Genomic DNA, 44,531 nt, shown 5'->3' on the forward strand with positions numbered 1-44,531 from the left:
AGCGTCCACAGATTGTTTCGTCCGCCGCGACAGGCCGGGTACCGACCCTCACTCAGGCGGCAGGCGAGACCACCGTCAGTATGCCGCTACTGCACGAAGGCGACCAGTCACAGGCCGAGAGTGTTCCTAATTGGACCCATCCGGCGGTCGAACCTGGCGGCCGGGCTACGACGAATGGACGACAGCTACGGTTCCGCTGATCTGTCGGGAGGTATGTCCCACTGGTCACATCGGTTTCGCTCAGCGCTATGAGCTGCCGCTCGTCGTCGTCGAGGTCGCCCTCGGACCGCGCGCGGCCAAGACTGGGGTAATCCGGCCAGCGGCGGCCGGTTCGCCCAGCTGCGTCGGGGCTGGCCAGTGGGGAGTGAGGGAATGAACATGCAGTTGAGGGGTTTGCCGGACCGGGCAGTGGTGGTTACGGGCGCCGGTCGCGGCCTCGGCGAGGCCTTCGCCGTGCATCTGGCGCAGGCCGGTGCCCGGGTGGTGGTCAACGACGTCGACGCGGAGCTGGCGGTGCGGACCGCCGCGACCATCCGCGAGCACGGCGGGCGGGCGGTCGCCAGCGGCCACAACGTGGCCGATCCGGAGCAGGCGCAGGCGATCGTGGACCTGTGCGTCGACGAGTTCGGCGCGATCGACGGCCTGGTGAACAACGCGGGCCTGAACTACGAGGCGATGCCCTGGCAGGAGGAACCCGCCCGGGTGCGCCAGCTCGTCGAGGTCAACGTGCTCGGCGTGATGTACACCGGAATCGCGGTGATCAAGGCGATGACCGCGCAGGGACGCGGCGGCGCGATCGTCAACGTCTCGTCCGGTGCTTCGCTCGGGCAGCGCAAGCTCGGCGTGTACTCGGCGAGCAAGGGCGCGGTGGCTTCGCTGACCTACTCCTGGGCGCTGGACCTGGAGGAGGTCGGGATCCGCGTGAACGCGATCTGCCCGCTGGCGCACACGCGGATGGTCTGGCAGTCGGAGCGTTCGCTGCGGAGTTGCCCGCCGGACCGCACGCCGTCCCGGATCGCGCCGCTCGTGCTGTTCCTGCTCTCGGACGACGCCGAGGGGATCACCGGCCAGCTCGTCCGGTGCAACGGGCCGCAGCTGCACATCGTCGGCCAGCCCTACCTCAAGGAGCCGATCCTGGCCCGGCAGACCTGGGACACCGACACCGTCCGCAGCGCGTTCGACGAGGTCTTCAGCGCCCACCTCGAACCCTACGGCCTGGAAAAGCGTGTCCCGCCACGGCTGCGCAAGTGGACCGAGACCCCGTCCCCTTCGTCGCCGCTGCGCTCCGCATAAGGGTGTGACGGCAGCGCGGAGCGCTTCCGTTGAAGGTAGTGGTGGGTCGGCGGGTGGGGGCGCACCGAAGTGCCCTTCGTCGGCGCGGAACGAAGGGCACTTCGGTGGGAATTCCCGCTCAGCCGGCGTAAAGGGAGGCGATTTCGTCGGCGTAACGGGAGGCGATGACGCGGCGCTTGAGCTTGAGTGTCGGGGTGACCTCGCCGGATTCCGGGGTCCAGGCGCGGTCGAGCATGAGGTAGCGCTTGATCTGCTCCACCCGCGCGAGCCGCGCGTTGGCGGATTCGACCGCCCGGTCGATCTCCTCCCGGACGGCGGAGTGGCCGGCCAGCGTCGCGGGATCGGTGGACTCGATGCCACTGGCCGCCGCCCAGCCCGGCAGGATCTCGCCGTCCAGCACGATCAGCGCCGTGACGTAGGGCCGGTTGTTGCCGATCGCGACCGCCTGGCTGATCAGCGGGTGCTCCTTGAGCAGGCCCTCGATCCGGGTCGGGGCGATGTTCTTCCCACCCGAGGTGATGATCAGTTCCTTCTTGCGGTCGGTGATGGTGACGAACCCGTCGTCGATCGCGCCGATGTCGCCGGTGGGCAGCCAGCCGTCGGCGTCGGTCGCCGGTTTGATCGAGCCGTCCTCCTGAAGATAACCGAGGAACACGAGCGGCCCGCGCACCAGCAGTTCACCGTCCTCGGCGACCTTCACCTCGGTGTCGGAGACGGCCTGGCCGACCGTGCCCGCCCGGAAAGCGCGCGCGCAGTTGGACGTGACCGCGCCCGTGGTCTCGGACATCCCCCACACCTCTTCGATCTCCACGCCCAGCCCGGCCATGAAGTACAGCACCCCCACCGGGAGCGCGGCGGCCCCGCTGGAGCAGAAGATCACTTGGTTCAGGCCGATCAGCTCGCGAACCGGGGCGAGCACGGTCCGGTCGGCTTCGGCGATCTGCTCGGCCAACTCGGGCGGCACCTCTTCGCCCGCGTTGCGCAGTCGGTAGCCGCGCAGGGCGAGTTCGCTCGCGTCGACAAGCACCTTGCGGCGCTCCTCCGGGGCGTTCGCGAGCATGTTCTTCAACGCCGCCACCATCTTTTCCCACACCCTGGGCACGCCGAAGAACCCCTGCGGACGCACTTTCGGCAGCACGCCCGCGATGGCCGCCGGATCGGCGAGGGTGTGCACGTGACCGGCGTACACGATCGGCATGTAGATCGAGAGCTCCCGCTCGGCGATGTGCGCGAGCGGGAGGTAGGCGATGTTGGACAGGTGCATCGGGCTCCCGTGCATGCCGTGCAGCGCATACGCCTCGTGGATGACGTTGTGATGGGAGAGCACGACGCCCTTCGGATGGCCGGTGGTGCCCGACGTGTAGATCATCGACAGCGGGTCGCCGGGCTGGATGTCCGCCCACGACCGCTCGAACGCCTCCTGGTCGGCCTCGCGCAGTCCGGTGCCGCGGCGGCGCAGTTCGGCCAGGCTGACGAACCTCCCGTCGCCTGCCGGTATCGCTTCGGCGTCGATCATCACGATGTGCCGCAGCGCGGGAAGATCGTCGAAGACCTGTTCCCAGCGCTTGAGCTCGGCCATGCCCTGGATCACCACGACCGGCGCGGCGCTGTGCCGGGCGAGTAAGCGGATCTGGTCCGGGCTGAGCGTCGCGTACGCGGTGCAGGAGATGGCCGAAAGGTGCGCGGCGGCCAGATCGACGATGAGGTGATCGGGTGTGCTCGGCGCCATGATCAGCATCCGGTCGCGCGGCCCGAGCCCCAGCTCCGCCAGCGCACGGGAGACGATCGCGATTTCCCGGCGGAAAGCCGCCCAGGTGAGCGTCGGGCGCGCTTCGTCGTCCAAAGACGTGAGCGCGGGGAGATCGCCGAATTCGACGGCGTTCCGGCGGAGCAGTGCGGGAATGGTCAGGCCGTTGGCCAGGCTCGCGACGGACTGCTGGATGGACAACGCTGCCTCCTGAGTCGTCGCCGTGATCGAGTCAACCGTAAATGGCGTGGCAACCCGGAGGGAAGGGAATTCCCAAAAAAAGGGCATCCGGGGGCTTGTCCCGGGCGGGGCGGGGACGCCTCCAGAAGGCGCGGGCGACCGGAGAGGCAGGGTTTGGGAGTCAGCCTCTCCGGTCACATCCCCGGTCACGTCGACCTGCGTGCTCGGAGATGTTTTGCCCGGTACCAGGATCGGGAAATTCTCTCGGGGTGACCAGGGCCGAAGGACCCTGTTTGACGCCGTTTTCCCGTAAGACAGCCCTTTCCGGCAGCTTTTGCCGGTAGTTGTGCCTACGCTATTCGTGTTTGATTTCCGTCGCGGACGGTTTCCGCGACCGCTTCCGCCAAAGCGGGTGTCGCGGCCGCGATACCCGACCAGCGACGGGTCAGATCGGGGTCGATTTCCAGTCGCCGGCCGTATGCGTCGAGTACCGCGCCGCCCGCCGCGGGCACCGTGACCATCGCGGTGGCCAGGTCCACGATCCGGTGCGTGTCGGAACCGGGGTCGCAGAAGGCGTCGATCGATCCTTCCGCCACCAGGGCGCATTCCAGCACCGTGGTCGACATGACCCGCACCCGCCCGGCCTTGTTCGCGATCCGTTGCCAGGCCTCGGCACTGCGGCGGTGCGGGCGCAGGAGGTTCACCGCCGCGCCGTCCAGGGAAGTGCGGCCGGTGGTGCGGTAGGCCGTGGCATGCCCGGCGAAGGCGTGCCAGACCCGGCCGGTGTCCAGCCACACGGTCAGCGCCTCGGTTGCCTCGCCGTCCACCGAGGCCGTCGCGGCGAAGCAGCACAGCGGCACTCCGGCCGCGGCATTGGACGAGCCGTCCACCGGGTCCACGACGACTGTCACCGCGGAACCGTTGTCGACGAACCCGGCCTCCTCGCTGAGCAGGTTGACCCCTTGCGCCGCGGCCACTTCGGCGACCGGGTCCTCGACGAGGCGGTCGACACGCATGGTCGGCGTGCCGTCCGCTCCGTCGGCGACCTGCTCGCCGAGCTCGGCACGGGTGTGAGCCCGCCGGGCGTCGCCGTACGCGGCCGAGGCCGCTCTGGCCATCGCGGCCAGCGCGGGGTGCACGTCGACGGGCAGGTCGGGTTCCGGAATCGGCCAGGTGATCCGCGTGCTCACCCGGGTGATCATCTCACGCCGTGAGGGTCGGGGGTCGCACCCCCGGACCCTTCTCAAGTCGCGAGCGGAAGGGCGTGGCGGACGGCGGGGGTGACGCCGTCGCTGGCCCGTGCCGCTTCGACCCGCTCAGGGGGCGGGGTGCCGTAGGTGGTGGTGCGCTGGACCAGTGGGCGGCCCAGCGGGGCGACCAGGGATTCGAGATCACTGATCGTCTTGTAGGAGCCGTTGCTCGCACCCGCCATGCGGCTGATCGTCTCCTCCATGAGCGTGCCGCCGAGGTCGTTCACGCCGCCCCGCAGGACCGCGCGGCAGGTTTCCTCGCCGAGTTTCACCCACGAGCACTGGATGTTGTCGATCAGGCCGTGCAGCAGCACCCGCGCCAGCGCGTGCACCGCCCGGTTCTCCCGCACGGTCGTACCGGGGCGGGCCAGGCCCGCCAGGTAGATCGGCGCGTTCTGGTGGATGAACGGCAGCAGCACGAACTCGGTGAACCCGCGGCGGCCGGTGCGCTCCAGGCTCCGGCGTTGCAGGTCCGCGATCAGCTTGAGGTGACCGACCCAGTGCGCCGGGGTGTCGACATGGCCGTACATCATCGTCGAGGTCGTGGGGATGCCGAGCTCGTGCGCGGTGGAGACCACCTCGATCCAGCTCGACGTGGGCAGCTTGCCCTTGGTCAGCACCCAGCGGATGTCGTCGTCCAGAATCTCCGCCGCGGTCCCCGGCAGGGAGTCCACCCCGGACTCGTGCACCCGCGCCAGCCAGTCCTCAATGGACATGTTGGTCCGCGAGGCGCCATTGACCACCTCCATCGGGCTGAAGGCGTGGAGGTGGATTCCGGGCCGCCGCCGCTTGACCTCGGCGGCCAGATCGAAGTACGCGGTACCGGGCAGGTCCGGATGGATGCCGCCCTGCATGCAGATCTCGGTCGCGCCCGCCGCCCACGCCTGGTCCACCCGGTCGCCGACCTGGGACAGGGAAAGCGTGTAGGCGTCGGCGTCGGTGCGGCGCTGCGCGAAGGCGCAGAACCGGCAGCCGGTGTAGCAGACGTTGGTGAAGTTGATGTTGCGCGTGACCACGAAGGTCACGTCGTCGCCGACGGTGTCACGCCGCAGGCCGTCCGCGAGCTGTGCCAACGCGTCGAGTTCGCCGCCATCCGCGTGCAGCAGCGCCAGAGCGTCCTCATCGGACAGTCCGGCTGGGTCGCGTTCGGCGCGGCGCAAGGCTTCCGCGATGTCGGAGTCCATCCGGCGCGGCGTGGTGGGCACCTTTTCGCGGAGTTCTCCCCAGTCGCCGTAGACGGAATCGAAGTCACCGCGCCGGTCACCGGAGCGGCCCAGGGTGTCGACCTCGACGTGCAGCTCCGTGCGGCCCTGTTCCTGCCAGCCACCGTCGGGTTCCTGCCACGGCCGCCCTTCGACGCGTACCCCTTCGCGGGCCAGGCCGGTTTCCGAATCGGCCAGCGCGGCGACGTGGCCCGCCATCCGGGGGTCCAGCCACGGCTCGCCGGCCAGCACGTACTCCGGGTAGATGGTCAGGCGTTCCCGCAACTGAAAGCCCGCCGCCGAGGTTTGCCGCGCCAGCTCGTCGATCTGGGGCCAGGCCCGTTCGGGATTCACGTGGTCGGGCGTGAGCGGGGAAACCCCGCCCCAGTCGTCGATGCCCGCGCGGACCATCAGCTGGTACTGGCTGCCGATCAGGTTCGGCGGCGCCTGGATCCGCGTCTTCGGCCCGAGCACGAGCCGCGCGACGGCGATGGTGGCGGCCAGTTCCTGGAGGTCCGCGTCCGGGGTCGCGCGCATCTTCGTGTCCGGCTTGGCCCGGAAGTTCTGCACGATGACTTCCTGGATACCGCCGTAGGCACGGGCCGTCCGGCGAATCGCGAACAGCGCGTCCGCCCGCTCTTCGAAGTTCTCCCCGATCCCGATCAGGATTCCCGTGGTGAACGGGACCGCGCTGCGTCCGGCGTCTTCGAGCACGCGCAGCCGCACCGCCGGATCCTTGTCCGGGGAGCCGTAGTGCGGGCCGCCCCGCTCGGTGAACAGCCTGGTCGCGGTGGTCTCCAGCATCATGCCCATGGACGGCGAGACCGGTTTGAGCCGCTGGAAGTCCTGCCAGGTGAGCACGCCCGGGTTGAGGTGCGGCAGTAGCCCGGTCTCCTCCAGCACGAGGATCGCCATGGCCCGCACGTAGGACAGGGTGTCGTCGTAACCGTGCGCGTCCAGCCATTCGCGGGCGGCCTTCCACCGGTCTTCCGGCCGGTCCCCGAGCGTGAACAGCGCCTCCTTGCAGCCCGCCGCGGCACCCTGGCGGGCGATTTCCAGCACCTCGTCCGGCGACAGGAAAGCACTGTCCACTTTGCCGGGAACGGTGGCGAAGGTGCAGTAGCCGCAGCGGTCCCGGCAAAGCCGGGTGAGCGGGATGAACACCTTGCGGCTGTAGGTGATGATGCCTTCCCGGCCGGCCTCGGCCAGTCCGGCGTCACGGACGCGGGAGGCGTACCCGGACAGGGTTTCGAGGTCTTCGTCGCGCGCGTGCAGCAGGACGGTGGCCTCGGCGATGTCGAGGGTCTTGCCGTCGCGGGCGCGGGCCAGCGCGCGTCGCATGGCGGAGGGAGCCAAACCAGCGGATGCCATAGGCCAAACGCTAGGTGCGCCCGGCGAGGCTTCTCCAGGACCGGACGCGACGATCTCGCCCCGCGCCGATCCCACCTGTCGTTTCCGCTGTTCAAAGGGGCCAATCGGGTTGCGGGCGGGCAGGTGCGCGGGTATTACCTAAAGTGTGGCTTCGGTGGTCGGCAAGCGAATCAGCGGGCGAACCTACTACTACCTCGTCGAATCCGGGCGGGTCGCCGGGCGGCCCCGCATCACCGCTCAGCGCTACCTGGGGTCCGCCGAGGACATCGCGGCCGCGCTCGACGGAGGCGGCGCCGTTCCCACCCACACCCGGCATCTGACGTTCGGTGAAGTCGCCGCGGTCTGGGCGACCCTGGAGCGGCTCCAGCTCGTGCGCATGATCGACGAAGTGGTGCCGTCCCGGAAGACTTCGGTGGGCACCTACTTCGCCCTCGCCGTGTCTCAGCGCGCCACGGCACCCGAGTCGACGCTCGCGGACTGGTGGGCGGGCACGGCCGCGGGCCGCTTCGTACGGCCCCGGCTGTCCGCGGATGCCGTGCGGGACGAGGAGTTCCGGCGGGCGACCAGAAGGCTCAGCGCGTCCCAACTGGACCGGATTTCCGCCGCCGTCGCGACGCGGCTGGCCGGCACCGACCCGATCGCGCTCGCGGTGGACGTGCCGAACTTCGCCACCTACGCCGAATCCGACACCGCGGTCGCGACGCTGACCGGGCTCAGTGCCGTGGTGACTCGCGACGGCGCGATCCCGCTGGTGTCACACCACTACCCGCGAGGCGGCACGGCCGTGATCCCGTTCGGCGTGGCCGTGGACCGGCTGGCCGCGCGCCACCAGGGCGAGATCACGCTCGTGTTCGACACCGGCCAGCACGCCCAACTCGACCTGGACGCCGGGATGCCGTTCGTCGGCGCGCTGCCGCTCGGGGACTATCCGGACCTGCTGGCCCGGCCGGCGTCCTCGCGGCGGCCGGTGGGCCCGGGCCGTTTTCCCGGTTTGTCCGCTTTGGACACGCGTGCCACCGTGTCCGGCGCGAACCGCAGAGTGGTGCTCACCCATTCGCCCCGGTTGCACGCGGCGCAGGCGCGGGGTTTCGCGCAGGCGCTGAGCGGCGCGACCCGCCAGCTCGACGGCCTGGCGCTCGCGCTGGCCGGCGGCCGGAACCGGCGGCCGAGGGAGGAACTGCTCACCGAGATCGTCAGGATCACCAGGGTGCGGTGGGTGGACCGGGTGGTCACCGCGCGGCTGACCGGCACCCGGCCGGGTGAGCTTCGGTTGCAGTGGCGGCTGGACTCCGCGGCCCGCGCACGGCTGGACGAGGAGTTCTTCGGCAAGCAACTGCTGGTCACCGACCGGGACGACTGGCCGGTCGCGGACGTGATCACGGCCTACCGGGCGCGCTACCACCTGGACTCCACCTTCCGCATGCTCAACGGCGCCTTCGTCGAGGGCCGGTGGAACGAGCACCGGATCGCGGTGCATTCGCTGGTCACCGTGCTGACCACGGCGGTCACCCACCTGATGCGGCGCGAGGCGGACCGGGCCGGGCTCGACCTGTCCGTGCGGGAACTGCTCGACCAGCTGTCCGGTATCGGGGAGACGGTGCTGCGTTACCCGTCCACCGGCGGACGCCCGCGAACCCGGCGGGTGCTTACCGAACGCACAGAGATCCAGCAGCGTCTCTTCGACCTGTTCGACCTCAGCCGTTATGCGCCGTAAGGAGGTTGTGTTCCGTGACCGCGCGCAGGGAGAGGGTGCGGTAGCCGACTTCGTCGAACAGGACGGTGACGCGGTCGGCCTCCCGGTGCACCACCGTGCCCTCTCCCCATTCGCGGTGCCGCACTTTCGTCCCGGGCGGGAACTCGCCGGACTCGCAGGTTCGCGCTTGGGCGGTCCCCGCGTCGCAGGTGTCGCAGAACCCGCACGGTTCGGCCATCGACTCCCCGAAGTAGCCGAGCAGGAACCCGCGGCGGCACGAACGGGTTTCCGCGTACTCACGCACGATCTCGATGCGCGACAGGTCCAGCCTCGTGCACTTGTCGGCGACCTCCGTAGCCCGGTCCGTCGCTTCCGCCGGGTCGAGGCCCGGATCGCGGTAGGCGAACCGGCCGCGCTTCGTCGAACGCACGAGGCCCGCCTGCTCCAGCAGGTTGAGGGTATGCACGGCCTGACGCCGCGATCGGCCGGTTTCGTCGCCGATCTGCCGGGCGGTGCCGGGATGCGCGCGGACCGCCTCGGCGACCTCCCGCACGGCTTCCACGTCGGCCTGGGGTGTGGCCAGAAACCGTTGCACGCCAAGGTCTTCCGGGCGGTAGAACAGTAGTGCGTCGGCTCGTTCGCCGTCTCGGCCCGCGCGGCCGATCTGCTGGTAGTAGGAATCCAGCGAATCCGGCGCCGAAGCGTGCACGACGAACCGCACGTCCGGTTTGTCGATGCCCATGCCGAAAGCCGAAGTCGCCACCACGACAGCAAGCCGTCTCGCCAGGAACCGCTCATGCACCTGTTTCCGCTCCGCGCTTTCAGGCCCGCGTGATAGGCCGCCACCACGCCACGGCCGGCCAGTTCGGCCGCGTACCGCTCGGCTTCCTTGCGGGTGGCCACATGGACCAAGCCGGGCTTTGCCGTGTCCGTGACCCATTCGGCGACGGCGGCTCGCTTGTCGTCGTCGCCGATCGCCCGCTCGACGGCCAGGTACAGGTTCGGCCGGTCGAAGCCCACGACCACGCGCACGGCGTCGCGCATCCCGAGGTGCCGCACGATGTCGTCCCGGACCGGCCCGCCCGCGGTGGCGGTGAGCGCGAGCGCCGGTGGGTGGCCGAGGCGTTCGATGACCTGCCCGAGCCGGACGTAGTCGGGCTGGAAGTCGTGCCCCCACGCGGAAACGCAATGCGCCTCGTCGACGACGAACAGGCTCGGCGGAGTCCTTTCGAGCCGGGCGAGCACGTCGTCCTTGACCAACTGCTCCGGCGACAGGAAGAGGTACCCGGCCTCGCCCTCTTCGACCGCGTGCCAGGCTTCGCCGCTTTCGCCCGCCCGCTGCGCCGAATTCACCGCGACCGCGTCCGGCGTCTCGTTGTCCGCGAGCTGTTTGGCCTGGTCTCGCTGTAGCGCGATCAGCGGCGAGACGACCAGTGCCGGGCCGGGCAGCAGCAGGGCGGGCACCTGGTAGATCGCGGACTTGCCGGCACCGGTCGGCATCACGACGAGCACGTCGTCGCCGGCCAGCAGGTGTTCCATCGCGGTCAGCTGCTCCGGCCGGAGACCGCGCCAGCCGAAAACCTCCCTGGCCGCGCGTTGCAGCCGCTCAGTCCGGGCCATCCGGCCGTCCCGGCACGTCGTTGACCCAGGAGAGCAGGTGGACCAACGCGTCGAGCCTGCCCAGCAGGTTGGGGTCATCGGCCGCGAAGGAAAGCTGGACGGCGGCGGATTCAAAATCGTGGTTGAGTTCGGCGAGGACGGCGCGCAACGTGGCGCGCACCGGCGGATCGACCTCGTCGACGGCGACCTCGACGTTCGTCTCGTCGGAAAGCCCGACGGTGAACAGCTCGTCATTCCCGTCGGCCTCCGCGCGGATCCGGGCCGCGGCCGCCGTCGCCAGCTCGCCGAGCAACGGCCGGAACAGGTGCCGATCCGGCGCCTGGATGCCGATCATGCGGGGAATCCGCCGCGCCAGCGCGTCGTAGTCCTGCCGGCCATGCAGTTCGAGCAGTTCGCCGGCGAGGCGCCGGGCGTCTGGTTGCGTGTGGCTCATCGATTGCTGAAATTCCCCCGCCGGTGTCGTTGAAACGTGTTCATGCGAGTGCTTCCAGTTCGGCCGGGTCGAGGTGCGGGCGGCCGCCGGCATGCTCGGTGGTCACCGCGGCCGCCGCCACCGCCAGCCGGGCTGCCGCCCGCACCCGTTCACCGTGGGTAAGTGCCCAGGTGAGCGTCGCGACCAGCGCGTCTCCCGCGCCGGTCGTGTCCACCTTCGGAACCTTCGTCAGGGGCAGGAATTCGTGACCCGTCCGGTTGGCGAAGACGTTTCCCTTACCCGGCACTTCCAGCACCGCGAGCTCGATACCCTCGTTGATCAGCGCCTTTCCGACTTCGACCGCGTCCTCGACGTCGTCGATCTCGCGCCCGGCGAGCTGCGCGGTTTCCCGCCCGTCGGCGCGCAGGACGTTCGCGTACGCCAGGAGTTCCTTGTCGGTCGGCACGCCGTCGAGGACGACCCGGGCCTGGACGGCATGTGCCAGCCGCGCGGCTTCCAGCGCGGCCGCGGTCGGTTGCCGCAACTGGACGATGACCGAGCGGGCGGACCGGATGAGCTCCGACGCGGCGAACACGTCCCGTTCGGTGGCGAGGACTTCGTCGGGTACGTGCTCGAGATACCGCCACTGGCCGTGATCGTCCACGACGTCCACGATCAACGCGGTCTGGGCGCCGGAGCGTCGCGTGACGTGCGAGACGTCCACCCGGTCGGCCTCGGCGCGAGCGAGCAGGGCCGCGGCCGCGTGGTCGTCGCCGACGACGCCGATCAGCGCGACGGACATGCCGAGTTGGGCCAGCCCCACCGCCTGGTTGGCGCCCTTGCCGCCGAGCATCTCGCGGCGGGAGCGCACCAGGGCAGAGTGCCCGGCGTCCGGGGCATCGGGCACGCGCAGCACCAGGTCCCGGGCGATCTGCCCCAGTACGACGGCGTCCATCTACCCGGAATGCTGTCGCGAGTCGCTGTCGGCGGCCTGTTCGGCCGCCCCTTCCTCGTCTCGGCTCACGTGCTCGCGGGACAGCTGGCCCCGGCTCTCGGTGAGTGCCGGGCCGCCCCATCTCACACGGTCGTCGATCTCGTCGAATCGGTGTCTTGCCATCGTTCCTCCCGCGGTACGCAGCGTGCCCCGGGTTGCCCGGTCCGAGCCGGATCGAAACGCCCGTGCCGATTCGTACCGCATCGGAAAACGCCACCGGGTGCACACGGATCCGGGAGCCGATCGGTTCGAGCGACGTGATCGCCCGTCTGGTGACGATCGGCGTCCAGCGTGACGGCCGACGATCTTCAACGCTTCACCCGTACCTTCGCCGGCCTCACTGTGCTCCACCTCGACCAGGATTTCGACCTCATCGCACAAATCACCGGGCTGACCACCGGCCAGGGTCCGTCACCTTACGTCCACATCAGTCGAAGAAGCGGGCGAGATGCGCGTCGGCGGGCGGTGGGCCGGCGGGCGAGCGGGGGCGGAGGTCGGCGAAGACGCTGGCGCCGTCACACGCGGCGTGCAGGGGATACCAGGGCCGCTGGTCGCAGATGCCCTTGATGGTCTGGACGTCGAGCAGCCGCACATGAGTCGGATCCGCGACCGCGTTGACGTGACGCCACCACGGCGACATGACGTGCGCGGTGCCGTCCGGGCGCAGGATCCGGTGCACCTCGTCGACGAGCGGCAGGAAGTCCACCAGATGCTCCAGGATGTGGACCAGGAACACACGGTCGACGGAACGGTCCGCGAAGGGCAGGCCGGTGGAAACGTCGGCGAGCACGTCGGCCTGCGGGGTGGGGCGGAAGTCCACGCCGATGTTGCCGGGATACTGCTTCTGGCCGCCGCAGCCGATGTCGACCACCACCGGCGCCCGCCCGCCGACCCGCACCCGGTCCCACACGCCCAGCACCCCGTCCAGGGTGCCGATCAGGGCCCGCACCATGGCCAGTTCCTCCGGGCGGTCCAGTTCCCCGGTCAGATGCGCCACGCCGCGGTCGAAACGGACGTCGATGTCGAGCCCGCGCAGCCGCTCGTCGTGTTTGCGCATTTCCCCGAAGGCGTGCTCCAGGAACTGGTCGCGTGTCTTCAACCGTCGCTCGGACAGCGGGATGATCATGTGACTGCCTCGTAAGCCTGTACGGATCGGTCGGTCACCGTGGTCGGTGCCTCCAGGTGCACCGCGCCGGTGGGCAGGATGCCCGCGCCGCCGTAGGCCGCCAGCACGCGCAACTGCGCCAGCACGTCTTCCCCGGCGTGCCGTTCGGGAATGTCTCGCCAGAAGTCGAAACCGCCGGTGGCAACGAGCGCTTCCCGGTCGTAGAGCACGCAGCCACCGACCCAGGCGATCTTGTAGGCGGTCCACCTGGGACGGTTGGCGACCGCGTCCGACAGATGGGCCGGGTTGGCCGCGTTGTGCAGTGTCCATCGTCGCCACTGCGGGGATTCGGGCGTGATCCGCTCCGGCTCGGGCGCCTGTTTCCACTCCTCGAAGGGCGCCAGTTCGTCCGGCCGGTAGTCGTCCAGATAGGACAGTCCCTGCACCGCGTTTCCGACCAGACCGCAGCCGAGTTCGGTGATCGCCGAATGCAGCCGCGTGATCGAGCCCGGTGCCAGCCAGACGTCGTCGTCCAGGTACAGCACGTAGCGCGCGGTCGAACACGCCAGAAGATGGGCGCGCTGCTGCGCCATGCCACGGCGGGGCAGGTTCCGCGTCAACGTGACCTCGTGGCCCGCGCGCCGCAGCACCCGCACCATCGCCTGAGCCGCCGGGGTGGCATAGCCCGGTTCGCCCGGCGACTGGTCACTCACGACGACCGAGAAGTCGTCAAAGTCCTGCGCGGCCAGCCCGGCCAGCGTCGTGGCGAGCTCGGTCGGCCGATCGCAGGTGGGGATCAGCACGTCCAGTGTCACTTCGCGGTCTCCCGGATCTTGGCGATCAGCGAGGAGGTCGACCGGTCCGGCACGTAGCCGAGCACCCGGACTTCGCCGCCGTAGTCCCGGACCACCGGAGCCTCCTTGAGCATGTTCTCCGTGTAGTCGCCGCCCTTGACATAAAGCGCGGGCTTGAGGCGCTTCAGCAGTTCGATCGGGGTGTCCTGCTCGAACACGGTCACGTGGTCGACGCAGCTCAGCGCCGACAGCACGGCGGCCCGGTCCTGCGCGTTGTTGACCGGGCGGTCGGGGCCTTTCAGGCGGCGCACGCTCTCGTCGGAGTTCAACGCCACGATCAGGACGTCGCCCTGCCGTTTCGCCTCGTTGAGATACGTGATGTGGCCGCGGTGCAGGACGTCGAAGCAGCCGTTGGTGAACACCACGCGGCGCCCGGCCTCGTGGTGTGCCTCGACCACGTGTACCAGCTCGTCCGGATCCACCGCGGCTTCGCGGGTGAGCGCCACGGCGAGTTCGGTCTCCGTGCACACCGCGGTGCCGTTCTTGTGCACGACCACGCCCGCCGCCGTCTGCGCCAGTTCCATGCAGCTGGTCAGCGGCAGCCCGGCCGCGCCACCCAGGCACAGCGCGGCGACGAACGTGTCCCCGGCCCCGCTGGCCTGGCTGTCGGGCGCCGGATCGGCCCAGGTGCGGTAGGCGGGGCCGTCCGGGGTGAGCAGCAGCGCCCCCTCACGGTCCAGCGTGACGACCGCGGCCCGGGCGCCGGTGGCCTCAAGCAGGTCGGTCCGGCGCCGCTCGAACAGGGATGCGCGGTCCTCTTCCAGCGTCACGCCGAGCAGCCGCACGGCTTCGTCCGCGTTGGGCGTCACCAGCCCGGGCCGCACCGAACGCCAGCGTTGGAAGTCGTGGCCGTCGACGACCAGCAGGGGCACGTTCAACCGCGCCACCTCGTCGCGCACCGGAGAGCTGAGGAGACCGTTGCCGTAATCACACACCACGAGCGCGTCGGCGTCTTCGATCGCGCGGCGCAGCGCGTCGATGACGCGGTCCGGGTCGGCATCGTGGCCGTCGCCCTCGTCGAACCGCACGAGCACCTGGTCGTCGGCCACGATCCGCTGCTTGCTGACGCCGCGGCGGCCGGGCTCGACCAGCACATAGTCGGTGTCGACTCCGTGCCGCGCCAGCTCGCCGGCCAGGTCGTGCCCGGGATCGTCGTCCCCGAGTACGCTGACGAACCGCACGCGGGCCCCCATCTCCGCCAGGTTGACCGCCGTGTTGGCGGCGCCGCCCGGGGCGAGCGACCGCGAATCGACGTCGACGACCGGAGCGGGCGCCTCCCGGCAGATGCGTTCGCACCGGCCGGACAGCCAGACGTCGAGGATCGCGTCCCCCACAACGGTGATCTTCGGTGCCGTCCGCGCCAGCCGCGCGACGAGGTCAGCGGTGATGGCCATGGTCTCCTCACCTCCGTTCCAGACAGTGCCCGCTCTCCTTCCGATCAAACTCGGTTTGCCCATGCGGAAATCGGGCACCTACTCCGCGTGGTGACGAACGTGGGACCCATGGGTGAGAAGTTCCCGGACGTGCGGCGGATCGCGGTGCTGCGCGGGGGTGGGCTCGGTGATCTGCTGTTCGCGATGCCCGCGATCGACGCGCTGCGCGCGGCCTACCCGGACGCCGAGATTCTCCTCCTCGGCACGCCGTTGCATGCCGAGCTGTTCGCCGACCGGCCGTCCCCGGTCGACCAGGTGATCACGCTGCCCGCCGCGCGTGGGGTGCACGAGCCGCCGGGTCACCCCTTCGACGAGGCGGAGCAACTGGCCTTCGTGGCGCGGGCCGGACCGGTCGATCTAGCCGTGCAGGTGCACGGCGGGGGCCGTTGGTCCAACCCCTTCCTGCACCGCCTCGATCCGAAATGGACTGTGGGGTCGCGCACCCCCGACGCGGCCGAACTCGACCGCTGGGTGCCGTTCCGGTACTACCAGAACGAAGTCATGCGAGCGCTGGAGATCGTCGGCCTCGCGGGGGCACCGGCCGTCACGCTCATTCCCACTGTTTCGCTGACCCCGGCCGACCTGGACCGCGCCGCCGTGGAACTCGAAGGTCTTCCCGACCGGCTGGTCGTCGTGCATCCCGCGGCCACGGACCCACGGCGGTGCTGGCCGCCCGAACGGTTCGCCGAGGTCATCGCGAAGGTCGCCGACGGCGGTGCGGGCGTGGTGATCATCGGCACGCCCGGGGAACGTGACCTTGTCGAGCGGGCGACTTCCCTTTCGCGGCAACGAGTTTCGGCCGCCGAGCGGATCCGGCCCATGACCCACCTCGGCCTCTCGGCGTTGTGCGGGGTGCTGGCCCGAGCCGAAGTCTTCGTCGGCAACGACAGCGGGCCGCGTCATCTCGCGCGCGCCGTGGACACCCCGGCGGTCGGTGTGTTCTGGATGGGCAACGTGATCAACGCCGGCCCGCTCGGCCGGGCGCGGGACCGCGTGCTGATCTCGTGGACGTCCACTTGTCCGGTATGCGGCGCGGACTGTACCCGGGAAGACCTGCCGCGCTGCGCGCACGACGTGTCGTTCGTCGCGACAGTGTCCACTGAGGACGTCTTGGCGGAGATCGAAGACCTGCTCTGACGCGTCGAGCGCGCGAGTCCGCCTCCCGCGACACGCGAGTCGGCCTTCCGCGACATGCGAGTCGGCCTTCCGCGACATGCGAGTCGGCCTTCCGCGACATGCGAGTCGGCCTTTGGTGACACGTGAGTCGGGCTTTGGTGACACGTGGGTCGGCTTTTGGCGACGGGTGAGTCGGGCTTTGGCGACGGGTGAGTTCGGCTTTGGCGCGCGCCGAGTTCCTCTCGCGCACGAACCGGGGGCTCGGGGTCGTGAAGGCCGGACTCGGGTGACCGGAAGGCCGGACTCGGGTGTCGTGGAAGGCGGACTCGCGCGGGGGCGGCCGGGGCTTGGCTGCCGGGCAGAATCCAATTAATCTTGTACTGGTGAGTAACTCGCGGCCGTCCGTGGCCATCGTCGGTGCCGGCTTCGGTGGCCTCGGTCTCGCCGTGATGCTCAAGCGCGCCGGGTTCACCGACTTCACGATCTTCGAGCGGGCGAATGACCTCGGCGGGGTGTGGCGGGACAACACCTATCCGGGCGCAGCCTGCGACGTACCGTCGCCGCTGTACTCGTACTCCTTCGCGCCGAACCGGACCTGGCCGCGTCGCTATGCCGAACAGTCGGACATCCTGGCTTACTTGCGCCGAACCGCCCGGGAAGCAGGGGTGATCGAGTACATCCGGTTCGGCACTGAGGTGACCGGGGCATCGTTCGACGGCCGCTGGCGTCTCGAAACCGCGTCGGGGGAGACCTTCGAGGCGGACGTGCTCGTGCCCGCGGTCGGGCTGCTGTCCAGACCAGCGGTTCCGGAGATTCCTGGGGCCGACGAGTTCGACGGGCCCATCTTCCATTCGGCTCGCTGGGACCACGACGTCGAACTCGCCGGCCGCCGGATCACGGTAATCGGTACCGGTGCCAGCGCGATTCAGTTCGTGCCCCGAATCCAGCCCATGGCCGAACGGCTGACAGTTTTCCAGCGCTCCGCCCCCTACGTCGTCCCGAAGCCCGACATCGCCTACCGTTCCTGGCACCATCGGCTGTTCCGGTCCGTGCCCGGCGTTCAGGCGGCGATGCGCGCGGCCACCTGGTTCGCCGGCGAACTGCTCACCCTCGCGCTGACCGCCGTACGACCCCTGGGCAAGCTCGTCGAGCTACTGTTCCGGTACCACCTGCGCCGCCAGGTGCCCGATCCGGCGCTGCGTGCCCGGCTCGTCCCGGACCACCGGATCGGGTGCAAGCGGTTGCTGTTCTCCAACGACTGGTTCCCGGCGATCAGCGCGCCGAACGTGGACCTGGTCACCGATCAGATCCTCGAGATCACCTCGCGCGGGGTCCGGACCACGTCGGGTGAGCACGAGGCCGACGTGATCATCTATGGCACGGGCTTCCACGCCACGGAGTACCTTGCGCCGATGCGGATCCGCGGCCTCGGTGGGCGTGAACTCAGTGACGAATGGGCGGGTGGCGCGCGCGCCTACCTGGGCATGACCATACCCGGATTTCCCAACATGTTCCTGGTCTACGGCCCGAACACCAATCTCGGCGGCAACTCGATCATCTTCATGATCGAGCGGCAGTACCGGTACATCCTGAAGATCCTGACCTACGGCCCGTCCTATGTGGAGGTCCGCGGGGAGGTCGCCGAGCGGTTCGACACCGAGCTGCAGCGGCGGCTGGCGAGCAGCGTGTGGAGCGGGTGCGCGAGCTGGTACCACGAGGGCGGCGGCCGGATCACGACGAACTGGCCCGGCCTCGTCTGGGAATACCACCGCCGCACCGCGAAGGCGAGTCCGGCCGACTACCACCTCACCGCAATCCACCATGGACAGTGAATACCCGCCGTCGCCGTGGCACCTGCGCACGGCGCGGCCAGGTTTCCGTGTGGCTGATCCCGCGGGCGGAGCTGCCCGCGCTGTCGAACGGGTTGAGACCGGTGACCGTGTTCGGCCGGGCGGTGGTGGCCGCCGCTTTCGTGGACTACCGGCCGGGCAGGGTCTATACGCGCACAACCAGGGCCATGCGGGCCTTGGGCCAGGCTCAACCGTCCGGTCGCGCGTATCCGGGTGCTCACGGGCACGGCGTCGAGGGGTCTGCGGCACGGACCAGGCCACTGGCCCCGGCAACCTCGTTTCCGCCCGGCACGGCAAGGCCCCCTGCCGGACCAGCACGACGACCCGGCAACTCGTGGTACGACAGCACCCTGCTCGGCCTCGCCGTCACGAGCTTCCGGATGCGCTTCGGCGGCTGAGCTCGAGGGCGCTTTCTGAAAAAGCGGTTGGGCTGGACGGGATGTGGGTAGGACCATATCGGGGTCGGGGGAACACAACCAGGTGGGGACACGTTGAACGGCTTCGGGCTGTCGACGCGCTTTTCCACCAGCGGTGAAGCCGTGCCCCGAAAACGCCGGAAGGAGGCGGCAGTATGAGGCGAGTGATGGTTGACTGGCGACACAGGGCCGCCTGCCGGGACGAGGACCCTGAGCTGTTCTTCCCCGTGTCCGAGATGGGCCCGGGAGCACGGCAGCTAGCGCAGGCGAAGGCCGTCTGCGCACGCTGCCCGGTCCGCGCCGAATGCCTGGACTACGCCCTGGAAAACGGGCTGGACCATGGGATCTTCGGTGGGCTGAGCGAGCAGGAACGTCGCAAGGTCCGCACCCGCCAGCAGGCGGCCTGACGGTCGGTCGGCATGCCGAGCGGAGACCAGTCCGCTCTCGTACACGATGATCACCAGTTGCGCCCGGTTTCGGGCGGGCAGTTGGCCAGCAGATGGCCGACGTGGGTCTCCACCGTGACGAGGCTCAGCTGGAGCTCGGCAGCTGTTTCGGTGTCCGACAGACCTCGGGCGGTGAGCGTGAGCACTTCACGCTCGCGTCCGGTAACCCCGTCGGGCAAGCGCATCACGGTGCGACGCGGCTGCTTGGCGAACTCTTCGATGAGACGCCGCGTCACACTCGGTGCGAGCAGCGCGTCACCAGCCGCGACGATGCGGATGGCGGACAGCAGGATAGACGTAGGAATCCAGATCGAAAGTGGTCAGGGCCGGCACCCGGATTTCGCTCGTCTCGCGCCCGCCGCAGATCAGGCGGGTCGCCTCGATACCGTCCATTTCGGGCATCAGCACGGCGTTCGGCCGTGCACGCCGAGCCAGACGGACCGGGTCGACACCCGTGCCCACCGGGCCGTGGCCCCGCCGTACAAGCTCGTTGGGCGAACGACTTCATCGGACGCTGCCGCATCTCGGCCGTTGTCGTACTCGGCCGCGGGGACGTTTAGGACTGCCGCAAGTGCTGGAAGACAGGCAGGGTGGCCATTGCCTCGTGATGGGCTTTCTCGGCGGTCGTGAGCATTTGCCGCTCGTAGGAAGCGATGGCGGGCAGGAGCGGGTCGGCGCTCGCCAGTTGTGTGGTGAGCAAGGCGGCGTCGCCCAAGGCCAGGTTGGCACCGAGGCCCCCCGGTGGCATCGGATGGGCGGAGTCGCCGAGCAGCGTGACCGTCCGAGTGGGCCACGGCGGGATCGGCTCGGCATACCGGATCGGGCCGATCCCGCTGTTGTCCGGGTCGCCCTGCTCGATCAGCGCGCGCAGCTCCGGATGCCAGCCCCGGACGAGATCCAGCACGACGTCGATGCCGTCCTGGCCCGCATACTCCCGCTCGACGTCGACGGGACCGCCGGGCGGGACCAGCATGACCCAGCGCAGGTAGCCGGCCGCGTCGGGCAGCTGTACCTCGGGCGCCAGTTCGGCCGCGACGAGCCGGGGTGATCGCTCGACGGGCATCTTGCCGAGGTAGAGCTGCCGGCCTTCGCCCATCACGACGGTGGTCCAGCCGGGCACGAGCGCGGCGAACCGGTTGGTCAGCGGGGTGCGGCCGATGACCCCGTTGACGCCAGTGCCCAGGATCTCGGTCTCGGGGAGTAGTTGGCGGCGCACGGTCGAGCCCAGGCCGTCCGCGCCGACCAGGAGATCGCCGGTGGCCGCGCTGCCGTCTGCGAACTCGGCTCGCACCTGTCCGTCGGGCAGCTCCACGTAGCGGTCGAGTTTCTTGCCGAATCGCACGTCGAGGCCGGTCAGCAGCAGATGGCGTAGCACATGCCGGTCGAACAGGAGACCCTCGTCACGGCGCGGTATCCGGACCAGCTCCGTCAGCTGCGGGTCGACCGCCCTGCCGTCTCCGGTGAGGACACCGCCGATCCTGGTCAGCAACGCATGCCACCGTTCGGGCAGGCAGGTTTGCAGGTTCGCCAGCGCGGAGTCGAAGAGGCCGACGCGATAACCCTGGAACCGTGCCTCGACGGTGGCGTCGCGCTCGTAGACCTCGACCTCGATGCCCGCGCCGCGCAGTCCCTGAGCCAGAGCCAGCCCGGCGAGTCCGGCGCCGATCACGATCACTCGCATGAAGACTCCTCCGTGATGCGTGAACTAAGTTCACGTGAACTGAGTTCACAATACGCCGAAGGGTGCGGATGGCAAGCTGTCGCCATGTCGCGACGGGACGAGGTGCTGGAAGCCGCGCTGGAACTGCTCGATGAAGTCGGGCTCGACGCGCTCACCACGCGCCGGCTCGCCGAGCGACTCGGGGTCCGGCCGAGCGCGCTCTACCGGCATTTCGCGAGCAAACGATTGTTGCTCGACGCGATGGTCGAGCACATCGCCGCGCGCGGAGCGGCTCCCGCCGCCCCGCATGGTGACTGGACGGCGCAGATCCACTCGGCCGCCGGGAACATGCGCGAAGCCATGTTGGCCTACCGGGACGGGGCCCGGCTGATGGCGACTTTCGTCGAACCCGGCCCGGCCGCGCAGGCGAGCTGGAACTGGTTCACCGGCGTAGCCCGCTCCGCCGGCGCCTCGCGGGAACTGGCCGAACTCGCCGTCGACACGCTCACCAGTTACGTGCAGGGTTTCACCATCGAGGAACAGGCACGCAAGAGCGGCGTCCCGCGGGCCAGGCGAGACAAGGAGTTCCGGGCCGGACTGGATCTCATAATCACGGGGATCAAGGCATCGTTTTCGTGATTGATTGGTGCGAGAATCGCGCGGACGATTCGCTGGGGGGATGGTGCCGTCGTCTCGAGCGCCTTTCATGACGGGAAACAGCCGGCGGTGGCACTCGCGGTCGTCGCTGCCTTCCTGACGGCCCTGTCCGCGGCGTGGTCGGACGAACATTGATCGTGCGCGCTACTCCTGGTAGCCGACGAGGCGACTTCGCATCAGGATTGGCACCGCGGTCACTGCTACGTGAGGCGGTGGACCGGGGTGTGGCGGTGCTCATCGCCAGTCGTGATCCCTTCTCTCGCGAGCGCGCCGACCGCGAGTTCTGATTGTGGCGGGATATTGACGGCAGCGTGCGGAGCTGCCGCTTTTGGTGGCGGCGCGGCGGGCGCAGCATGACGGTATGAGCACGTCAAACGTCCAGTCAGGACTGAACAGGTTGCTGGCGCTACTTCGTGACTTCCTTGCCCAGCAAGCCGAACTGACCGAGCGACGGCTGCTGCTGGACCGGCCGTGGGAAGAGGAGTTCCTGCACTGGGGCCAGGACGGCCGCATCCACGGGCATCTCCTGACCCCGCCCGGTCGCCGTCGCCTGGGCACCACCCGGTCCGGCTGGTGCCCAGGCCTGCGCGCATACCAAGGAGACCGAACATAAGCCACACCGAGGGGAACTCGTGGGTCGCGAAAGCTGGACTCGCGTGTCGCGAAAGCTGGACTCGCGTGTCGCGAAAGCTGGACTCGCGTGTCGCGGAAGTTGGACTCGCGGGTCGTGGAAGCCCGACTCGCGTGTCGCCCCGGCCGCACTAGTACGTTCGGGGACAGTTCCGCGTAGTCGAGGCTCGTGGTCGAAGTGAACACCGGGGAGGTGAACATTGTGGACGGTACGGTGGCGAGGTCGTTGTGCCGGAACCCGTCGATGTCGCCGAGGCCGGACACCAGTGACGGCCCGGACGGCGGGCTGATCCGGTCGAGCACCGTGGTCTCCTCGAGCCCCGCCGCGGCCGGCCTGATGGTGATCTTGCCGCCGGAGTCCCGCTCGTCAGGTTCGAGGTGCCGTAAATGGTGGCCCCCTGCGGTAGAGCAGGTGGTTGGAGTCGAACGGGTCGATCTTCATCGCCTCGGTCAGCCAGCCGAGCTTCGGGGTGACCTCCGGCGGGGACGGTTCGTGCCGAAGTTCAGCCAGGCGAGGACGAGATGTCCTGTGTATCGGAAGGTGTGGTTGGGATGGCTTGCCCAGTCCCAGATCAAGGTGTGGTTGGGATGGCTTGCCCAGTCCCAGATCAAGGTGTGGTTGGGATGGCTTGCCCAGTCCCAGATCTTCGTCCAGCTGGCGCCGCCGTCGGTGCTGCGCCACAGGCCGTTCCCGCTCGGCGCCCCGAAGTACAGCACGCTGTTGTTGTTCGGATCGACCGCCAGCCGTTCGCCCATGCCCCGGCCCGTTCCCGCCGAGCTTGACCGGGAGAACCGTGCTCTGCCAGGTGTTTCCGCGCTCGGTCGAGCGCAGGATCGCGCCGTTGCCGGGGTCCCAGCCGATGGTGTACATGCCGACGCCGGCATGGACCCGGTTCGGATCGACGTCGTCGGTGGGCAGGCTCACCACGCCGTTGTAACGCCAGTTCTGCCAGCCGACCCAGCCCAGGAGCGGAATCCACCGGCCAATGCTCGCTTTCCAGCGATAGGTGCCGCCGATATCCGCGCGTGGGTGGACGAGGTCCTTTTCCTTCCGATCGAACACTATTCCCGGAACGAAACCACCGCCGCCGATTTCCCGCGTTGTGCCAGGAATAGGTTTCCGCCGCGATCGCTCGCGGCTCGGAGTGCACCAGAGGTGGGGTGACCAGCCCGGCGGCGACCAGGATCGCGGCGAGCAACGGTGCTCTGCGCATGGCATGCCCTTTTCGTCTGTGTTCTCGTGAACTGGTTCTTGCGGCAGTGCCGGCCATGCCGCGGCAGGTTGCGCTCCGTGAGCATGAGGGTTGGGCCAATGGGGTACTAACGAGGAGTCACCGAACCGGTCGCCGTCGGCCTCCGTGTTCGGCTCAGCGGGAAAACGCACCGGGAGGGGCAACTCGTGAAGTCGGTGTTCGTGGCCTACCTGTCACTGGCGTTCGGCCTGCCGGCGGCGCTGGTGATCATCTTGGCCGTGCGGCACAAAATCCGGTCGCGCCGTGCCCTGCGCTCCCTGTCCCCCCGCGTCTCGGTCGCGGACATCATGGCCAGAGTGGCGATCGAGCGGGCGGCGGAGCAAGGTGGGACGCCCCGTCTCCGCCGCCCGGCCACCGCGCTGCCCTGCGGCCGGGTCTGGCCGGACAGTGACCAGGACGCCCTGACGTACTCGGTCACGGTCCCCATCCAGCGACGGTGGTATGTCGACCCCGAATACCGCGGCATCACCCCCAGCTGGCGACAGTAAGTGGTGGCACCGCCGCATTTCTCGCGACCGGTGGAATGAGATACGGCGACAGGTAGGCCTGCTTGGTCGTGTTGACCGTGGTCCAGTCGTCGTTCAGGATGCCACCGGTATCCCCGGAGTTCGGATTCCACGACCAGTAGGTGAAATCGATTCCCGAGGTGCCGCTGCCCAGATACCTGAGCAGGTCCCGCAGCCAGGTCTGGTCGACACCGGCGGCCAGGGTGGTGCCGAACTCGCCGAGCAGGACCGGGGCGATGTTCTGTTTCTCCAGATACCCGAAGAAATGGTCCCACAACGCGGGCAGGTTGGTCGGATAGTTCGGGGCGTCGAACCAGGTCTGGTGATAGACCGAGGTCGCGTACTCGTGCGCCGAGTACACCAGCTTGTCCGGTTTGGACAGTCGGACCGGGTACTTCGCCGCACCGGAGAGATTGCCACCCCACCAGCCACATTCCGGGGCGCCGGTGCCGGACACACAGTCCACGCCCTCCACGATGATCAGTAGGTCCGGGTTGACCGACAGGATGGCGTTGCCCGCGCGCTCCGCGGCCAGCCGCCAGTCCTTTGTGGTGTCCCCGCAACCCCAGCACGCGCCGCTGCCGCCCTGCACCGCATGCGGTTCGTTGTGCAGATCCACCCCGATCACCGTGCTGTCGCCCTGGTAGCGCTGGGCGAGCATCCGCCAGTCGGACAGCCAGCGGCTCTCCGGGTAGGCGCTGGTGTACCACAGCGGCGACTGTGCACCGGAGTCCGGACGGTGCTGGTCGAGGATGACCCGCATGCCCTTCTGCCCGGCGTAGCCGATCACCTTGTCCATGATCTGGAGGCCGGAAAGGCCCCGCAGATCGGGATTCTTGGTGTAGTCGATGTTGTTCGGCGCCGAACCCGCGTCGAACAGCTGGTTGGCGAAGGGCACCCGGATGGTGTTGTAGCCCAGCCCCGCCATCTGGTCGACCATGTCCTTGTAGTTGCGGGACCACAACCCATGGAAGGTGTGGCTCGCCGTCTCCAGGCCGAACCAGTTGATGCCGGTCATCCGGACGGGCGCGCCGGTCGCGTCCACCAACTGCGCGCCGACCGCGTGCCAGTAACCCGTGCCCGTACCAGCTGCCTGTGCTTGTGCCCGTGGTGCCGCGGTGGCCGGGCTCGTCGCGCCCACGACGAGCCCGGCCACCGCGGCGACCACGCACCACATTGCGCGTAGCCGCTTCATCACCAGCTCCTCTCCTCGTGCCTACAGGGGCGGGTAGGCGTTGGCGAGTAGCTGCTGGAACTGGGTGGAGAACCAGTGCCCGGACAGCGGGGCGTCGGGCAGCGCGCCGGACATGTTGTACCCGTTGCGGACGTTGCCGGTGTAGGTCGGGTCGCACATCGGGTCGAAGCCCTTGCCTTCGTTGTTCGGGATCGGGCTGCTGGAGCCATCGGATTCGCCCGGCGGCTTCATCCACACGTAGGCGTCGATCTCGCTCGCCGGGGTGGCGCGGGGCCGCTCACCGAGGCCGGCGCCGGACTGGTTGCACCAGTTGCCTACGTGAATCCGGCGGTCGAGCCGCCCGCCGTTGACGTAAGTGTCCACGCTGGTCATCGCGCCAGGCCCGGCGGGGCGGGCGGAGCCACCCCAGCCGTTGCGGGAGGTGTCGATCAGCATGCCGATGTTCGACGGGAAACCGGCGTTGACGAGCTGCTGCCGGAACGCCTGCGCGAACGAAAGTTCGTCCACGTAGCGGTTCCAGTCCACCCACTTCGACTGCCGCACCGAGGTGCCGTTCACGGAGTCGTTGATGGTGAAGTACGGCTCGGTGAGCGCGCTGTAGTTGGCGGTGTTGGTGATGAAGCCGGTGACGTTGTCGACCGTGCTGCCGGACGCCCTCGCCGCCTGCGCCAGCATCGAGGCGGTCGCGGTGAAGTTGTCGTCCCAGCCGATCCAGCCGTGGTGTGCCGCGTCGAGGTAGTTGTACACGTTGGGAATCGCGCCCAGCTTGGACAGCGCGTACCCGACGCCGTTGACGTAGTTCCCGTTCTGCAGCATCGTGTCGCAGGCCGCGGTGGCGGTCGGCCTGCTGTTGGTGTTGGTGACCAGGTTCGGCAGCGAGTCGATCTCGATCACCGTGACGATCCGCAGATTCGAATATTTCGAATCCGCCAGGATGGCCGCGATCGGGTCGATGAACTCGGACTCGTACCGGGGCAGGTCGTTCGGCGGAAGCTCGCCGTTGGACGCCAGCGCCGCGCAGTCACGGCCGGGCAGGTCGTAGACGACCAGCTGGATCAGGTTCGCGCCCTGCGAGAGCGCCCGGTCGAGGTGGGCTCGCAGGCCCATGCTCCCGCTCGTGCCCTGGATCGCCGCGATCCGGTCGAGCCATACCCCGGTGGGCTGGTTGGATACCTTGCCGCCGCCCGGTTCCGCGGCCGCGTGGGCGGACCATTCCGGGTTCACGTACACTTTGGCCCCGGCATACGGGTTGTCGACCCGTGCCTGTGCCTGGACGTCCGCGCCGCGGGCGACCGGGTTCACGAACAGTCCGGCGGCGAGTAAGGTGGCCGCCGCCGCGGTGAGGCCACGCCGTGCGCGCCTGCCGCGCACGCGTGGAGGATCAGATCTCATTGGGACTCCTTGGTCGACCCATTGTCTGGGAGCGCTCCCAGTGGCCTCCGACTGTAACTCCTTGGTCACCGCTTGACAAGCCGGGTGGGTATTTTGAAACTATCCACCGTTGACACTTAACCGGTCAACTGGGATCGTGTGATCCACGTTAACATCCTGTCAGGGAGTGAACGTGAGGTCATCGAGGACCGTGGCCGTGCTAGCCGCCCTGTTGCTGGTCGCCGGCGTCACCGCATGCGGATCGGGATCTTCCTCCGATGGGAAAACGCTTACCTACTGGGCGAGCAACCAGTCGACGAGCCTGGACAACGACCGGAAGATCCTCCAGCCGGAGTTGGACAGGTTCGAGAAGCAGACCGGTATTCACGTCGAACTCGAGGTGATCGTCTGGCCTGACCTGCTGAACCGGATACTCGCCGCGACCACCAGCGGCCAGGGCCCGGACGTGCTCAACATCGGCAACACCTGGTCGGCGTCGCTGCAGGCCACCGGCGCGCTGCACCAGTTCGACGATGCCACCCTCGCGCGGGTGGGCGGCCGGGAAAAGTTCCTGGCGAGCAGCATGGCGGCCACCGGGGCCGCCGGGCAGGCCCCTGCCGCGGTGCCGCTCTACGGCCTGGCCTACGGGCTGTTCTACAACAGGAAACTTTTCGCGGAAGCCGATTCGCGGCCACCGAAGACCTGGCCGGAACTGCGTGAGGCGGCCAGGAAGCTGACCGATCCGGCCAAGGGGCGGTGGGGGATCGGCATCGAAGGTGCGAGTTACACCGAGGGCTCGCACTTCGCGTTCATGTTCGGCCGCCAGAACGGCGCGCAGCTGTTCGCCGGAAGTGACCCCCAGTTCGACTCGGCGCAGATGGTGGCCGGTGTCAAGCAGTACGTCGACCTGATCTCCGAAGGTCTGGCCAATCCCAGCGACGCCGAGCATCTCAACGATGTCGACATGGACGGCGAATTCGCCTCCGGCCAGGCCGCGATGATCATGCAGCAGAGCAACGCGACCGCCGTACTGAAATCGCTCGGTATGAACGAGGGCGACTACGGCGTGGTGCCGATCCCGGTGGTGGACCCGCTGCCTGCCGGCGGCAAGCCGGTTTCCAGCCACGTCGCCGGGATCAACATCACCGCGTTCGCCAACAGTGACAACCTTTCCGGTGCCCTGCGGTTCATCGACTTCATGACCAGCCTGGACGAGCAGAAGGTGCTCAACGCCCAGTTGGGCTCGCTGCCCGTGGTGACGGCGGCTTACCAGGACGCGCAGTTCTCCACCCCGCTGATCAGCACTTTCCGGCAGGTGCTCGCTGACCGCGCCGAGCCGATGCCGATGATTCCGCAGGAGTCCCAGTTCGAAACGCTGATCGGGACCGTGGTGAAGGATCTCCTTGCCCAGGCCGCGAGTGGGAAGAAGGTGGACGATGCAACGATCAAAGCCAAGCTGAACACGGCCAACCAGCAGATGCGCAGCGGCGGATGACCGCGACCGCCACGGCACCGCGCACGACCCCCAGGCGTCCGTCGTTTTCACGCCGGCGGGTCCGGAAATGGTTTCCCTGTCTGCTGCTGATTCCCGCGCTGATCGCGGAACTGGCCGTGCACGTGATCCCGATGCTGGTCGGGGTCTGGATGAGCCTGCGGCAGGTCACCCAGTTCACGCTGCGGGACTGGACCAGAGCGCCGTTCGTCGGCCCGCAGAACTTCGCGCTCGCGGCGAGGCTGAGTTCCCCGGTGGGGCAGCAGTTGCTGCATTCCTTTTTGATCACCGTCGCGTTCACCGCGCTGGTGGTCGCGATCTCGTGGTTGTTCGGGCTCGCGGCGGCGGTCGCGCTGCAGAAACCGTTTCGCGGCAGGGCGTTGCTGCGGACGTTGTTCCTGGTTCCGTTCGCGCTGCCGGTGTTCACCGCGACCATCACCTGGCGGTTCATGCTGGAACGCGACACCGGCCTGGTGAACCGGATCCTGGTGGACGTGCTGGGCCTGACCGGCGACCGCCCGTTCTGGTTGGTCGGCCCGAACAGTTTCGTGAGTCTCGTGGTGGTGATGATCTGGCGGTTGTGGCCGTACGCCTTCCTGACGATCACGGCGGGCCTGCAAAGCATTCCGGACGAGCTTTACGAGGTCGCGGAAGTGGACGGCGCCGGGCCGTGGCAGAAGCTTCTGGGCGTCACGCTCCCGATGCTGCGGCCGGTCAACCGGGTGTTGCTGCTGGTGCTTTTCCTGTGGATTTTCAACGATTTCACCGTGCCGTACACGTTGTTCGGCGCGGCCGCGCCCGCCGAGGCCGACGTGCTGGCCGTGCACATCTACCAGTCGTCCTTCGTGACCTGGAATTTCGGCCTCGGCTCGGCGATGTCGGTGCTGGTCCTGTTCTTCCTGCTGGTGGTTTCGGTGCTGTACCTCTGGAAAGGAACGCGAAAGGGGAGGTCGGCGTGGTGGTGAGCGACGCACCCGTGGGTGCGTCTTGCAGAACTGTGGCATCGGGACGGAGGGCTCGAAATGCGTGATGCCGCCTGGGTTCGCGTCACGCGCGTTTTCGTGCTTGTCGTGCTGACGGTCTTCACGGTGGTACCGCTGTACGTGATGCTGGTGTCCGCGGTGAAGCCCCTGCGGGACGTGCAAAGCCTGTTCACCTTCTGGCCGTCGGTCATGACCGTGCAGCCGTTCATCGACATGTGGCGGACCGTCCCGCTGGCGCACTATTTCATCAACAGCCTCTGGATATCCCTGGGGGCGAGCGTGTTGAGCGTGCTCATCGCGATCCTCGCCGGGTACGCGGTGAGCCGCTACCGGTTCCGCGGCAGGAGTGGATTCCTGGCCACGGTGCTGTCCACCCAGATGTTCCCGGGCATCCTGTTCCTGCTGCCGCTGTTCTTGATCTACGTCAACCTGGACCGGGCCGCCGGGTTCCACCTGTTCGGCACCCGGTCCGGGCTGGTGATCACCTACCTGACGTTCTCGCTGCCGTTCGCGATCTGGCTGCTGGTCGGCTACTTCGACTCGATTCCCCGTGAACTCGACGAAGCGGCGCTGGTGGACGGTTCCGGGCCGCTGGGCGCGCTGGTCCGGGTGGTGCTGCCGGTGGCGCTGCCCGGGGTGGCCGCGGTGACGATCTACGCGTTCATGACCGCGTGGACCGAGGTGTTGTTCGCCTCGGTGCTGACCACCACGGAAACCCGCACGCTGGCGGTCGGCCTCCGTGCCTACGCCACTCAGTCCAATGTGTACTGGAACCAGGTGATGGCGGCGTCGCTGGTGGTCAGCGTCCCGGTGGTGCTCGGCTTCCTGCTCCTGCAGAAGGCGCTGGTCAGGGGACTCACCGCGGGGGCGGTCAAGGCCTGACGGGCGGGGTGGACTCGCGCAGCACCAGCGACACGGGCAGCGCGCGGCGGCCGGGTCGGACGTCCTCGCCCGCGGCCAGCCGCATCAGCACGGCGACCATCTCGCGGACCTGCTCGGCCGGATCCTGGTGCACCGAGCTCAGCGGCGGGCTCATCGCGGGCGCCAGCGTCGGGTTGTCGTCGAAGCCGATGATCGCGACGTCCCGAGGCACGCGCCGCTTCGCGGCCCGCAGGGCTCGCAGCGCGCCGGCCGCCATGGGGTCGCTCGCCGCGAACACCGCGTCGAGGTCCGGGGCGCGTTCGAGCAGCTTCGTCATGGCGTGTTCGCCGCCGTCGAAGGTGAATTCGCCGTCCTCGGCCAGGCCGTCGGGGTCGATACCGTGCTCGGCCAGTTCTTTCCGCCAGCCGCCGTGGCGGTCCTGCGCGGCCGGATGGTCGCGGGGGCCGGTGATGGTGGCGATGCGGCGGCGGCCCAGCGAGACCAGGTGCCGCACGGCGAGCCGGGCGCCGCCCCGGTTGTCGAAGTCGATCACGTGCAGGCCACGGGTGGTTCCGGCCCTGCCGCCGAACACGATCGGAAGCGGAAGCGCTTTCAGCGCGGCGGGCAGGGGGTCGTCGCGATGCGGCGCGAACACGAGCGCGCCGTCGACGTGGCCGGCGCCGAGGAACCGGGCCGTCACGGGCACGTCGTCGGCGCTGTCCACGAACATCACCAGCATCTGGCTGCCCACCCGCGCCAGCTCGCGGAAGCCCGCGCGCACCACGGCGGCGAAGTACGGGTCGTCGAGCACCTTGGACTCGGGCTCGGACAGCAGCAGCGCGACCGCTCCGGTGCGCCGGGTGACCAGAGACCTCGCCGCCTGGTTCGGTGAGTAGTCGAGCGCCTGTGCCGCGGCCAGGACGGCGTCGCGGGCCTTCGGGCTGACGTAGCTCTCCTCGTTGAGCACACGGGAGGCCGTCGAGCGGGAAACGCCGGCCTTGGCCGCGACGTCCTCCAACGTCGGCCGGCCGCTCCGGACTGGTCGAGGAGCCACCAACCCACCCTCTCACGTCAGCTGATCACTGTGGACCCAGCTTAATCGTTGGGGGCCAGGAAAGTTTCACCCCGGGCCAGGCATGGTCCCAGCTCGGGGTTTTCACAAACGGGCAGGCGGGTGACAACCGGGCCAAGACGTTGTGTTGGCGCTCACACGGTAGTTGTTCCCGCCGGAAATCGTTTCCGAATCTCCGCCCGCGCCTCGGAGTCCCTTCGACGGTTTCCATCGGAATCATGGAGAAGAAGAGGTTCGTCAATGACGATGAAACTACGCGCCGCACTGCTCGAAGCGATTACTTCGCTCAACCGCACGGGAACCGCGCCGACGGCGGGACTCAGATCCCACAGCACCCTCGCTCCGGCCTCGCGCGCCATGGCGTTCACCCGCGCCATGTCCAGGAGTTCGCCGCCATTGTCGGGGGCGCTCCCAGGAACCGCCGCTGCGGCGAGCTGGCCGACGGCGAACGGTCCGCGGGCCGTACCGGCCACGATCAAGGTGACCGGCACCTTCGACGGTGGTATGAAACGGTTCTACGGCACCGGCGGCCAGGACGAGGACCAGGGTTCCATTTTCGAACTGGCCGCGGGGTGACGCTGAAGAACGTGTTACTGGGCAACCCCGCCGCCGACGGCGTGCACTGCCTCGGCACCCGCACACTGATCAAACGTGTGGTGGGAGGCTGTCGGCGAGGACGCCGTCACGCTCAGACGATGAACATCAATGGCGGGGCGTCCGGCTTGCCTCCGGCAAGGTCTTCCAGCACAACGGTCCCGGCGCCATGTACATCAGCAGTTTACAGGTGGAGGACTGCGGCGAGCTTTACCGGTCGTGCGGTAACTGCAAAACCCGTACAAGTGCAACATCGTGATTTCCAACGTCACCGCCACCGTGCCCGGAAAGGCTATCGCGGGAACAAACACCGGTGACCTCGCGAAGTTCAGCAATATCACGATCATCGGCGACAGCAAGAAGAAGATCAAGATCTGCGACAAGTACAGGGGTGTCACCAAGGGTGAGCCGACCGAGGTCGGCAGCGGTCCGGGCAGCACAAGCTGTCTCTACAGTTCGTCGGACATCAGCTACAAATGGGCGCTGACCCTCGCGAGTCCCCCTCCCCGGGGGGAGGGGGACTCGCGCTTTCGGTCACGAGACGGCGATGCGACGCGGCTTCGCCTCCTGGCTCTTCGGCACGCGGACCGTCAGCACCCCGTCGGCCATCGAGGCGTCGACGGCGGTGGTGTCCACCCGGGGAGGCAGGCTGATCCGGTAGGCGAACTTGCCGGTGCGGCGTGTGCGGCGGTGGAACAGGCCTTCGCGCTCCTGCTCCTTGAGCTCACCGGTGATGCCCAGCTCGTCGCGGTTCAGCTCGATGTCGACGTCCTCCCTGCGGACACCTGGCAGGTCGAGCTCGATCAGGTACTCGTCGTCGGTCTCCGAGACGTCGGCGAGCGGCGACCACGTCGTCGAGCCGGTCAGCCGGGTCAACTGACCGAAGAGGTCGTCGAACTCACGGAACGGGTCCCAGCGCAGCAGCTGGGGAGTGTAGGACGAGCGCACGGCGGGCAGCGCCATGGCTCTCACCTCCTCGTTGGGGGATCGGAACCTTCACCTGGTACTACGAACTTGAGCCTGGTTTTGTTCCCAAAGTTGAGTGCGAGAGGCTCAACTAGAATCCCGGCCCACAGGAGCCGCCAGAAGCCGTAGGGTTCCCATGTGAGCCTCCCCATCCTGATGACCGTCGACGACGATCCCGCCGTCTCGCGGTCGGTCGCCCGCGACCTCCGCCGTCGCTACGGTCAGGACTACCGCGTCGTACGCGCCGGCTCGGGCGCGGACGCGCTCGACGCGCTACGTGAAATCAAGTTGCGTGGGGACCGTGTCGTCGCGATCCTCGCCGACTACCGGATGCCGGAGATGGACGGCATCGCGTTCCTCGAGCGGGCCATGGACCTGTTCCCGGACGCACGCCGCGCCCTGCTGACCGCCTACGCCGACACCGAGGCCGCAATCCAGGCGATCAACGTCGTCGACGTCGACCACTACCTGCTCAAGCCGTGGGACCCGCCGGACGAGAAGCTCTACCCGGTAGTCGACCAGCTCGTGGACACCTGGCGCGCGATGGGGAGCAGGCCCGTCGTCGCGGAGGCGAAGGTGATCGGGCACCGGTGGTCCGCGCCGACCTACCGGGTCCGCGACTTCCTGGCCCGTAACTCCGTGCCCTACCGCTGGTACTCGGTCGACGAGCCGGAAGGTGGCCGCCTGCTGGAGGCCGCCGGCGCCACTCAGCAGGACATCCCCGTGCTGATCACCTCGGACGGGACCGTGCTCCGCAAGCCCGCCGGGGCCGAGCTCGCCGACGCGGTGGGGCTGTCCACGCGCCCGGCCGAGGACTTCTACGACCTGATCGTCATCGGTGGCGGGCCGGCCGGGCTCGGCGCCGCCGTCTACGGCGCCTCCGAGGGGCTGCGCACCGTACTCGTCGAGCGGAAGGCGACCGGCGGCCAGGCCGGCCAGTCCTCACGGATCGAGAACTACCTCGGGTTCCCTGACGGGGTTTCCGGTGCGCAGCTGACCGGCCGGGCTCGCCGGCAGGCGCAGAAGTTCGGCGCCGAGGTGCTCACCGCCCGTGACGTGGTGAGCCTGGAAGTGTGCGGTTCGGCCAGGGTCGTCCGGTTCGGGGACGGCACCGAACTGGCCGCGCACGCCGTGGTGCTCGCGACCGGGGTGTCCTATCGCGAGCTGCGGGCCCAGGGCGTCGCCGGCCTGACCGGCCGCGGGGTCTTCTACGGATCGGCCTCGACCGAAGCACCGGCGTGCGAGGGTGAGCACGTCTACATCGTGGGCGGGGCCAACTCGGCGGGGCAGGCCGCGGTGTTCTTTTCCGGCCATGCCAAGAACGTCTCCATCCTGGTTCGCGGTGCCTCGCTACGGGACTCGATGTCCCACTACCTGATCGAGCAACTGGACGCGATCGACAACGTCCATGTGCGCACCGCGACCACGGTCGAGGCCGTGCACGGCGACGATCACCTGGAAGCGTTGACGTTGTGTGAAAAGGGACAGCTCGAGAGGGTGCCCACGGGTCACCTGTTCGTGTTCATCGGCGCCGCCCCGCGCACCGAATGGCTCGGCGACAGCATCGTTCGCGATGAGCACGGGTTCGTCTGCACGGGCCCGGACCTGCTCGTCGACGGCCGTCGGCCGCCGGGGTGGTCGCTCGACCGGGACCCGCTGCACCTGGAGGCCTCGATTCCCGGCGTGTTCGTCGCGGGTGATGTGCGGTCCCAGTCGGTGAAGCGGGTGGCCTCCGCAGTCGGCGAGGGTGCGATGGCCGTGACCCTCGTGCACCGTTACCTGGAGGCCCGATGACCAACCCGCGGCCCGAGCCCCCGCTGTCCCGGGAATTCCTCCGGGGCCTGTTCCTGTTCGAAAGCCTCGACGACGCCCAGTTGGACTGGATAGCCGCGCACGGCAAGGTCGAGGAGTATCCGGCTCGCACGAAAGTGATCGGTGAGGGCGACCCGGCCACCTGTTTCTACCTGCTGCTTTCCGGCGCGCTGCGGATGACCAGGATGGTCGGCGGCACCGAGGTGGAGACCACGCGCAGCGATCAGCGGGGTGTCTACTGCGGAGCGACGCGGTTCTTCTTCCACCAGGTTCAGGAGCAGTACCAGGCTTCGGTGTACGCGATCACCGACCTGGCGTTCCTCACGCTGCCCGCCGAGGAGTTCGCCGCACGGTTCCGTGCCTGGTTCCCGATGGCGACCCATCTGCTCGAGGGTTTCTTCCTCGGCTGGCGTAACGCAGACGCCGTGATCGGGCAACGCCGCCGCCTGCTCGCGCTCGGCGAGCTGTCCGCCGGGCTCACCCACGAGCTCAACAACCCGGCGGCCGCGGCCGTCCGCGCGACCGCCGCGCTGCGTGAGCGGGTCGCCGGGATGCGGCACAAGCTGGCGATCCTGGCCAAGAAGGACATCGATCCGGACCTGCTGGAACAACTGCTCGAGGTGCAGGAACAGCTGGTCAAGCAGGTTGCCGACGCGCAGCCGTTGACCGCCATGCGACAGGCGGACCGGGAGGACGAGATCGGGGACTGGCTGGAGGACCACGGCCTCCAGCAGGGCTGGGACCTCGCGCCGATCTTCGTCTCCGCCGGGCTCACCGCCGAAAGTCTCGACCACGTGCTCGACTCGGTCGGCGAGGAGCTCATCGACGGCGCCGTGCGCTGGCTGGCGTACGCGCTGGAGACCGAGATGCTGATGGGCGAGATCGAGGACTCCACCACCCGGATCTCGGCGCTGATCGGAGCGGCCAAGCAGTACTCCCAGATGGACCGCGCGCCGCACCAGTGGATCGACGTGCACGAGGGCCTCGACTCGACGCTGATCATGCTGGCCAGCATGATCGGCGCGGGGATCACGGTGGTCAAGGACTACGACCGCACCCTGCCCACCGTGCCCGCCTACGCGGGGGAACTGAACCAGGTGTGGACGAACCTGATCGACAACGCGGTGAGTGCCATGTCGGGCTCGGGTATCCTGACCGTCCGCACCGCCCGGTCGAACGATCACGTCCTGGTTGAGATCGGCGACACCGGACCCGGTATTCCGGCGGAGACCAGGCAACGGATCTTCGAACCGTTCTTCACCACGAAACCGGTCGGCGAAGGGACCGGCCTGGGCCTGGACATCTCGTGGCGGATCGTGGTCGACCGCCATCGTGGCGACCTGCGGGTGGAGTCCGAACCGGGAAACACCCGGTTCCAGGTCCAGCTCCCGTTGACCGAACCGCTCCCGGAGTGAGTTCACCGACTGCGGGGGAAAGCGCACGGGGATAGCGCTTTCTCCCGCTCCCGCCGGACGAGTCCGGCGATCATCGTGGGTTTCGCCCTTCGGCCGGAGTGCGGCCGGGGTCGAGTGGGGTGCAGCAGGCGTCCGGCGCCTCCTCGGCGGTCTTGCCGAGGGTGTCGGCGTCGCCCTTGACCACGTAGACCTCCCACGGCTCCTTGCCGGGACCGGTCACCCACACCTTGTCCTGCAGCGCGTAACAGCACGAGGTGTCGTTCTCCTCGAAGGTCGCCAGGCCGGCGTCCCGCAGCCGGGTGGTGGTGGCGGTGACCTCCTCAGTGTTGGCGACTTCCACGCCGAGGTGGTCCAGCCGGGTTTCCTGGCCGGGCTCGCCCTCGATGAGCACGAGTTTCAACGGCGGTTCGGCGATGGCGAAGTTGGCATAGCCCTCGCGGCGCTTGGCCGGCCCGGTGCCGAACAGCTTGGCATAGAAGGCGATCGAGCCTTCCAGGTCGGCGACACGCAGGGCGAGCTGGACACGGGACATCACAGGCTCCCATCGGAAACGACTTGTATCGACAGACGTCGATATAGAGGTAGGTTGCCACCGAGATAGACGGCTGTCAACATAGAGCTGTGTCGAAACAAGCTGGTCTACCGCTCCTCGCGGAGGGTACGGGGTGCTGTGCGCCGATGGTCCGTGAGCCGCTGGGTGAGGACGCGGCAGTCGAGCTGTCGCGGATGTTCAAGGCCCTGTCGGACCCGGTCCGGCTGCGGCTGCTGTCGCTGATCGCCTCGCACGAGGGCGGTGAGGCGTGTGTCTGCGAGCTGATCGGCCCGTTCGACGTGTCCCAGCCGACGATCTCCCACCATCTGAAGGTGCTGCGGGAAGCCGGGCTGGCCGACTGCGAACGGCGCGGCACCTGGGTCTACTACTGGGTGCTCCCGGACGCCCTCGCGCGGCTGTCCGGCCTGCTCCAGGCCCCCGCGGCACCGGCAACGGTGGTCGGCGCGTGAGCGGCGCGGTGCCGCTGCTCCGGCGGGCGGCGGCCGAAAGGCAGGCTCCGACCCCATGACCGCCTCCGCCCCACCGTCCGTGCTGTTCGTCCGCGTGCACAACGCCGGACGGTCCCAGATGGCCGCCGCGTTCCCCACCCACCTCGCCGGCGGCCGGATCGAGGTCCGCTCGGCCGGTTCCGCACCGGCCGGACACGTCAACCCGGCCGTGGTGGAGGCGATACGGGAAGTCGGCATCGACATCTCCGCCGAGATCCCCAAGTACTCACCGCCGACGCCGTGCGGTCTTCGGACGTGGTGAGCACCATGGGCTGTGGGACGCCTGCCCGGTATTCCCCGGCAAGCGCCACCTCGACTGGAAACTCGACGACCCGGCGGGCCAAGGGGTCGAGGCCGTGCGGCCGATCCGCGATGCCATCGAGCGACGCACCCGCGGCCTGCTCGGCGAATTCGGCATCCCGGCGGTGGCCCCACCGTCCACTGAAAACAACCGCTCGCGAACGCCAGTATTTCACTTTTCGCGCTCATTGTTCGTGGCCGCGCACCGACCACTGAGGGTATCAATTCGATCACTGGACGGCGGCGGCGTCCAGTGCCGGTCTCACTGTCCTGACCGGGCGTTATGTTGCGCCGGCTCGTCATCCGTTTGCCGGGCGTCGCTGCGCCGTAAGGGGGAATTGTCCAAGAAACAGTAATGGCGGGGCGCCGGTTTACGAGTACAGGGTGTACGGGTGGGAGGTATTCGTGGATGCAGCGGGGAACAAGGGGCGGAGCGTTCTCGACGATGCCTCCCAGTGCTCGAAGCCGTTTCCCACAGCCACGGCACCGGGCCGTCCGGGCTGGCGCGAATCCGCGGCCTGCCGAAGGCCACGACGTGCCGGCTCGTGGAGCAACTCGCCGAACCCGGTGCGGTCCGGCGGCACGAGCAGCGCTACCACAATCTTCGGCCTGGCGGAGAAGGCATGAACAATCGCGCGGTGAATGTCACGTGGAGCCGCGGCATGGCCTTCGGCCGGGGAGTGAACCTGCTCGACGGCGCCGGTGCGGGGTTCGGGGTGGATCCGGGTGAGGTCGGCGAAACATCCGCGGCGCGGGTGGTCGACTACGGGATCAAGGTCGCGAATGGACTGGAAGACCTGTACTCCTCGGTCGGCCTGTCCGCCGACGGTGTTTTCGGTGACGAGGGCAAGGCGGGATTCGTCAAACAGGTGAGCTTCAACTCGTATTCCACGTTCCTGATCGCACGACGTGCCGTCGAAAGCTCTTTCCGCCACTGCCGGTCCGCCACGCTGGGTGCGGATGCCTGGAACCTGCTCGAAAAGGGGGAGTCCGAGATATTCCGGCGCCGCTACGGCGACGGTTATGTCCGGGGCGTGCGGATCGGCGGCGAGTTCGTCGCGATCATCGAGATCTCCGACGACGAGCTGACCGCCACCACGTATCAGCGCGGCGGCCGGGGCGGGCAGCCGGTCTCCGATGTCGACTCGATGCTGGTCCGGCTCCGCGAATTCCCCAGCCTGGTCGCCGAGAACCAGGTTCCGTACGAAGCCGAAGTCGCCGCCTACGAGACGCTGTCCAGGCCCGCGGGTTGTGCGCTGGTCGACATCGCGGTACGCCGCCGCATGCTCGACGAGTACGCGCGCCTGACCATGCGCCTGATGTCACTGCGCGGAGACGTCGAGTTCGTCCAGCTCAATCCGGAGCTGTTCGCCGATCCGCCCGACCTGCTCACGCTCAATGAGTGGCAGCTTCACATCGCCGGGGAGATCACGAAGGTGTCCCGGCAGGCGTCCGCCTGCGCGGACCGCGCGGACACCGAGTGCCCGGAGCTCGCGCTGAACCTCCCCGAGGGATACCGGATGCCGGAGCGGAAGGTGCCGGTGGAATTGCGCGCTGCCCTGTTGGCGGTGCTGCCCCCGGCAGGAGGAGACAAGGCCCCAGGCGCCTGTCGCCTTCCGACAATGTGACGCTCGTCTTTTTGGATTACCCGGGACGCCGGTTACCGTGCCGACGTGCCAACTTCACGTGCCGGCCTGCCTGCCACCGACCTTGCCAGGACGGTCGTGTTCGCGGCCTTCATCGCGGTACTCGGGCTCTTTCCCGGGATCTACGTCGGCGGCTCCGGCGTACCGATCGTGCTGCAGAACATCGGGCCCCTGCTGGCCGGGAGCGTCTTCGGCCCGCGCCGGGGCACGGCCTCCGTTGTGCTGTTCCTGGCGCTGACCGCGCTGGGCCTGCCACTGCTGTCCGGCGGCCGCGGCGGCATCGGCCCGTTTCTCGGCCCCAGCGGTGGTTTCCTGCTCGGCTGGATACCGTCCGCCCTGGTCGTGGGCCTGATCGTGACAAGGGCCAAGCGGCCCACGCTCCCCGTGCTGCTGGTCGCCAACCTCGCCGGCCTGGTCGTCGATTACGCGCTCGGCGTCGGGTGGCTCGGCGTTTACACCGGTCACCTCGGCACCGCGGCGGTGCAGTCGCTGGTGTTCGTGCCGGGTGACCTGGCGAAGGTCGTGGTCGCGTCGCTGATCGCGGTCGTCGTGGGCCGGGCGGGCTGGAGCCGGGCATAGCCGTGCTGGAACGGGTCTACGGCGCGGCGCGGGAACTGGCCGCACGGGGAGTCGTCGAAGGAACTCGCGTCGCTGTCGAGTCCGCCGACGTGCTCCCGTGGTTCCTCGGCGCGGATCTGCTGGGCGCGGCGACACTCGTGGTCGAGCCGTCTTGGACCCTTCGCGAGCGTGACGCGGTGCTCGAGGACGCGCGCCCGGACGTCGTGGCGACCGGGAGCCCCGAGCCCTCGAGCGAGATCGTGCCGCGCGCCGGCGACGAGAACACCCACTTCTACCTGCCGGCGACCTCGGGGAGCAGCGGCCGCCCGAAGGTTCTCCTCCGCACGCGCCACTCGTGGTCACGCAGTTTCGCCGCGCTCGGGCGGTTCCCGGAGGGCGGGCCGGTGCTCATTCCGGGCCCGCTCAGCTCGTCTTTGTTCCTGTTCGGCGCCCTGCACGCGATGTGGGGTGGGCACGAGGTCCGGCTGCTGCCACGCTGGAAACCGGAAGCGGCTTGCGTGGACGTCACCGCGGTGCATCTCGTGCCCGCGATGCTGTCGAACCTGCTCGCGGTGGTGGAGCGCCGTCCTGACCTGCGAGATGGCTGCGCCTTGCGAACCGTGGTCTGTGGCGGCGCGCATGTCGACGACAACCTGCGCACCCGGTTCGCCCGCCTGCTCCCGCGCGCGGAGCTGGTCGAGTACTACGGCTCGGCCGAGCATTCGCTGATCGCCCTCCGCCGGGACGACCGCGGACTGCTTCCGGCGCCGGATGTCGAGCTCGACATCCGTGACGGAATCCTGTGGGTTCGCTCGCCGCTGAGCTTCAGTGGCTACCTTCGCCAAGGCGTGCTGGTGCCGGCGCCGGAATGGTCCACGGTGGAGGATCGGGTCGAGCGGGCCGCGTCCGGCGCGCTCACCGTTCTCGGACGGGCAAGCATGATGGTGTCGAGTGGCGGCAAACTGGTGGCCGTCGAGGAGGTGGAGTCCGTCTTGCGCCAGGTGCCGGGCGTGGTGGACGTGCTCGTCACGGGCACCCCCCACCCGACTCTCGGCGCCGTCGTGACGGCCGTCGTCGAGGGCGAGCCGGACCTGCGTGACCTGCGGGCGGCGGCGCGCGCGGGGCTCGAGCCCGGCAAGCGGCCGCGGCGCTGGCTGAAGACGGACGCCCTGCCCCGCACCGCCTCCGGCAAGCTGCGCAGGTCATGAACCGGACCCCGGTCGTCGTCGCGGCCCGCCGGACACCCGTCGGGAAGGCGGGTGGCGCGCTGCGGCGGTTCACTGTGGACGAACTCGCCGCGCCCGTGCTGCGCGCCGTGCTCGACGACGCGGGACTGAGCACAGTGGACGACGTGCTCCTCGGCAACGTCTTCGGCCCGGGCGGAAACCCGGCCAGGGTCGCGGCGTTGCGGGCCGGGCTGGGCGGGCCGGTACCGGGCATGACCGTCGACCGGCAGTGCGCGAGCGGGCTGGCCGCGATCACCCTGGCGGCCACGATGATCCGTGTGGGGGAGGGCGAGGCATATCTCGCGGGCGGTGTCGAAAGCCCGTCCACGGCGCCTTACCGGGCGTGGCGAACCGAGCCGCCCACCTGGTACACGCGCGCGCCGTTCGCCCCGGCGGACATCGGTGACCCCGAGATGGGGGTGGCCGCCGATCTCGTCGCGGCCGAGGCGGGCATTTCGCGCGAACGTCAGGACGCCTTCGCCGCGCGAAGCCACGCGAGGGCCATCGAGGCTCAACGTGCGGGCCGGTTCGACAGGGAACTGGTTGCCCTTGGGGGCGTCGACCGCGACGAGCGTCCCCGCGCCGGCTTCACCGTGGAAAGGTTGGCCCGGTTCCGGCCCGCCTTCACGCCGGAGGGCACCGCGACCGCGGCCAACTCGTGCGGGATCAACGACGGCGCGGCGGCCGTGCTGGTGGTCAGCGAAGAGGTGCGGCGCCGCTTGGGACGGCCGGGGTTGCGGCTGGTCGCCTCGGCGACCTCGGCCGTCGACCCGAACCGGCTCGGCCTTGGCGCGGTGCCCGCGATGCGGAAAGTGCTGGACCATCGACCAGGCGCCGGACCAGACGCCGTCGAGTTCAACGAAGCCTTCGCGGGACAGGCGTTGGCGTGCCTCGACGCGGCCGGTATCGACGAGTACACGGTGAGTCCGGACGGCGGGGCGATCGCGCTCGGCCACCCGTGGGGCGCGTCCGGCGCGGTGCTGGTGGTGCGGCTGTTCAGCTCGCTCGTCGGTACGGGAGGCTGTGGGCTGGCGGCCCTGTCGGCGGGCGGGGGCGTGGGGGTGGCGAGCTTGTGGGAGGCGGTCGAGTGATTCAGTTCGATCAGGTCGGGCACAACTACGGTGACCGGACGGTGCTGTCCGATGTGGACGTCTCACTCGGCGAACGGCGGGTCGCCTTCGTCGGCGCCAACGGTTCCGGCAAGTCGACCCTGGCCCGGATGATCAACGGTTTGGTGCACCCGAGCACCGGCCGCGTACTGGTGGACGGGCTGGATCCCAGCCGGAACGGGCGGGAGGTCCGGCGCCGGGTCGGCTTCCTGTTCACCAATCCGGACAGCCAGATCGTGATGCCGACCGCGGGCGAGGACGTGGCGTTTTCCCTGCGGCGGACCAGGCTACCGGCGAAGGAACGGCTGCGGCGCGCCGAACGGGTGCTGGCCGAACACGGGCTCGGTGGCTATGCCGACCACCCGGCGCATCAGCTTTCCGGTGGGCAGAAGCAACTGCTCGCGTTGTGCTCGATGCTGGTGCTGGAGCCCGACGTGCTGGTGTGCGACGAGCCGACGACCCTGCTCGACCTGCGCAACACGCGACGGTTCGTCGACCTGCTCGCCACGCTGTCGCAGCAGATTGTGCTCGTGACGCACGATCTCGACCTGCTCGGCGGATTCGATCGGGTGATCGTGCTCGACGAGGGTCGGGTGGTGGCCGACGACGAGCCCGAGCCCGCCGTGCGGTTCTACCGGAACTTGGCCGGATGACTCCGTTGGGCTGGTACGAGCCGGGTTCGAGCCTGCCGCACCGGGCACCCGCGGGCTGGAAGTTCCTCGTGCTGCTCGGGCTTGCCGGGGCGGTGTTCGCGTTGCGTTCGCCGTGGTGGCTGGGCGGAATCTGCGTCGCCGTCGCGTTCGGGTATGTGCTGGCGAGGATCCCGTTGCGCCGGTGCCGGCAGGTGGCCGTGTCGCTCGGGCTGCTTGTGGTGTTCGTGTTCGCCTTGCAGTGGTGGCTGCAGGGTTTGGACCCGGCCCTGGTGGTGTGCCTGCGGATCGTGGCCGCGCTGGCCGCGGCGAACCTGTTCACCCTCACCACGCGTGTCGAGGACCTTGTGTCCATTGTGGAGCGTGTTACCCGCTCGGAGCGGGTGGGGCTGCTGGTCGGGTTGACGCTGAGGGCGGTCACCGCGTTGTCCGTGATCGCGGGCGAAGTGCGGGAGGCGGCGAAGGCGCGCGGTGCGGAGCGGTCGGCCGTGGCGTTCGCGGTTCCGTTCCTGATCCGGACTCTGCGTCACGCCGATGAACTCGGCGAGGCGTTGGCGGCCCGGGGTGCCGGGGACTAGGCAGGTCACGCGGTGTCCGGCGGGCTAGGTGACCCGGCTCAGCTCGGTGGGGAACTGGTGGTGCGTGCCGAGTTCGAGGATGGTGCGCAGCCGGTCCATGGCGTCCCAGATGTCGGCGAACCTGGTGTACAGCGGGGCCGGCGCCAGCCGGAGCAAATCGGGTACGCGAAAGTCACAGACGACCCCGTCCCGCGCGAGTGCCTGGCACAACTGCCAGGTGCCTGGCCCGCGCAGACAGACGTGGCCGCCGCGCTTCGCCGGATCCCGGGGTGAAGCGACGGAAATCCCGTACTGGACCAGGTCGCGATCGGCACGCTCGATGATCAACTCGCTTTGTCGGACGCTTTTGTCGCGGATCGCGTCGATCCCCGCCTCCACACACACGTTCAGCGCCGGCTCGATGGCGGCCAGTGACAGGATCGGCGGTGTGCCGACCAGAAACCGTTCGATGCCCTCGACCGGGTGGTAGTCCGGGCCCATCACGAACTGGTCCCGCTGCCCGAACCAGCCCCAGATCGGCTGCCGCAGCCTGGTCTGGAGGCTCCGGTGCACGTAGAGGAACGCGGGCGCGCCGGGACCTGCGTTGAGGTGCTTGTACGTGCAACCCACCGCGAGTTCGGCTCCGGCCGCCGTCAACCGCACGGGAACCGCGCCGACGGCGTGACTCAGATCCCACAGCACCCTCGCTCCGGCCTCGCGCGCCATGGCGTTCACCCGCGCCATGTCCAGGAGTTCGCCGGTACGGTAGTTCACCAGGGAAAGCACGACGAGCCCGACTTCTTCATCCAGCGCTCGTCCCAGCTCGCCCGGCTCGATGCCCCGCGCGGTGAGCCCGCGTTCGGCTGCCAGCCCTTGCACGACGTAGCGGTCGGTCGGAAAATCCGTAACGTCGAACAGGATCGTGCCCGGTGACTCGGCCAGCGAGGCCGCGGCAAGCTTGTAAAGGTTTACCGAAGTCGAGTCGGAGATGATCACCTCGCCTTCGTCCGCCCCGAGCAGCCGCGTGCCGAGGAGATCGCCGAGCCGGCGGGCCCAGTCGATCCACGACGACCAGGACCGTACGAGCCCGGTGCCCCACTCCTCGGTGACGATCTTGGCCACGAACCCGGCGGTGGCCGACGGCGGCCTGCCCAGCGAGTTACCGTCCAGGTAGATCAAACTCTCGTCCGGAATCGCGAATCGCCGCCGGAACGGCGCCAGCGGGTCCTCCGCGTCCCGGGCCGCGACGATCTCGCGGGTCAGTTCGGCCATGCTAAGCGGTCGCCAGCCCCTCCGCGGCAAGCCCGGCGAGCACGGCGTCGCCGAGCGCGGTCAGCGCGGTCTGCGGCCGGACCATCACCGTGACCTCCTCGACGAGGCCGTCGTCGTTCAGTTGGATGAGGTCGATGCCGTGGACCTGCCGGCCGCGGACGGTGCCCCGGAAGATCAGGATGTGCGTGCTGGCCTTCCGGCCCGCCGAGGTTTCGGCCCTGCCGCTCACCTCACCGACGTAACGGTAGTCGTTGTTGTCGAACACGCGCCGCATCAGCACCCCGAAGACGCGGAAGACCAACTCGCGTCCCACGTACGGGGTGAACCTGACAGGACTGAAGAACCGGACACCAGGCGCTAAGAGGTCCCTCATGGTGTCATGGTCACGCCGGTCGACAGCATCACGGAAGCGCTCGAAGGTGTTCATGCTCCTCCTTGGTCGCCAACAGACTAGTGGCGCCTGACCGCCGGTGGGACCCTCCGCGAGCGGCCCCGACGGCCCGTGCTAATCTTTTTGGCGTCGCCGAGGGAAGCCAACGCGGCCGGATCAAGCGCCATTAGCTCAACTGGCAGAGCAGCTGACTCTTAATCAGCGGGTTCGGGGTTCGAGTCCCTGATGGCGCACAGTAACCCCAGGTCAGAAGGCCTGGGGTCTTTTGCGTCCAAGATCACGGCCAACCGAAACCCAACCCGTTGGCCGTTGACTACTTACCCGAACTGGCG

The 44,531-nt window shown here is 68.8% G+C and carries 41 protein-coding genes, 1 tRNA gene and 3 pseudogenes; 25 read left to right on the top strand and 20 right to left on the bottom strand.

The features are described from left to right. Positions 1-372 precede the first annotated feature (372 nt). On the top strand, positions 373-1,293 hold the full coding sequence (locus tag VJT49_RS04455; RefSeq protein ID WP_324163389.1) for an SDR family NAD(P)-dependent oxidoreductase: 921 nt from the start codon (positions 373-375) through the stop codon (positions 1,291-1,293). Between the two features lie 118 nt (positions 1,294-1,411). On the opposite strand, the gene VJT49_RS04460 is transcribed toward VJT49_RS04455, so the two are convergent. The 3 genes from VJT49_RS04460 to VJT49_RS04470 all read right to left on the bottom strand — a co-directional run bounded on the left by VJT49_RS04460 (position 1,412) and on the right by VJT49_RS04470 (position 7,043). After that, entirely contained in the window at positions 1,412-3,241 is a 1,830-nt protein-coding gene (locus VJT49_RS04460; protein WP_324163390.1) for an AMP-dependent synthetase/ligase, read from the bottom strand. Between the two features lie 329 nt (positions 3,242-3,570). Further along, positions 3,571-4,410: an inositol monophosphatase family protein gene (locus VJT49_RS04465; RefSeq protein WP_324163391.1), complete on the bottom strand. Its 840-nt coding sequence runs from the start codon at positions 4,408-4,410 to the stop codon at positions 3,571-3,573. Between the two features lie 53 nt (positions 4,411-4,463). Next, positions 4,464-7,043 carry a bifunctional FO biosynthesis protein CofGH gene (locus tag VJT49_RS04470; protein WP_324163392.1) on the bottom strand — a complete coding sequence of 860 codons (2,580 nt, stop codon included), beginning with the start codon at positions 7,041-7,043 and terminating at the stop codon, positions 4,464-4,466. A gap of 145 nt (positions 7,044-7,188) precedes the next feature. On the opposite strand from VJT49_RS04470, the gene VJT49_RS04475 reads away from it, so the two are divergent. Then, entirely contained in the window at positions 7,189-8,757 is a 1,569-nt protein-coding gene (locus VJT49_RS04475; RefSeq protein ID WP_324163393.1) for an IS1634 family transposase, read from the top strand. Here the strand turns inward: VJT49_RS04475 and VJT49_RS35050 are convergent. The 7 genes and pseudogenes from VJT49_RS35050 to rfaE2 form a co-directional block, all read right to left on the bottom strand. Continuing rightward, a pseudogene (locus tag VJT49_RS35050) lies at positions 8,738-10,356 on the bottom strand (RecQ family ATP-dependent DNA helicase). The gene VJT49_RS04475 and the pseudogene VJT49_RS35050 overlap by 20 nt on opposite strands. Next, entirely contained in the window at positions 10,343-10,789 is a 447-nt protein-coding gene (locus tag VJT49_RS04490) for a hypothetical protein (protein ID WP_324163395.1), read from the bottom strand. The pseudogene VJT49_RS35050 and the gene VJT49_RS04490 overlap by 14 nt, the downstream one beginning before the upstream one ends. A gap of 40 nt (positions 10,790-10,829) precedes the next feature. Next, a complete protein-coding gene (locus tag VJT49_RS04495; protein ID WP_324163396.1) occupies positions 10,830-11,723 on the bottom strand; it encodes a PfkB family carbohydrate kinase in 894 nt (297 codons plus the stop codon). Then, entirely contained in the window at positions 11,724-11,885 is a 162-nt protein-coding gene (locus VJT49_RS04500; RefSeq protein ID WP_324163397.1) for a hypothetical protein, read from the bottom strand. It abuts the gene before it with no gap. 304 nt (positions 11,886-12,189) lie between these two features. Beyond that, a complete protein-coding gene (locus VJT49_RS04505; protein ID WP_324163398.1) occupies positions 12,190-12,888 on the bottom strand; it encodes a methyltransferase domain-containing protein in 699 nt (232 codons plus the stop codon). Beyond that, positions 12,885-13,682 (bottom strand): glycosyltransferase family 2 protein, encoded by a 798-nt coding sequence (locus tag VJT49_RS04510; protein WP_324163399.1) that lies wholly within the window; start codon positions 13,680-13,682, stop codon positions 12,885-12,887. Before VJT49_RS04510 ends, VJT49_RS04505 begins: the two co-directional genes overlap by 4 nt. Continuing rightward, positions 13,679-15,115 (bottom strand): D-glycero-beta-D-manno-heptose 1-phosphate adenylyltransferase, encoded by a 1,437-nt coding sequence (rfaE2, locus tag VJT49_RS04515; protein ID WP_324163400.1) that lies wholly within the window; start codon positions 15,113-15,115, stop codon positions 13,679-13,681. The genes VJT49_RS04510 and rfaE2 overlap by 4 nt, the downstream gene beginning before the upstream one ends. 108 nt (positions 15,116-15,223) lie before the next feature. Between rfaE2 and VJT49_RS04520 the strand changes: the two genes are divergently transcribed. The 4 genes from VJT49_RS04520 to VJT49_RS04535 all read left to right on the top strand — a co-directional run bounded on the left by VJT49_RS04520 (position 15,224) and on the right by VJT49_RS04535 (position 18,943). Continuing rightward, positions 15,224-16,291, top strand: coding sequence for a glycosyltransferase family 9 protein (locus VJT49_RS04520; RefSeq protein ID WP_324163401.1), 1,068 nt, complete (start codon positions 15,224-15,226; stop codon positions 16,289-16,291). Between the two features lie 362 nt (positions 16,292-16,653). Continuing rightward, a complete protein-coding gene (locus tag VJT49_RS04525; protein ID WP_324163402.1) occupies positions 16,654-18,102 on the top strand; it encodes an NAD(P)/FAD-dependent oxidoreductase in 1,449 nt (482 codons plus the stop codon). 47 nt (positions 18,103-18,149) lie between these two features. Beyond that, entirely contained in the window at positions 18,150-18,518 is a 369-nt protein-coding gene (locus tag VJT49_RS04530) for a hypothetical protein (RefSeq protein WP_324163403.1), read from the top strand. Positions 18,519-18,691: 173 nt separating this feature from the next. Continuing rightward, positions 18,692-18,943: a WhiB family transcriptional regulator gene (locus tag VJT49_RS04535; RefSeq protein WP_324163404.1), complete on the top strand. Its 252-nt coding sequence runs from the start codon at positions 18,692-18,694 to the stop codon at positions 18,941-18,943. Between the two features lie 21 nt (positions 18,944-18,964). Here the strand turns inward: VJT49_RS04535 and VJT49_RS04540 are convergent. Further along, positions 18,965-19,450 (bottom strand): annotated as a pseudogene (locus VJT49_RS04540) (DNA-binding response regulator); the annotation flags it as partial. Between the two features lie 88 nt (positions 19,451-19,538). After that, positions 19,539-20,663: an FAD-dependent oxidoreductase gene (locus VJT49_RS04545; RefSeq protein ID WP_324163405.1), complete on the bottom strand. Its 1,125-nt coding sequence runs from the start codon at positions 20,661-20,663 to the stop codon at positions 19,539-19,541. A gap of 84 nt (positions 20,664-20,747) precedes the next feature. On the opposite strand from VJT49_RS04545, the gene VJT49_RS04550 reads away from it, so the two are divergent. Beyond that, positions 20,748-21,281, top strand: coding sequence for a TetR/AcrR family transcriptional regulator C-terminal domain-containing protein (locus VJT49_RS04550; RefSeq protein WP_324163406.1), 534 nt, complete (start codon positions 20,748-20,750; stop codon positions 21,279-21,281). Between the two features lie 379 nt (positions 21,282-21,660). Next, on the top strand, positions 21,661-21,912 hold the full coding sequence (locus VJT49_RS04555; RefSeq protein ID WP_324163407.1) for a hypothetical protein: 252 nt from the start codon (positions 21,661-21,663) through the stop codon (positions 21,910-21,912). Positions 21,913-22,296: 384 nt separating this feature from the next. On the opposite strand, the gene VJT49_RS04560 is transcribed toward VJT49_RS04555, so the two are convergent. Next, the gene (locus VJT49_RS04560) at positions 22,297-22,992 is read right to left on the bottom strand and encodes a hypothetical protein (RefSeq protein ID WP_324163408.1); all 696 of its coding nucleotides are present in this window, start codon (positions 22,990-22,992) and stop codon (positions 22,297-22,299) included. A gap of 336 nt (positions 22,993-23,328) precedes the next feature. Here VJT49_RS04560 and VJT49_RS04565 point away from each other — a divergent pair, with 336 nt between their 5' ends. Next, on the top strand, positions 23,329-23,670 hold the full coding sequence (locus VJT49_RS04565) for a hypothetical protein (RefSeq protein WP_324163409.1): 342 nt from the start codon (positions 23,329-23,331) through the stop codon (positions 23,668-23,670). On the opposite strand, the gene VJT49_RS04570 is transcribed toward VJT49_RS04565, so the two are convergent. Both VJT49_RS04570 and VJT49_RS04575 read right to left on the bottom strand, forming a co-directional pair. Then, the gene (locus VJT49_RS04570; RefSeq protein WP_324163410.1) at positions 23,648-24,883 is read right to left on the bottom strand and encodes a glycoside hydrolase family 5 protein; all 1,236 of its coding nucleotides are present in this window, start codon (positions 24,881-24,883) and stop codon (positions 23,648-23,650) included. The genes VJT49_RS04565 and VJT49_RS04570 overlap by 23 nt on opposite strands. Before the next feature lie 21 nt (positions 24,884-24,904). After that, positions 24,905-26,275 carry a glycoside hydrolase family 6 protein gene (locus VJT49_RS04575; protein WP_324163411.1) on the bottom strand — a complete coding sequence of 457 codons (1,371 nt, stop codon included), beginning with the start codon at positions 26,273-26,275 and terminating at the stop codon, positions 24,905-24,907. A 172-nt stretch (positions 26,276-26,447) separates the two neighbouring features. On the opposite strand from VJT49_RS04575, the gene VJT49_RS04580 reads away from it, so the two are divergent. The 3 genes from VJT49_RS04580 to VJT49_RS04590 are packed head-to-tail and all read left to right on the top strand — an operon-like array spanning position 26,448 to position 29,611. After that, positions 26,448-27,749 carry a sugar ABC transporter substrate-binding protein gene (locus tag VJT49_RS04580; protein ID WP_324163412.1) on the top strand — a complete coding sequence of 434 codons (1,302 nt, stop codon included), beginning with the start codon at positions 26,448-26,450 and terminating at the stop codon, positions 27,747-27,749. Beyond that, on the top strand, positions 27,746-28,711 hold the full coding sequence (locus tag VJT49_RS04585) for a sugar ABC transporter permease (RefSeq protein WP_324163413.1): 966 nt from the start codon (positions 27,746-27,748) through the stop codon (positions 28,709-28,711). The genes VJT49_RS04580 and VJT49_RS04585 overlap by 4 nt, the downstream gene beginning before the upstream one ends. 57 nt (positions 28,712-28,768) lie before the next feature. After that, entirely contained in the window at positions 28,769-29,611 is an 843-nt protein-coding gene (locus VJT49_RS04590; RefSeq protein ID WP_324163414.1) for a carbohydrate ABC transporter permease, read from the top strand. Here the strand turns inward: VJT49_RS04590 and VJT49_RS04595 are convergent. Continuing rightward, positions 29,601-30,644 carry a LacI family DNA-binding transcriptional regulator gene (locus VJT49_RS04595; RefSeq protein ID WP_324163415.1) on the bottom strand — a complete coding sequence of 348 codons (1,044 nt, stop codon included), beginning with the start codon at positions 30,642-30,644 and terminating at the stop codon, positions 29,601-29,603. The genes VJT49_RS04590 and VJT49_RS04595 overlap by 11 nt on opposite strands. A 258-nt stretch (positions 30,645-30,902) precedes the next feature. Here VJT49_RS04595 and VJT49_RS04600 point away from each other — a divergent pair, with 258 nt between their 5' ends. Then, positions 30,903-31,238: a hypothetical protein gene (locus tag VJT49_RS04600; RefSeq protein WP_324163416.1), complete on the top strand. Its 336-nt coding sequence runs from the start codon at positions 30,903-30,905 to the stop codon at positions 31,236-31,238. A 187-nt stretch (positions 31,239-31,425) separates the two neighbouring features. Beyond that, positions 31,426-31,515, top strand: a complete 90-nt coding sequence (locus VJT49_RS04605; RefSeq protein ID WP_324163417.1) for a pectate lyase — start codon at positions 31,426-31,428, stop codon at positions 31,513-31,515. Between the two features lie 275 nt (positions 31,516-31,790). Here VJT49_RS04605 and VJT49_RS04610 read toward each other — a convergent pair whose 3' ends face one another. Continuing rightward, entirely contained in the window at positions 31,791-32,219 is a 429-nt protein-coding gene (locus VJT49_RS04610; RefSeq protein ID WP_324163418.1) for an Hsp20/alpha crystallin family protein, read from the bottom strand. A 141-nt stretch (positions 32,220-32,360) separates the two neighbouring features. Between VJT49_RS04610 and VJT49_RS04615 the strand changes: the two genes are divergently transcribed. Both VJT49_RS04615 and VJT49_RS04620 read left to right on the top strand, forming a co-directional pair. After that, complete coding sequence (locus VJT49_RS04615; RefSeq protein ID WP_324163419.1) at positions 32,361-34,016, top strand: FAD-dependent oxidoreductase; 1,656 nt, start codon at positions 32,361-32,363, stop codon at positions 34,014-34,016. Beyond that, complete coding sequence (locus VJT49_RS04620; RefSeq protein WP_324163420.1) at positions 34,013-35,449, top strand: sensor histidine kinase; 1,437 nt, start codon at positions 34,013-34,015, stop codon at positions 35,447-35,449. The genes VJT49_RS04615 and VJT49_RS04620 overlap by 4 nt, the downstream gene beginning before the upstream one ends. A gap of 70 nt (positions 35,450-35,519) precedes the next feature. Here VJT49_RS04620 and VJT49_RS04625 read toward each other — a convergent pair whose 3' ends face one another. Next, entirely contained in the window at positions 35,520-35,981 is a 462-nt protein-coding gene (locus tag VJT49_RS04625) for an ArsI/CadI family heavy metal resistance metalloenzyme (RefSeq protein ID WP_324163421.1), read from the bottom strand. 146 nt (positions 35,982-36,127) lie between these two features. Here VJT49_RS04625 and VJT49_RS04630 point away from each other — a divergent pair, with 146 nt between their 5' ends. The 8 genes and pseudogenes from VJT49_RS04630 to VJT49_RS04665 all read left to right on the top strand — a co-directional run bounded on the left by VJT49_RS04630 (position 36,128) and on the right by VJT49_RS04665 (position 42,557). After that, positions 36,128-36,451 (top strand): ArsR/SmtB family transcription factor, encoded by a 324-nt coding sequence (locus tag VJT49_RS04630; protein WP_414635814.1) that lies wholly within the window; start codon positions 36,128-36,130, stop codon positions 36,449-36,451. A gap of 55 nt (positions 36,452-36,506) precedes the next feature. Next, positions 36,507-36,900: pseudogene (locus VJT49_RS04635) on the top strand (arsenate reductase ArsC); the annotation flags it as partial. Between the two features lie 345 nt (positions 36,901-37,245). Further along, positions 37,246-38,418, top strand: a complete 1,173-nt coding sequence (locus VJT49_RS04640) for a hypothetical protein (RefSeq protein ID WP_324163423.1) — start codon at positions 37,246-37,248, stop codon at positions 38,416-38,418. 45 nt (positions 38,419-38,463) lie between these two features. Beyond that, entirely contained in the window at positions 38,464-39,015 is a 552-nt protein-coding gene (locus tag VJT49_RS04645) for a biotin transporter BioY (RefSeq protein WP_324163424.1), read from the top strand. Between the two features lie 2 nt (positions 39,016-39,017). Then, entirely contained in the window at positions 39,018-40,202 is a 1,185-nt protein-coding gene (locus VJT49_RS04650; protein WP_324163425.1) for a class I adenylate-forming enzyme family protein, read from the top strand. Beyond that, positions 40,199-41,311, top strand: a complete 1,113-nt coding sequence (locus VJT49_RS04655) for a thiolase family protein (RefSeq protein ID WP_324163426.1) — start codon at positions 40,199-40,201, stop codon at positions 41,309-41,311. Before VJT49_RS04650 ends, VJT49_RS04655 begins: the two co-directional genes overlap by 4 nt. Then, complete coding sequence (locus VJT49_RS04660; RefSeq protein ID WP_324163427.1) at positions 41,308-41,982, top strand: ABC transporter ATP-binding protein; 675 nt, start codon at positions 41,308-41,310, stop codon at positions 41,980-41,982. Before VJT49_RS04655 ends, VJT49_RS04660 begins: the two co-directional genes overlap by 4 nt. Beyond that, positions 41,979-42,557 (top strand): energy-coupling factor transporter transmembrane component T, encoded by a 579-nt coding sequence (locus VJT49_RS04665; RefSeq protein WP_324163428.1) that lies wholly within the window; start codon positions 41,979-41,981, stop codon positions 42,555-42,557. Before VJT49_RS04660 ends, VJT49_RS04665 begins: the two co-directional genes overlap by 4 nt. Before the next feature lie 24 nt (positions 42,558-42,581). On the opposite strand, the gene kynU is transcribed toward VJT49_RS04665, so the two are convergent. Together kynU and VJT49_RS04675 are read right to left on the bottom strand one after the other, a co-directional pair. Continuing rightward, entirely contained in the window at positions 42,582-43,808 is a 1,227-nt protein-coding gene (gene kynU, locus VJT49_RS04670; protein WP_324163429.1) for a kynureninase, read from the bottom strand. Position 43,809: 1 nt separating this feature from the next. Continuing rightward, positions 43,810-44,235, bottom strand: a complete 426-nt coding sequence (locus VJT49_RS04675) for a nuclear transport factor 2 family protein (protein ID WP_324163430.1) — start codon at positions 44,233-44,235, stop codon at positions 43,810-43,812. Positions 44,236-44,359: 124 nt separating this feature from the next. Between VJT49_RS04675 and VJT49_RS04680 the strand changes: the two genes are divergently transcribed. Beyond that, positions 44,360-44,432, top strand: a tRNA-Lys gene (locus VJT49_RS04680). Positions 44,433-44,531: the final 99 nt, after the last annotated feature.

The sequence above is a fragment of the Amycolatopsis sp. genome, from assembly GCF_035276945.1.
In the GTDB taxonomy this organism is placed as follows: domain Bacteria; phylum Actinomycetota; class Actinomycetes; order Mycobacteriales; family Pseudonocardiaceae; genus Amycolatopsis_E.

Coding starts and splice junctions, on each gene's coding strand:
- VJT49_RS04455 (WP_324163389.1), top strand. CDS start 373: ATGAACATGCAGTTGAGGGGTTTGCCGGACCGGGCAGTGGTGGTTACG.
- VJT49_RS04470 (WP_324163392.1), bottom strand. CDS start 7,043: ATGGCATCCGCTGGTTTGGCTCCCTCCGCCATGCGACGCGCGCTGGCC.
- VJT49_RS04490 (WP_324163395.1), bottom strand. CDS start 10,789: ATGAGCCACACGCAACCAGACGCCCGGCGCCTCGCCGGCGAACTGCTC.
- VJT49_RS04495 (WP_324163396.1), bottom strand. CDS start 11,723: ATGGACGCCGTCGTACTGGGGCAGATCGCCCGGGACCTGGTGCTGCGC.
- VJT49_RS04500 (WP_324163397.1), bottom strand. CDS start 11,885: ATGGCAAGACACCGATTCGACGAGATCGACGACCGTGTGAGATGGGGC.
- VJT49_RS04505 (WP_324163398.1), bottom strand. CDS start 12,888: ATGATCATCCCGCTGTCCGAGCGACGGTTGAAGACACGCGACCAGTTC.
- rfaE2 (WP_324163400.1), bottom strand. CDS start 15,115: ATGGCCATCACCGCTGACCTCGTCGCGCGGCTGGCGCGGACGGCACCG.
- VJT49_RS04520 (WP_324163401.1), top strand. CDS start 15,224: ATGGGTGAGAAGTTCCCGGACGTGCGGCGGATCGCGGTGCTGCGCGGG.
- VJT49_RS04535 (WP_324163404.1), top strand. CDS start 18,692: ATGAGGCGAGTGATGGTTGACTGGCGACACAGGGCCGCCTGCCGGGAC.
- VJT49_RS04545 (WP_324163405.1), bottom strand. CDS start 20,663: ATGCGAGTGATCGTGATCGGCGCCGGACTCGCCGGGCTGGCTCTGGCT.
- VJT49_RS04550 (WP_324163406.1), top strand. CDS start 20,748: ATGTCGCGACGGGACGAGGTGCTGGAAGCCGCGCTGGAACTGCTCGAT.
- VJT49_RS04555 (WP_324163407.1), top strand. CDS start 21,661: ATGAGCACGTCAAACGTCCAGTCAGGACTGAACAGGTTGCTGGCGCTA.
- VJT49_RS04570 (WP_324163410.1), bottom strand. CDS start 24,883: ATGAAGCGGCTACGCGCAATGTGGTGCGTGGTCGCCGCGGTGGCCGGG.
- VJT49_RS04575 (WP_324163411.1), bottom strand. CDS start 26,275: ATGAGATCTGATCCTCCACGCGTGCGCGGCAGGCGCGCACGGCGTGGC.
- VJT49_RS04585 (WP_324163413.1), top strand. CDS start 27,746: ATGACCGCGACCGCCACGGCACCGCGCACGACCCCCAGGCGTCCGTCG.
- VJT49_RS04590 (WP_324163414.1), top strand. CDS start 28,769: ATGCGTGATGCCGCCTGGGTTCGCGTCACGCGCGTTTTCGTGCTTGTC.
- VJT49_RS04600 (WP_324163416.1), top strand. CDS start 30,903: ATGACGATGAAACTACGCGCCGCACTGCTCGAAGCGATTACTTCGCTC.
- VJT49_RS04605 (WP_324163417.1), top strand. CDS start 31,426: ATGTACATCAGCAGTTTACAGGTGGAGGACTGCGGCGAGCTTTACCGG.
- VJT49_RS04610 (WP_324163418.1), bottom strand. CDS start 32,219: ATGGCGCTGCCCGCCGTGCGCTCGTCCTACACTCCCCAGCTGCTGCGC.
- VJT49_RS04620 (WP_324163420.1), top strand. CDS start 34,013: ATGACCAACCCGCGGCCCGAGCCCCCGCTGTCCCGGGAATTCCTCCGG.
- VJT49_RS04625 (WP_324163421.1), bottom strand. CDS start 35,981: ATGTCCCGTGTCCAGCTCGCCCTGCGTGTCGCCGACCTGGAAGGCTCG.
- VJT49_RS04630 (WP_414635814.1), top strand. CDS start 36,128: ATGGTCCGTGAGCCGCTGGGTGAGGACGCGGCAGTCGAGCTGTCGCGG.
- VJT49_RS04655 (WP_324163426.1), top strand. CDS start 40,199: ATGAACCGGACCCCGGTCGTCGTCGCGGCCCGCCGGACACCCGTCGGG.
- VJT49_RS04665 (WP_324163428.1), top strand. CDS start 41,979: ATGACTCCGTTGGGCTGGTACGAGCCGGGTTCGAGCCTGCCGCACCGG.
- kynU (WP_324163429.1), bottom strand. CDS start 43,808: ATGGCCGAACTGACCCGCGAGATCGTCGCGGCCCGGGACGCGGAGGAC.
- VJT49_RS04675 (WP_324163430.1), bottom strand. CDS start 44,235: ATGAACACCTTCGAGCGCTTCCGTGATGCTGTCGACCGGCGTGACCAT.